The 53,629-nt window shown below is 72.0% G+C and carries 48 protein-coding genes; 15 read left to right on the top strand and 33 right to left on the bottom strand.

What is annotated here, in order from left to right:
• Positions 1 to 54 precede the first annotated feature (54 nt).
• The 8 genes from ACFXMF_RS22560 to ACFXMF_RS22525 are packed head-to-tail and all read right to left on the bottom strand — an operon-like array spanning position 55 to position 8,501.
• Positions 55 to 1,311 (bottom strand): GTP-binding protein, encoded by a 1,257-nt coding sequence (locus ACFXMF_RS22560; protein WP_360321645.1) that lies wholly within the window; start codon positions 1,309 to 1,311, stop codon positions 55 to 57.
• Positions 1,311 to 2,246 (bottom strand): sulfate adenylyltransferase subunit CysD, encoded by a 936-nt coding sequence (gene cysD, locus ACFXMF_RS22555; protein WP_360321642.1) that lies wholly within the window; start codon positions 2,244 to 2,246, stop codon positions 1,311 to 1,313. Before cysD ends, ACFXMF_RS22560 begins: the two co-directional genes overlap by 1 nt.
• Entirely contained in the window at positions 2,243 to 2,704 is a 462-nt protein-coding gene (locus tag ACFXMF_RS22550) for an adenylyl-sulfate kinase (RefSeq protein WP_360321639.1), read from the bottom strand. Before ACFXMF_RS22550 ends, cysD begins: the two co-directional genes overlap by 4 nt.
• Entirely contained in the window at positions 2,701 to 4,560 is a 1,860-nt protein-coding gene (locus tag ACFXMF_RS22545; protein WP_379988105.1) for a M20/M25/M40 family metallo-hydrolase, read from the bottom strand. The genes ACFXMF_RS22550 and ACFXMF_RS22545 overlap by 4 nt, the downstream gene beginning before the upstream one ends.
• Positions 4,561 to 4,617: 57 nt before the next feature.
• Positions 4,618 to 5,814, bottom strand: coding sequence for an MFS transporter (locus tag ACFXMF_RS22540; RefSeq protein WP_360321633.1), 1,197 nt, complete (start codon positions 5,812 to 5,814; stop codon positions 4,618 to 4,620).
• The gene (locus tag ACFXMF_RS22535) at positions 5,814 to 6,584 is read right to left on the bottom strand and encodes an SDR family oxidoreductase (RefSeq protein ID WP_360321630.1); all 771 of its coding nucleotides are present in this window, start codon (positions 6,582 to 6,584) and stop codon (positions 5,814 to 5,816) included. The genes ACFXMF_RS22540 and ACFXMF_RS22535 overlap by 1 nt, the downstream gene beginning before the upstream one ends.
• A gap of 9 nt (positions 6,585 to 6,593) precedes the next feature.
• Positions 6,594 to 7,589 carry a sulfotransferase gene (locus tag ACFXMF_RS22530; RefSeq protein WP_360321627.1) on the bottom strand — a complete coding sequence of 332 codons (996 nt, stop codon included), beginning with the start codon at positions 7,587 to 7,589 and terminating at the stop codon, positions 6,594 to 6,596.
• 18 nt (positions 7,590 to 7,607) lie between these two features.
• Positions 7,608 to 8,501: a family 3 encapsulin nanocompartment shell protein gene (locus tag ACFXMF_RS22525; protein WP_379988104.1), complete on the bottom strand. Its 894-nt coding sequence runs from the start codon at positions 8,499 to 8,501 to the stop codon at positions 7,608 to 7,610.
• 529 nt (positions 8,502 to 9,030) lie between these two features.
• Here ACFXMF_RS22525 and ACFXMF_RS22520 point away from each other — a divergent pair.
• Positions 9,031 to 9,972: a LysR family transcriptional regulator gene (locus tag ACFXMF_RS22520; protein ID WP_360321621.1), complete on the top strand. Its 942-nt coding sequence runs from the start codon at positions 9,031 to 9,033 to the stop codon at positions 9,970 to 9,972.
• A gap of 71 nt (positions 9,973 to 10,043) precedes the next feature.
• Here the strand turns inward: ACFXMF_RS22520 and ACFXMF_RS22515 are convergent, their stop codons facing one another.
• Positions 10,044 to 10,796, bottom strand: coding sequence for an SDR family oxidoreductase (locus ACFXMF_RS22515; RefSeq protein ID WP_360321618.1), 753 nt, complete (start codon positions 10,794 to 10,796; stop codon positions 10,044 to 10,046).
• Positions 10,797 to 11,111: 315 nt separating this feature from the next.
• Here ACFXMF_RS22515 and ACFXMF_RS22510 point away from each other — a divergent pair, with 315 nt between their 5' ends.
• Genes ACFXMF_RS22510 through ACFXMF_RS22480 form a run of 7 tightly spaced genes read left to right on the top strand, consistent with a single transcriptional unit; the run spans position 11,112 to position 17,977 of the window.
• Positions 11,112 to 11,294 carry a lysine biosynthesis protein LysW gene (locus ACFXMF_RS22510; RefSeq protein WP_360321615.1) on the top strand — a complete coding sequence of 61 codons (183 nt, stop codon included), beginning with the start codon at positions 11,112 to 11,114 and terminating at the stop codon, positions 11,292 to 11,294.
• A gap of 27 nt (positions 11,295 to 11,321) precedes the next feature.
• Positions 11,322 to 12,227, top strand: a complete 906-nt coding sequence (locus ACFXMF_RS22505; protein ID WP_360321612.1) for a RimK family alpha-L-glutamate ligase — start codon at positions 11,322 to 11,324, stop codon at positions 12,225 to 12,227.
• Positions 12,224 to 13,249 (top strand): N-acetyl-gamma-glutamyl-phosphate reductase, encoded by a 1,026-nt coding sequence (gene argC / locus ACFXMF_RS22500; RefSeq protein WP_379988103.1) that lies wholly within the window; start codon positions 12,224 to 12,226, stop codon positions 13,247 to 13,249. Before ACFXMF_RS22505 ends, argC begins: the two co-directional genes overlap by 4 nt.
• Before the next feature lie 59 nt (positions 13,250 to 13,308).
• Positions 13,309 to 14,214 (top strand): transketolase, encoded by a 906-nt coding sequence (locus ACFXMF_RS22495; RefSeq protein WP_360321606.1) that lies wholly within the window; start codon positions 13,309 to 13,311, stop codon positions 14,212 to 14,214.
• Positions 14,211 to 15,203, top strand: a complete 993-nt coding sequence (locus ACFXMF_RS22490; RefSeq protein ID WP_379988102.1) for a transketolase family protein — start codon at positions 14,211 to 14,213, stop codon at positions 15,201 to 15,203. Before ACFXMF_RS22495 ends, ACFXMF_RS22490 begins: the two co-directional genes overlap by 4 nt.
• Positions 15,203 to 16,822: an AMP-binding protein gene (locus ACFXMF_RS22485; protein ID WP_379988101.1), complete on the top strand. Its 1,620-nt coding sequence runs from the start codon at positions 15,203 to 15,205 to the stop codon at positions 16,820 to 16,822. The genes ACFXMF_RS22490 and ACFXMF_RS22485 overlap by 1 nt, the downstream gene beginning before the upstream one ends.
• Before the next feature lie 9 nt (positions 16,823 to 16,831).
• Positions 16,832 to 17,977 carry an acyl-CoA dehydrogenase family protein gene (locus ACFXMF_RS22480; RefSeq protein WP_379988100.1) on the top strand — a complete coding sequence of 382 codons (1,146 nt, stop codon included), beginning with the start codon at positions 16,832 to 16,834 and terminating at the stop codon, positions 17,975 to 17,977.
• 112 nt (positions 17,978 to 18,089) lie between these two features.
• Here ACFXMF_RS22480 and ACFXMF_RS22475 read toward each other — a convergent pair whose 3' ends face one another.
• From ACFXMF_RS22475 to ACFXMF_RS22450, 6 genes are all read right to left on the bottom strand, one after another.
• Positions 18,090 to 18,614, bottom strand: a complete 525-nt coding sequence (locus tag ACFXMF_RS22475; protein ID WP_360321594.1) for a CGNR zinc finger domain-containing protein — start codon at positions 18,612 to 18,614, stop codon at positions 18,090 to 18,092.
• Positions 18,611 to 20,221, bottom strand: coding sequence for an adenylosuccinate lyase family protein (locus ACFXMF_RS22470; RefSeq protein ID WP_379988099.1), 1,611 nt, complete (start codon positions 20,219 to 20,221; stop codon positions 18,611 to 18,613). The genes ACFXMF_RS22475 and ACFXMF_RS22470 overlap by 4 nt, the downstream gene beginning before the upstream one ends.
• The gene (locus tag ACFXMF_RS22465; protein WP_379988098.1) at positions 20,218 to 22,212 is read right to left on the bottom strand and encodes an FAD/NAD(P)-binding protein; all 1,995 of its coding nucleotides are present in this window, start codon (positions 22,210 to 22,212) and stop codon (positions 20,218 to 20,220) included. The genes ACFXMF_RS22470 and ACFXMF_RS22465 overlap by 4 nt, the downstream gene beginning before the upstream one ends.
• The gene (locus ACFXMF_RS22460) at positions 22,209 to 23,411 is read right to left on the bottom strand and encodes an FAD-dependent monooxygenase (protein WP_379988097.1); all 1,203 of its coding nucleotides are present in this window, start codon (positions 23,409 to 23,411) and stop codon (positions 22,209 to 22,211) included. Before ACFXMF_RS22460 ends, ACFXMF_RS22465 begins: the two co-directional genes overlap by 4 nt.
• Positions 23,411 to 24,982: a class I adenylate-forming enzyme family protein gene (locus ACFXMF_RS22455; RefSeq protein WP_360321582.1), complete on the bottom strand. Its 1,572-nt coding sequence runs from the start codon at positions 24,980 to 24,982 to the stop codon at positions 23,411 to 23,413. Before ACFXMF_RS22455 ends, ACFXMF_RS22460 begins: the two co-directional genes overlap by 1 nt.
• Before the next feature lie 121 nt (positions 24,983 to 25,103).
• On the bottom strand, positions 25,104 to 25,682 hold the full coding sequence (locus ACFXMF_RS22450; RefSeq protein ID WP_379988096.1) for an SRPBCC family protein: 579 nt from the start codon (positions 25,680 to 25,682) through the stop codon (positions 25,104 to 25,106).
• A 189-nt stretch (positions 25,683 to 25,871) separates the two neighbouring features.
• On the opposite strand from ACFXMF_RS22450, the gene ACFXMF_RS22445 reads away from it, so the two are divergent.
• Entirely contained in the window at positions 25,872 to 26,894 is a 1,023-nt protein-coding gene (locus tag ACFXMF_RS22445) for an NADPH:quinone reductase (protein WP_379988095.1), read from the top strand.
• A gap of 65 nt (positions 26,895 to 26,959) precedes the next feature.
• Positions 26,960 to 27,370, top strand: coding sequence for a VOC family protein (locus ACFXMF_RS22440; RefSeq protein WP_360321573.1), 411 nt, complete (start codon positions 26,960 to 26,962; stop codon positions 27,368 to 27,370).
• A 66-nt stretch (positions 27,371 to 27,436) separates the two neighbouring features.
• Here the strand turns inward: ACFXMF_RS22440 and ACFXMF_RS22435 are convergent, their stop codons facing one another.
• The 16 genes from ACFXMF_RS22435 to ACFXMF_RS22360 form a co-directional block, all read right to left on the bottom strand.
• The gene (locus tag ACFXMF_RS22435) at positions 27,437 to 29,779 is read right to left on the bottom strand and encodes an amino acid adenylation domain-containing protein (protein WP_379988094.1); all 2,343 of its coding nucleotides are present in this window, start codon (positions 29,777 to 29,779) and stop codon (positions 27,437 to 27,439) included.
• 116 nt (positions 29,780 to 29,895) lie between these two features.
• On the bottom strand, positions 29,896 to 30,984 hold the full coding sequence (locus ACFXMF_RS22430; protein WP_360321567.1) for a 3-deoxy-7-phosphoheptulonate synthase: 1,089 nt from the start codon (positions 30,982 to 30,984) through the stop codon (positions 29,896 to 29,898).
• A complete protein-coding gene (locus tag ACFXMF_RS22425; RefSeq protein WP_379988093.1) occupies positions 30,981 to 32,036 on the bottom strand; it encodes a ketoacyl-ACP synthase III family protein in 1,056 nt (351 codons plus the stop codon). Before ACFXMF_RS22425 ends, ACFXMF_RS22430 begins: the two co-directional genes overlap by 4 nt.
• Positions 32,023 to 32,529, bottom strand: coding sequence for an SRPBCC family protein (locus ACFXMF_RS22420; RefSeq protein WP_379988092.1), 507 nt, complete (start codon positions 32,527 to 32,529; stop codon positions 32,023 to 32,025). Before ACFXMF_RS22420 ends, ACFXMF_RS22425 begins: the two co-directional genes overlap by 14 nt.
• Entirely contained in the window at positions 32,526 to 34,115 is a 1,590-nt protein-coding gene (locus ACFXMF_RS22415) for an aldehyde dehydrogenase family protein (RefSeq protein ID WP_379988091.1), read from the bottom strand. Before ACFXMF_RS22415 ends, ACFXMF_RS22420 begins: the two co-directional genes overlap by 4 nt.
• Before the next feature lie 143 nt (positions 34,116 to 34,258).
• The gene (locus ACFXMF_RS22410; protein ID WP_360321555.1) at positions 34,259 to 34,840 is read right to left on the bottom strand and encodes a YdeI/OmpD-associated family protein; all 582 of its coding nucleotides are present in this window, start codon (positions 34,838 to 34,840) and stop codon (positions 34,259 to 34,261) included.
• Positions 34,837 to 36,762, bottom strand: coding sequence for an anthranilate synthase family protein (locus ACFXMF_RS22405; protein ID WP_379988090.1), 1,926 nt, complete (start codon positions 36,760 to 36,762; stop codon positions 34,837 to 34,839). Before ACFXMF_RS22405 ends, ACFXMF_RS22410 begins: the two co-directional genes overlap by 4 nt.
• A complete protein-coding gene (locus ACFXMF_RS22400) occupies positions 36,759 to 37,418 on the bottom strand; it encodes an isochorismatase family protein (RefSeq protein ID WP_379988089.1) in 660 nt (219 codons plus the stop codon). The genes ACFXMF_RS22405 and ACFXMF_RS22400 overlap by 4 nt, the downstream gene beginning before the upstream one ends.
• Before the next feature lie 47 nt (positions 37,419 to 37,465).
• Complete coding sequence (locus ACFXMF_RS22395) at positions 37,466 to 38,236, bottom strand: 2,3-dihydro-2,3-dihydroxybenzoate dehydrogenase (RefSeq protein ID WP_360321546.1); 771 nt, start codon at positions 38,234 to 38,236, stop codon at positions 37,466 to 37,468.
• 10 nt (positions 38,237 to 38,246) lie between these two features.
• Positions 38,247 to 39,740 carry an amidohydrolase family protein gene (locus tag ACFXMF_RS22390; RefSeq protein WP_379988088.1) on the bottom strand — a complete coding sequence of 498 codons (1,494 nt, stop codon included), beginning with the start codon at positions 39,738 to 39,740 and terminating at the stop codon, positions 38,247 to 38,249.
• A complete protein-coding gene (locus tag ACFXMF_RS22385; protein WP_379988087.1) occupies positions 39,737 to 40,087 on the bottom strand; it encodes a phosphopantetheine-binding protein in 351 nt (116 codons plus the stop codon). Before ACFXMF_RS22385 ends, ACFXMF_RS22390 begins: the two co-directional genes overlap by 4 nt.
• 7 nt (positions 40,088 to 40,094) lie before the next feature.
• Positions 40,095 to 41,762: a (2,3-dihydroxybenzoyl)adenylate synthase gene (locus tag ACFXMF_RS22380; protein ID WP_379988086.1), complete on the bottom strand. Its 1,668-nt coding sequence runs from the start codon at positions 41,760 to 41,762 to the stop codon at positions 40,095 to 40,097.
• Positions 41,763 to 41,765: 3 nt separating this feature from the next.
• A complete protein-coding gene (locus tag ACFXMF_RS22375; protein ID WP_360321534.1) occupies positions 41,766 to 42,812 on the bottom strand; it encodes a ketoacyl-ACP synthase III family protein in 1,047 nt (348 codons plus the stop codon).
• Positions 42,812 to 44,155: a salicylate synthase gene (locus ACFXMF_RS22370; RefSeq protein ID WP_379988085.1), complete on the bottom strand. Its 1,344-nt coding sequence runs from the start codon at positions 44,153 to 44,155 to the stop codon at positions 42,812 to 42,814. Before ACFXMF_RS22370 ends, ACFXMF_RS22375 begins: the two co-directional genes overlap by 1 nt.
• Positions 44,156 to 44,432: 277 nt before the next feature.
• Positions 44,433 to 45,638: a cation:proton antiporter gene (locus tag ACFXMF_RS22365; protein ID WP_360321528.1), complete on the bottom strand. Its 1,206-nt coding sequence runs from the start codon at positions 45,636 to 45,638 to the stop codon at positions 44,433 to 44,435.
• 82 nt (positions 45,639 to 45,720) lie between these two features.
• Positions 45,721 to 45,963 (bottom strand): hypothetical protein, encoded by a 243-nt coding sequence (locus ACFXMF_RS22360; RefSeq protein ID WP_360321525.1) that lies wholly within the window; start codon positions 45,961 to 45,963, stop codon positions 45,721 to 45,723.
• A gap of 226 nt (positions 45,964 to 46,189) precedes the next feature.
• Between ACFXMF_RS22360 and ACFXMF_RS22355 the strand changes: the two genes are divergently transcribed.
• Positions 46,190 to 46,345: a hypothetical protein gene (locus tag ACFXMF_RS22355; RefSeq protein ID WP_379988083.1), complete on the top strand. Its 156-nt coding sequence runs from the start codon at positions 46,190 to 46,192 to the stop codon at positions 46,343 to 46,345.
• A 374-nt stretch (positions 46,346 to 46,719) separates the two neighbouring features.
• On the opposite strand, the gene ACFXMF_RS22350 is transcribed toward ACFXMF_RS22355, so the two are convergent.
• Positions 46,720 to 47,934 carry an acyl-CoA dehydrogenase family protein gene (locus ACFXMF_RS22350; protein ID WP_360322561.1) on the bottom strand — a complete coding sequence of 405 codons (1,215 nt, stop codon included), beginning with the start codon at positions 47,932 to 47,934 and terminating at the stop codon, positions 46,720 to 46,722.
• Positions 47,935 to 48,120: 186 nt separating this feature from the next.
• A complete protein-coding gene (locus tag ACFXMF_RS22345) occupies positions 48,121 to 48,516 on the bottom strand; it encodes a VOC family protein (protein WP_360322558.1) in 396 nt (131 codons plus the stop codon).
• 180 nt (positions 48,517 to 48,696) lie between these two features.
• Here ACFXMF_RS22345 and ACFXMF_RS22340 point away from each other — a divergent pair, with 180 nt between their 5' ends.
• The 4 genes from ACFXMF_RS22340 to ACFXMF_RS22325 all read left to right on the top strand — a co-directional run bounded on the left by ACFXMF_RS22340 (position 48,697) and on the right by ACFXMF_RS22325 (position 53,527).
• A complete protein-coding gene (locus ACFXMF_RS22340) occupies positions 48,697 to 49,740 on the top strand; it encodes an ADP-ribosylglycohydrolase family protein (protein WP_360322555.1) in 1,044 nt (347 codons plus the stop codon).
• Between the two features lie 45 nt (positions 49,741 to 49,785).
• Positions 49,786 to 51,273: a phosphatase PAP2 family protein gene (locus tag ACFXMF_RS22335; RefSeq protein WP_360322553.1), complete on the top strand. Its 1,488-nt coding sequence runs from the start codon at positions 49,786 to 49,788 to the stop codon at positions 51,271 to 51,273.
• A 131-nt stretch (positions 51,274 to 51,404) separates the two neighbouring features.
• Positions 51,405 to 52,403: an MsnO8 family LLM class oxidoreductase gene (locus tag ACFXMF_RS22330; protein WP_379988082.1), complete on the top strand. Its 999-nt coding sequence runs from the start codon at positions 51,405 to 51,407 to the stop codon at positions 52,401 to 52,403.
• A 131-nt stretch (positions 52,404 to 52,534) separates the two neighbouring features.
• A complete protein-coding gene (locus tag ACFXMF_RS22325; protein WP_379988081.1) occupies positions 52,535 to 53,527 on the top strand; it encodes a hypothetical protein in 993 nt (330 codons plus the stop codon).
• The last annotated feature ends 102 nt before the right edge of the window (positions 53,528 to 53,629 follow it).

Genomic DNA, 53,629 nt, shown 5'->3' with positions numbered 1-53,629 from the left:
CACGTACCGCCGTCCTCGGACGGCGGTACGTGGGCGCGGGGGTGTCCTGCTCGGTCAGGCCGGGGTCTCGGCCATCCCCGCGGACAGCGTCGTCCCGTCGATCGGGTCGATCAGCAGGAACGAGCCCGTGCGCCGGGAACGCGCGTACGGATCGAGGACGACCGGCTCGACGGTGCGCAGCACGACCGTGCCGATGTCGTTGGCGACGAGTTCACCGGGGGAGGGCCGGTGTGCGAGGTCGTCGAGGTTCAGCCGCGAGGGGATCTCCTCGACGATCGCCCGCACCGTCCTGGTGGTGTGCCGCAGCAGCACCCGTTGGCCCGGCGTCAGCGGCCGTTCGTGCAGGTGGCAGACGGTGCCCCGAACGTCGCGGGTGGGGGCGGGCGCGGTGTCCTCGGGGGCGAGCAGATCGCCGCGGGAGACGTCCAGGTCGTCGGCCAGCCGGACGGTCACCGATTGCGGCGCCCACGCGGTGGCCACCGGTTCGCCGAGAGCGTCGATGCCCTCGACGGTGCTGACGCCGCCGGACGGCAGCGTGCTGACCCGGTCGCCCACCCGCAGCACGCCGGAGGCGATCTGGCCCGCGTAGCCCCGGTAGTCCGGGAGCTCGGCGGTCTGCGGACGGATCACGTACTGGACCGGGAAGCGTGTCGGGTCGCCGTCCGGGTCCCGGGTCACCGGTACCGTCTCCAGGTGTTCGAGCAGGGTCGGCCCGCTGTACCAGTGCATCGCCTCGCTCGGCTCCACCACGTTGTCCCCGGTCAGCGCGGAGACCGGGATCGCGGTGACCCGGGCCACCCCGAGCGCGGCGCAGTAGGCGCCGAACTCGTCGGCGATGCCCGCGAAGACGGTCTCGGACCAGTCCACCAGGTCCATCTTGTTGACCGCGAGCACCACGTGCCGGACTCGCAACAACGCGGCCACGGCGGCGTGTCGCCGGGTCTGTTCGACCACGCCGTGGCGCGCGTCGACGAGCACCGCGGCCAGCTCGGCGGTGGACGCCCCGGTGACCATGTTGCGGGTGTACTGCACGTGCCCGGGAGTGTCGGCGAGGATGAACCGGCGGCGGGGCGTGGCGAAGTAGCGATAGGCCACGTCGATCGTGATGCCCTGCTCACGCTCGGCCCGCAGGCCGTCGGTGAGCAGGGCCAGATCGGGTGTGTGCCGCCCCCGGTCGCAGGAGGCCCGCTCGACCGCTTCCAGTTGATCGGCCAGGATCGACTTGGAGTCGTGCAGGAGTCGGCCCACCAGGGTGGACTTGCCGTCGTCCACGGAGCCGGCGGTGGCGAAGCGCAGTGTGTCGACGTTCATCAGAAGTAGCCCTCTCGCTTGCGGTCCTCCATCGCGGCCTCGGACATCCTGTCGTCGGCCCGGGTGGCGCCCCGCTCGGTCAGGCGGGACGCGGTGATCTCGTCGACGACCTTCTCGACGGTGTCGGCGTCGGAGTCCACCGCGCCGGTACAGGACATGTCGCCGACCGTGCGGTAGCGCACGCGCCGGCGCTCGGTCGGCTCGTCCTCGCCCGGGCCGCCCCAGTCGCCCCGCGTCAGCCACATGCCGGCTCGGCGGAAGACCTCGCGCTCGTGCGCGTAGTAGACGGCCGGGAGTTCGATGCGTTCCCGGGCGATGTACTGCCAGATGTCCAGCTCGGTCCAATTGGAGAGCGGGAAGACCCGCACGTGCTCGCCCGGCGCGTGCCGCCCGTTGTAGAGCTGCCACAACTCCGGCCGTTGCCGACGCGGATCCCAGCCGCCGAACTCGTCGCGCAGCGAGAACACCCGCTCCTTGGCCCGGGCCTTCTCCTCGTCCCGCCGGCCGCCGCCGAACACCGCGTCGAAGCCGTGCCGTTCGATCGCGTCGAGCAACGGCACGGTCTGGAGCGGATTACGGGTGCCGTCCGCACGCTCGCGCAGTTCGCCGGCGTCGATGAACTCCTGGACGGACACCACGTGCAGGCGCAGTCCGTGGCGGGCCGCCGTGCGGTCGCGGTACTCCAGCACCTCGGGGAAGTTGTGGCCGGTGTCCACGTGCAGCAGCGCGAACGGGGGCACTCCCGGCGCGAAGGCCTTGAGCGCGAGGTGCAGCATCACGATGGAGTCCTTGCCGCCGGAGAACAGGATCACCGGCCGCTCGAACTCCCCGGCCACCTCGCGCAGGATGTGCACCGCCTCGGACTCCATCGCCTCCAGGTGCGCGAACGGATACCCGTTGTCGGTGCCGTCGGCGCGGTTCGCCGCGACGGTCATGCCGATCCCTCCTCGATGAGCAGTGCGCGCAGCGTCGCCGCGGCCTCGGATCCGTGCGCCGGGTCCGCCGCGGTCGACGGTCCGGTCGAGTCCGCGTCGGCGCCCACCCGCACCTCCAGGTAGCGGGTCCCGCTCTCCAGGTGCCAGGCCCGCACCCGGGCCCGGGTCGCCGCGTCGGGGGCGGGCACCGTCACCAGCACGGTGGTGCCGTTGCGGGCCAGGACGTGTGCGACTCGGCCGATCCGCAACGCCTGCCCTCGGCGATCGGCGCCGGAGGGCGTCGGGTCGGTGCCGACGACGCGGTCCAGGGCGGCATCGCTCAGGATCTCCACCCGACGGTGGGCGCGCCGCAACGAGCGGGCCGCGGCTCGGGCGAGCCGGTCCCGGTCCGCGCCGGGCGGCCCGGTGAGCCAGACGGTCGCACCCGGCCGGCAGGTGCAGTACGCGGGTGTGGTCACGACGCACACCACGCTCGGACGGCGGCGGTCAGGATCGTGCCCGCCGCGCGGAACTCCGCCGCGTCCAGCCGTTCGTGCGGGGTGTGGTCCAGCTTGGAGTCTCCCGGGCCGTAGGCGACCATGGGGATGTCGTGCCAGGTGGTGGCCAGTGTGTTCATGTCGCTGCTGCCCTTCTTGAGCAGGAATCGCGGCGTGGTCCCGGCGGCGCGGAACGCGCGTTGGAAGAGCTTCACCAGCGGGCTGGAGCGCGTGGTGGACACCCCCGGGGTGGCCCGGACCACCTCCAGCGCGATCGGCGCCAACGGCAGTGCGCGCAGCGCCGCGAGCAGGTCGTCCACGGCCAGGCCCGGCGGCACGCGCACGTCCACCGTCGCCTCGCCGCGTTGTACGTCGCCGCGGTTGAGCGCGTGGACGCCCAGCACCGCGGTGAGCGCGTCGGGGTTCAGTCGTTCCACCTCGGCGCGGACCGCCCGCAGTCCCTCGACCATGCGATCACCGGCCGTGCGTACACCCTTTCCGGCGGTGTGTTCGGTGTGTTCGGACATGCTCAGCCGCAGCTTGACCAGGCCGTAGTAGCCGATGGTGAGCGCGCCCGCGCCGCTGGGTTCGCCGATCACGACCGCGTCGGCGGGGTAGTGGTCGCGGGCGTGGAAGGCGCCGGCGCCGGTGATCTCCTCCTGCACGGCGCCGATCACGCGCACCTGCGCGTCGTTCGGCACTTCCAGGTCGGCCAACGTACGCAGGTAGGTCACCAGGCTCGCCTTGGCGTCCACGCAGCCGCGCCCGGTGAGCACGTCGCCGTCCCAGCGCACCGGCCAGCGGTGCGGCACGGTGTCCAGGTGGCCGAGCAGCAGCAGTCGGCGCGGGCCGGTGCCGCGCGTGGCCACCAGGTTGCCGGCCGTGTCGATCCGGGCATCGAGATCGTGAGCCGCGCACCAGCCGGCGAGATACTCGGCGAGTTCACGTTCGTCGTGCGAGACCGAGGACAACTCCACTGCCCGGGACAGGAGTTCGAGGTCGGGGTCGGGCGCGGGGGCACGCCAGAACCGGGTCGCGCGGGTGGTGTCGAGGGTGTGCGGACCGGTGATCGCCACGTCGCAGGTGCCGCCGAGGGCGATCTCCGCGGCCCGGACCTTGTGCCGCATCCGGCCACGCGCGTAGCGCTGTCCCTGTCCGGGCAACAGGTCGCGCAGCGTGCCGGTCCCCGCCTCGGGGTCGGCCAGCAGTCCGGCCGTGCCGGTGACCAGGCGCAGGTGGTCGGCGTCCAGGGCCCTCGCCGCCTCGGCGGCCAACACGTCGGCGTCCACGTTCAGCGCCACGCCCCCGTCGGCATCGGCGACCGGCGGGGACAGGCACACCACGTCGAAGGTGGCCAACAAATCCGTCAGGCGCGCCGTGTCGACCCCGCTCACGCGTCCCACGCGCTGATCGCGGACCACCCGGGTGCGGCCGTCCTCGACCACCCGCAGGGGGCCCACGGCGGTGGCGTGCACGAGGCCGGCGGTGCGGGCCGGGGCGGCGAACACCGACAGGCCGCGTCGGGTCAGCGCCTCGTCCACGCGCGGCAGCGTGAGCTGTTCGTAGGCGGCCAGCAGGTGCGGCAGCTCGGCGGGCGGACAGTAGCGCACGGTATCGCCCGAGCGCAGCGTCAACATCCGCACGTCGCGTCCGATCCGGGCGTAGTGCTCGGTGATGCCGGCCGCGCCGCCGGCGATCACCAGCAGCCGGGCCCCACGACGGCGCAGCGCGAGGATCTCGTCGTAGAGCGATTCGTGCGCGAGCGTCGCGCTGCCCAGCTTGAGCACGTACAGGGCGGCGTCGCGCGCGCGGGTGCTCCCGCTCGGTGCGGCGGACATGCGAGGACTCCTTCGGTGGGTCGGCACGCGTGTGGCCACGCGCGGGGGTCGATCACGTCACGAGGCCCGGGCCCGGTCCCGGCGCCGGGCCGCGGCGGTGCCGGTGTACAGCGAGCCCAGCGCGGCGACCGCGGCCAACAGGAAGGTCGCGGTGTAGCCGACCTCGGCGAGCAGCCCGCCGACCAGCCCGGCGAGGCCGACCGCGAGGTCGAAGAACGAGGAGATGGCGCCCAGTACCGCGCCGCGTTCGGATTCCGGCGGGGTGTCGATCGCGATCATCGCCAGCGCCGGATACAGCAGGGTGAAGCCGCCGCCGGCGATCAGCGCGCCGGCCGCCGCGACCCACAACGTCGCGGCGAACGCGATCAGCACCAGGCCGAGCGCCTCCACGCACGCGGACACCACGATCACCGGCAGCGCGCCGACCCGATCGGGCACCCGCCCCGCGACCACCCGCACGCCCACATACGCCGCGCTGAACACGCTGATCAGCAGCGAACCGTTGCCGATCCCGCGGTCCGTCAACGCCAGCGCCCCGAAGCTCGCCACCGCCGCGTATCCGAACGCGCCGAAGCCGAGCGAGAGGCCGGGCAGGATCGCGGCGCGCGGCAACAACCGGGCGGACGCCGCGACACCTCGGCGGGTGTCGTCGGGCAGTCGGATCAGCACCGCGACGGCGACGGCGGGCAACACGGCGGCGACCGTCCACACCGCGCCGTACGAGCCGGTCCGGTACGACACTTCGCCCACCGCCGGTCCCACCGCCAGGCCCGCCCACATCGCCAGTCCGTAGAACCCGACCACCTGGCCGCGCCGGTCGACCGGGGTCAGGGCCACCGTCCACACCGATCCGGCGGTGAACAGCAGGGCCTCGCCGACACCGAGCACGAACCGGGCCGCAAGCAACCCGAACAGGGTCGGCGGCAGCGCGTACAGCCCGCCCACCAGCACGATCAGCGCCGCGCCGAGCGTCATCACCGGGCGGCAGCCGCGTTGTTGGGCCAGCCGCCCGGCGTACGGCCGCACCAGCAGGGCCACCACGCCCGAGACCGTGAACGCGACGCCGACCTCGAAGGGTGAGCCGTGCAGTTCCCGGGTGACCAGTCGAGGGATGAGCGTGATCGCCGCGCCGATCGCGACGAAGGAGGTGAACAGGGCGAGCAGGACGCCGGCGAAGGTGCGCGCCCAGGGTTGCGCCGACCGGGCGCGGGTGCCGGCGGTATCCGCCCCGGGCCCGGACGCGGGCGCCGACATCAGCCGATTCCCCGCGAGTTGCCGCCGTCCACCACCACGACCGAGCCGGTGACGTACCCGGCCTGCTCGGCGGCCAGGAAGCAGACCAACGCGCCGAGGTCCTCGGCCCGGCCGATCCGGCCCAGCGGAATGTCCCGGGCGACCTCGGCGAGCCGTTCCTCGACCCGGTCGCCGTACTGCACGTCCAGGATGGGTGTCCGGTGGAAACCGGGGGCCAGCACGTTCACGGTCACCCCGGCCGCGCCGAACGTGTGCACCAGGCCCTTGGCGAAGCCGAGCACCCCGAGCCGGGCCACCGAGGAGAGCCCGCTGCCGGGGTGGGGTTGGCGCACCGACTCCGAGGTGATCATCACGATCCGGCCCCAGCCCGCCGCGGTCAGGTACGGCGCCGCGGCGAGCGCGAGCGACACGTGCGGGAGCAGGTTGCCGTCGACCGCCTGTCGGTACTGCGCGACGGTGAAGCTCTCCACCGGGCCGAACGGCACACCGCCGGAGTTGCTCACCACGATGTGCAGGGCACCGAACTCCTCGGCGGTGCGCCGGACCCAGCCCGCGGCGGCCTCCTCGTCGCGCAGATCGATCGAGTCGGCCAGCACCCGGCCCTTGCCGCACGCGTCGATCTCCTCCCGGGCGCGGGCCAGTTTGTCCGGGTCCCGTCCGCAGATCGACACGTCGGCGCCCTCCGCGGCCAGCGCACGCGCGACGGCGAGACCGATCCCGCTGCCGGCCGCGGCGACGAGCGCGGCGCGGCCATCGAGTCCCAGATCCACGGTCGGCTCCTATCGTTGCTCGGCGGCGGTCGCCGGGACCGGCTCCGCCGGTGCCTTCGTCGGGTGCGCCCGATCGCCGTGCCCGGGCAGCAGGGGATAGCCGTAGCGGCGCAGCAGCGGCGCGGTCAGTGCGGTGACGGTGGCCCGGTCGCGCGGAGCCAGTTCGGTGCGCCACCGCTCGTCGGGACGGATCTCGGTGAGGCCCTGCCGCAGTCGATCCGGGTTGCCGGTGACGGTGTGGTTGCCGCCCAGGTGCACCCGGCCCCGTGCGTCGACCGGCGGCTCGTCGTCGAGTCCGGCGAAGCGCAGCACGTCGGTGAGTACGTCCGCGGGCCGCGCGCACAGGTCCTCGTGGCGCACCCGCAGGTAGCGGCCCACGGCGGTGGCACCGACCAGTTCGGACGCCAGGTTGAAGGCGTTCCAGTAGCCACTGCTGCGGACCGGGCTCATCGGGTCGATGTACTGCTTGGCCCGCCGATAGGACAGCGCGGTGGCCCGGGGGTCGCGCACGATGTGCAGGACGCGCACGTCCAGGTCGCGGTGGCCGAGCAACGCGGCCGCCTCCGCCGGATACTTCGAGCCGTCCACGATCAGCCGGCCGGCGCCCTCGTCGACGAGCCGGCGATGGATGCGCGCGGTGCGGTCCAGGAGTTCGTCCACTCCCGGGGCCGCGGGCACCTGTCCGCGGGCCTCGGCGAGCCGGGTGCGGACGTGCCGGGTGCGCAGCAGCGCGTGTTGTCGCATGGCCGTGCGTCGCGCGGTCGCCTCCGGCCCGGTGCCGTCGCTCTCCTCCAGCACACCCGACCACAGCGGGCACGTGCGCAGGCTCGCGCCGCAGCCGCAGGTCGAGTTGCTGCCCCGGCCCAGCACGCCGTTGCGCCACAGGTAGTGCAGTTCGCCCACGTGCCGGACTTCGGGCAGTTCGCCCAGGATGTTGCCCAGGAGCGTGCTGCCGCTGCGCATCCAGCCGGTGATGTACAACACGCGTGGGGATCGGTCGGCCATCGCGAGCACACTCCTTTCTCAGTCGCGGGTGAGCAGCAGGAAGTGCTGGGGTAGGTGAACGGCCAGGCCCACGCGGGTGGTTGCCTGTACCACGTCGCCGCCGTCGGGTCCGACGCCGCGACGCAGCGCGAGCGCGGCCACGTCCGGGACGAGCAGGGTCGCGGCGGCGCGGAAGTCGCCGAGCAGTACCCGGTCGCGCGGGATCATCCGGGTCCGGGAGATGGTCACGCCCGCTCGGGCCAGCAGGTCCAGCGTGCCGGTCTTGACCAACTCCCAGTAGGTGAACGGGTGTACGACGATGCCGTCGCACGAACCACCGGTCTCCTCGACCTCGGCGGCGGCGCCGGTCAGGTCCTCGGCCAGGTTCGCGCCGAGCCGGCCCTGCCGGCTCTCGGGCAGCGTGAGCAGGCCGGGAATCGCCTTGTCCTCGCTGCCGTGCAGCAACGTCTCGTTCTCCACCACGGACAGCCGGACCAGCACGCGGTAGTCCACGAAGGACGCGAGCAGCGCGGGCTCGTCGAGCAGCCCGCGGGGGAGCGGTACGGACACCGTCAGGTCGGTGAGTTCGGCCTGCTCCAGGCGGGGCACGAAGGCCCCTTCGGGGGTGCTGCGATAGGAGGTGCCGGCCGCGGCGCGCGTGCGGGCGGGCGGCTCGTGCACGTACGGCACCCGACGGTCGGGCACCGACGCGCTCTTGAGCAGGTGCCGCACCGCGTAGCGCGGTCGGGTCGCGAACAGCGGGAAGACCGCGGGCAGATGGGCCCGGAACGGGACCACCCGATCCTCGGCGGCGGGCACGCCGCCCATCGCCCAGGCGAATTCCTCGCCGGGACTGCGGGTGCGCAGCCCGGGGTCGGCGAGCGTGACCCGGACTCCCTGCTCGACGGCGGGCGCGGCGGCGGCTCCCTGCATGGCGACTCCTCGGCTGGATTCGAACTCGGGAAGGTGCCCGAGTAATCGACATTAGGCGCGATCTCCACCGCAGGGGGTCGCCGTCGAACGCGTGTTTTTATGACCCGGATAAGTGCGCGTGATTCCTCCGGAAACGCGGGCCGGTGCATACTCGACGAAATGGCCGTCGGCGCCGCGTCGGCAAACGCCCGGTTTTGTGGTGTCGGTCCCCACCGAATGCCCGTTTGCCCGTATGCGCATCGCGCACGACGCACGTCGTCTGCCCGCTCGGCGCCGGATCATGCCACGCGATGGCATATTCGCATTCGGCCGTGAAAACTTCATGCCGAAGACGTGAAACGTACCGTGGAACGGCCTGCCGGCGCCCCGTAGGCTGGTTTCGGCCGGCCATACGACGCCGAAGGCACGGAAGCCGGTGGGGTGCAATGTGTCAGGTTTATAGATCTTGTTGCCGCACAGCATCACCTTGGCCCCGTTGCCACCCGAGCGTCAGGTGTGTGGCAAGACCCTTCATGGATGTGAGTGGAGAATGCATCACGACCTGCAAGTCAATCGACTGAGGGCTCTGTTGACCGTGGTCGACCTCGGCGGTTTCCGCCGGGCCGCGGAGGCTCTGCACATCACCCAGCCCGCCGTCAGCCAGCAGATCCGGCAGCTCAACGGTCTGATCAAGGGTCCGATCTTCACCTCGACCGGGCGCAACCTGCGGCTCAGCCCGCAGGGCGAGGAACTCCTCGGCTATGCCCGGCGGATCGTCGCGCTCAACGACGAGGCGGTGGAGCGTTTCGTACCGGCCACCGGGCACGAACGGCTCTCCATCGGGATCGTCAATCAACTCGCCGAGGCTTTACCGGAGTTCCTTCGGCTGGTCACCCGCAGGTTGCCGCAGGCGCAGGTGAGTGTGCGCACCGGCCTGAGCGAGGTGTTGGAGACCCAGGTGGCCACCGAGCAACTCGACCTGGCGCTGCTCCTGCAGACCCGCTCGGACGTAACGGTCGCCACCAGTCGCGGACTCGGCCACCTGCGGATGGACTGGTTCGGCCAGCCGGCGCACGGTGAGAACGCCGCGCTGCCGCTGACCCTGTTCACCGAGCCGTGCACCATGCGCGCCCGGATCGTGGACGCGCTGGACGCCTGCGACGTGCCGTGGCGGATCTCCTACGAGGGCCCCGAGTTGGTCGGCCTGCGCGCGGCGGCGAAGGCCGGTCTGGGGGTCGCGTGCCTGGTGGCCAACGGGGACGAATTGTGGGACCTGCCCAAGGCGGTGCGTCCCGGGCTGCCCGCCCCGCCCGGACCGTTGCCGGTGACGATGGCCTTTCCCTCCGCTCTGGCTCCCTCGAACCTGCCGGCCATCGCGGAGAAGGCCTTTCGTCGGGCTCTGCTCGGCTATCCGTTCGTGGACGCCCCGCCCGCCCCGGAGCCGGGCCGCGCGGACCGCGGCGACGCCGGCCGGATGCTCGCGCACCGGTAGCCGGCCCCGTGCCGCGACCGGGACGAAAGCCCGGGGCGGGCGCGGCCCCGCCGGGTTTCACCGATGGCCGGCTAACCGCGGCAGGCGGCCGCCGCGCCGACGTCGCCGCCGTGCGCGTCGAAGACCAGACCGGTGACGGGCGCGGCCCGCTCGCTCGCCAGATACGCGGCCAACGCGCCGAACTCGGCGCGCTCCCGGCCGCCTTCGCCGCGGATGCGGTCGGCCACCCGAGCGATCTCGGAAGCTGCCCCGGGATCGCCCCACAACCGGGGGCCGGCACCGGGCCCCGCGCCCGGCACCAGCACGTTGGCCGTCACGCCGGTGCCGTCCAGAGTGTCCACCAATCCGCGCAGATAGCCGATCAGGCCCATCCGGGCGAGGCCGGACAATCCCTCGCGCCCGTGCGGGCGACGCGTCCTCGCCGGCGCGATCAGCAACAATCGGCCCCAGCCGCCGCGCTTGACGATGGGCAGCGCGGCCAGCGTCGCGCTCACGTGCGGCAGCAGGTTCGCGTCGATCGCCGCGCGATAGTCGGCCAGCCGGAACCCGTCCACCGGACCGGGCGTGATCGGGCCGGAGTTGGTCACCACGATGTCCAGACCGCCGAAGTTGTCGGCGGTGCGGCGTACCCATTCGGCGACCGCGCAAGGATCGTAGGGGTCCACCGGCATGCTCAGCACGTCGCCCGGCCCCAGCGCGTTGACCTCGACATGTGCGCGGGCCAGCCGGTGCGGGTCCCGGTCGCAGATCGACACGTGCGCGCCCCGCACGGCGAGGCCCTTGGCCGCGGCCAGGCCCACACCGGCGCTCGACGCCACGACCATGGCGACACGGTCTCGCGGTCGAACAATCATGATCGGGCCTTTCGGTGTCATTCTTGCGGCGGCGAATCGCCGAGGCGATTCCATCCGGGAAATACTAATCGCGAAACGACCGGTTGTACCGGAGCCGGCAAGCAGGGCTGCTTATGCGAAAATCCCTCCCGGTTATGACGGGTCGACCATAAGGGTTCGCTTTCGGTTCGATCAGATTTCCTCATTGGCATTTACCGGGGAAATCGCGTTACGGTTTATCAGTGGCAACCAGCCGCCCGGGTCGAGATCGCCCGGATTTCACCGCCACAGTCGGAGGTCGAACCCATGCAGCAGGCCGTGCACGCCCCCGAGTGTCCCGAATGTGCGACGACGGTGACGCTCGACGAGGACGCCAGGGTGAGCGAGATCATCGAGTGCGTGGACTGCCGGAGCGAGTTGGAGATCGCGTCCGTGGAGCCGCCGAAGGTCGAGCTCGCGCCCGAGGTCGAAGAGGACTGGGGCGAATAGTCGGAATCGGAGGGAGGGATTCGGTCGATGACTTCGATCCGATCAGCGGTGAACCGGTCGGCGACAACGACGCCGGCCGCGTCCCCGCGTCTCGCCGTGCTCGCGTCCCGGGTGCGGTTCGAGGAGAAGAGCATCATGACCGCCCTCGACCGACGCGGGATCGCGTTCGAACACCTCGATCCCCGCACGCTGTTCGTCGCGAGCGGCACGTCGTACACCGGTCCCCGGCTGGTCCTCAACCGCGAGGTCGGGCACTTCCGGGCCCTGTACGCGGCGAGCGCGCTCGAATCGGTGGGGGTGACGGTGGTCAACAGCGCCGCCGCCACCCACCTCGCCGGCGACAAGTGGCACACCTCGGCGGCCCTGCTCCGACACGGGCTGCCCACGCCCAGGACCGCGCTGGCGATCACGCCCGACGCGGCCCTGGCCGCGCTCGAGGAGATCGGATATCCGGCCGTGCTCAAACCGCTCGTCGGCTCCTGGGGGCGACTGGTCACCCGGGTCACCGACTCGACGATGGCCGGCGCCGTGCTCGAACACATCGCCGCGATGCCCTCCCCGCAGTCGCACGTGGTCTACGTGCAGGAGCAGGTCGCCAAGGCCGATCGCGACATCCGGATCCTGGTCGTGGCCGGCCGAGCGCTCGGCGGTACGTACCGCCGAAGCACCGAATGGCGCACCAACGTGGCGCGCGGCGCGGTGAGCGAACCCCTGGCGCCGAGCGCCGAGCACGCCGAACTCGCGGTCGCCGCCGCGGCCGCCGTCGGCACGGAACTGGCCGGAGTCGATCTGATCGAGGATCTGGAGGGAGGACTCACCGTGCTCGAAGTCAACGACCGGGTGGAGTTCACCGGACTACAGGGCGCCCACGGCCGCGACCTCGACGTGGCCGGCGCCATCGCGGACCTGCTCGCGGCCGGGACGCGGACGTGATCCGGGTCGGGGTCGTCGGGGCGGCCGGATACATCGGCGGCGAGCTGCTGCGGCTGCTCACCGTGCACCCCGGGGTCGAGCTCGCCGCCGCCACCTCGCGCACGCTGCGCGGCAGGCGGATCGACGGGGTGCACCCGAACCTGCGCGGGCGGACCGAACTCGACTTCTGCTCCGAGGAGCAACTCGACTACTACGACGCCCTGTTCCTGGCCACCCCGCACCGCGAGACGATGCGTCGGATGCCGGAGTTCCTGGAGCTCGCGGACACCGTGATCGACCTGTCCGGGGACTTCCGCCTGCACGACAAGGACGTGTACGCCGACTACTACGGCGTCTCGCACACCGCGCCGGACCTGTTGGAGACGTTCGTCCCGGGACTGCCCGAGTTCCACCGCAGGCGACTGCGCACGGCGCGGCGGATCAGCGTACCGGGCTGCATGGCCACCGCCGGGATCCTTTCGCTGGTCCCGCTCGCCGAGGCCGGGCTGATCCGCGGCGAGGTCACCATCGACGCCCGCACCGGCTCCAGCGGCTCCGGCGCCAAGGCCGGCCCGGAAAACCTGCACGCCGAACGAAGCGGCGCACTGCGGGTCTTCGCTCCCACCCGGCACCGACACGAGGCGGAGATCGCCCAGGCCGCCGGGCTCTCGGTACGGATGACCGCGACCGGGATCGAGGCGATTCGCGGTGTGCAACTCGTCGGCCGGGCCCACCTGGTGCCGGGCGCGGACGAGCGCCGGGTCCGCGCCGCCTACCGCTCCCGCTACGCCGCGGAACCCTTCGTGCGCGTGGTCGCCCACCGGCGCGGCATGCACCGCTTTCCCGAGGCCAAGATCCTGGCCGGCTCGAACTTTTGCGACGTCGGTTTCGCGCTCGATCGCGGTTCCAGCCATCTCACCGTGATCGCGGCACTGGACAACCTGGTCAAGGGCGGTGCCGGCAACGCGGTCCAGTGCCTGAACGTCCGGTTCGACATGCCCGAACGGCTCGGCCTGGAGTTCACCGGGCTGCACCCGAACTGAACGTCGGAATCGGCGACATCGCGCACCACCCACACCGACCCAGGCGAGAGGAGCCAGCGATGAGCAGCAGTCCCGCGACCCTGCCCGGTCCCGTCCCGCCGGGCCGGCACGATCGACCGGGTCCGGCCGGCGAACCGGACCCCACGGCGGATGCGATCGAGGTCGCCGGCCGGATCCGCGCGCACATCGTGGACATGTGCGCCGGCCCCGAGGGCGGTCACCTGGGCGGCTCGATGTCGCTGGTCGAGGTGCTCGCCACGTTGTACCTGCGGGTACTGCGGATCGACCCCCGTGTCCCGGAGGCACCGGACCGCGACATCCTGCTGCTGAGCAAGGGCCACGGCGGCATCGGCCTGTACGCGACGTTGTGCGAGGCCGGCTTCTTCGCCCCCGAGCGGCTCGCCGAGTACGCGCGGCCGGGCAGCCCGTTCATGGCCCACCCGCACCCGGAGATCCCTGGCGTGGAGATGCCGTCGGGTTCGCTGGGGCACGGCCTGGCCCTGGGCGTCGGCTTCGCGTTCGCGCACCGGTTGGAGGAGGGCGAGCGCCGCTGTTTCGTGGTGCTGGGCGACGGCGAGTTGGAGGAGGGTTCGGTGTGGGAGGCCGCCGCCGTGGCGGGCAACCACGGGCTGGACCGGCTGACCGCGATCATCGACCGCAACGGCCTGCAGATCACCGGCGGGACCGAGTCGGTCGGCGGTCTGGAACCGCTGGCGGACCGCTGGCGCGCCTTCGGCTGGCACGTCCACGAGGTGGACGGCCACGACATCGACGCGCTCACCCGGGTGCTGACCGCGCCACCGGTGCCGGGCCGACCCACCCTCGTCCTGGCGCACACGGTCAAGGGCAAGGGCATTCCGTTCGTCGAGGGCCAGGCCCGCAGCCACTACGCCCGACTGGGCGAGCGGCAACAGCGGCGCGCGCACGCGGCGTTGCGCACGCAGACCCCCGGGGAGAGCCGATGAGCACCGCCACCACCGCCGAACCCACCCCGAACCCGACCGCGGCGGCCGATCCCCGCTCCTCGCGTGAGGTCTACCGCGACATCGTGGCCGAACTGCTGCCCGGCGACGAGCGGCTGATCTGCCTGGACACCGATACCGGCCTGTTCACCGGCGTGGACTTCGGCACCGGGCAGGATCGCTACCTGAATCTGGGCATCGCCGAACACACCCTGATGGGCGCCGCCGCAGGGCTGGCCCGCGAGGGCCGGATGCCCTTGGTGAACACGATGGCGGCGTTCGCCGCGTCCCGGGCGCTGGAGGCCGTCAAGCTCGACATCGCGCTGAACGACCTGCCGGTACGCATCGCCGCGACCCACTCCGGCGTCTCGGCGGGCCACCTGGGCCCCACCCATCACGGCCTGGAGGACTTGGCCGTGATGCGCACCCTGCCGAACATGACCGTCGTGGTGCCCGCCGACGCGGCCGGCACCGACACGCTCTTTCGCCAGGCACTCACGCTGCCCGGACCGGTCTACTTCCGAATGGGCCGCAACGCCACCCCCGACCTGCCCGCCGGACCGCCCCTGGAACTGGGCCGGGCACAGCGGCTTCGCCCCGGCACCGACATCACCGTCGCCGCGTGCGGACCATACCCGGTCCTCGCCGCCCTGGCCGCGGCCGACGAGTTGAGCGCCGAGGGCATCTCGACCGGCGTCCTGCACGTACACACCGTCAAACCGCTGGACACCGCCGCCCTCGCCGCGGCGGTCCGCCCCGGCGGCACCGTGATCACGGTCGAGGAGCACTGGCGCACCGCCGGCTTCGGCTCCGCCGTCGCCGAGGCGCTGACCGAACTCGTCCCGGTGCGCGTGCGTCGCGTGGCCATGCCGGACGCGTTCGTCTCGGTCGCGGGCGGCCAGCGGTATCTGGTCGAGCGGGGCGGCATCACCGCCCGCGCCATCGCCGCGTACGCCCGTTCGGCCGTCGACCCGACCCGAAAGGACCTGTGATGACCGGCTCGTACCGAGCGAACGGCTGGTGGCGCGAGGAAACCGTCCTGGCCGACCTGCGTCGCGCGGTGGCACGCCATCCCGACAAGGACGCCCTCGTCTGCTACCAGGACGACACCGTGGTGACCCTCACCTACGCCGAACTCGCCCACCGAGTCGACCGGTTCGCCGCCAACCTGGTGCGTCTGGGCGTTGGCCCCGGCGATGTGGTCACCCTGCAACTGCCCAACTCGTGGCAGTTGGTGGCACTGTGCCTGGCCTGCGCGCGGATGGGCGCGGTGGCCGGCCCGGTCGTCCCGGTCATGCGCAGGCGCGAAGTGGAGTTCATGACCGGCCTCACCGAGAGCCCGCTCTACATCGCGGCGGCCGAGTTCCGCGGCTTCTCCTACGCCCGGATGAGCGCGGAGGTGGCCCGGACCGTGCCCACCCTGCGCGGGCGCGTGCTGCTCGGCGCAGGCGGCGACGAAAGCGCCGACGGAGCACTGAGCTTCGAGCGCGAACTGGTCGAGCGCGAACCCACGACGGCCGAACTGGCCGCCCTGGACACGCTGGAGGCCGGACCCGACGACGCCGCGCAGGTGATGTTCACCTCGGGCACCACCGGCGAGCCCAAAGGCGTGGTGCACAGCCACAACACGCTCTACGCGATGAACAAGGCGCAGGCCGACGTGCTCGGACTCACCCCCGACGAGGTCACCGCGATGGGCTCGCCGACCTCCCACCAGGCGGGCTACACCTGGAACTTCGTGATGCCCCTGCTGCTCGGCGCGACCGCCGTCCAGGTGGACGCGTGGGATCCGGCGCCGATGTTGCGCGTGCTGGAGGAGCATGGGGTCACCTTCTTCATGGGCGCGCCCACCTTCCTCTCCGACCTGATCGAGGCACAGCGCACCTCTCCCCGGGACCTGTCCGCGCTGACCACGTTCGCCACCGGTAGTGCCCCGATCGCGCCGATGCTGGTCGAGGACGCGCGCGAGACCCTGGGCTGCCGGTTGTACGCGCTGTGGGGCATGACCGAGAACGGCTGTGTGACCATCACCCGTCCCGAACAACCGGCCCTGCGCGCCGCCGAGAGCGACGGCACCGCGGTGCCGGGGATGTGGGTGCGCATCGTCGACCGCGACCACGGCGGACCCGTGGCCGAGGGGGAGTCCGGCCTGCTCCAGGTGCGCGGTGCCGCGCAGTGTCTGGGCTACTTCCGCCGCCCCGAGGTCTACGCGGCGTCGGTCACCGAGGACGGCTGGTTCGACACCGGCGACCTGGCCCGTTCGGACGGGCACGGCGGTATCCGGATCACCGGGCGGGTCAAGGACTTGATCATGCGCGGCGCGGAGAACATCCCGGTGGTCGAGGTGGAGGCCGCGCTGCTGCGCCACCCCGCGATCAAGGACGTGGCGATCGTCGGCTATCCGGACGCCCGGCTGGGCGAACGCGCGTGTGCGGTGGTGGTCCCGGCGGGACCGGCGCCGACGCTCGCCGACCTTCAGGCCCACCTCGCCGGCCTGGACATGGCCAAGCGCTACTGGCCCGAGCGGGTGGAGATCGCGACCACGCTGCCCCGGACGCCGTCCGGGAAGGTGCAGAAGTTCGCCCTGCGCGACCGGTGCCGACAAGCCTGAGGAGGAACCATGGACTTCACCTTCACCGCCGATCAAAGCGAACTCGCAGACCACGTACGTAAGTTCGCCGACTCTCGGATCGCGCCGCACGCCCGGCAGAGCGATGCGCGCGGCAGCTATCGGCCCGGTCTGCTCGCCGAGATGGGCGCTGAGGGCCTGTTCGGCCTGTGCATCCCGCGGGAGTACGGCGGGAGGGAACTGGACGCGACGAGCGCGGGCATCGCGCTGGCCGAACTGGCCGCGGCCGACCTGTCGGTGTGCTTCCCGGTGCTCAACGCGGCGCTGGTGGGCGGTGTCCTGGCGGCGAACGGTACGCCCGCACAACTCGCCGAATGGTTACCGTCGATCGCCGCCGGCGAGACCATCGTGGCCCTGGCGCTGACCGAACCCGGGCACGGCACGGACGCGGCGAACATCGGGATGCGCGCGGAGCCCACCGCCGGCGGCTGGGTGCTCTCCGGCGAGAAGACCTCGATCATGGCCGCGATGTACGCCACCCACGCGCTGGTGTTCGCGCGCACCGGCGGGGCGGGCGCGCACGGCGTCACCGCGTTCTACGTACGGCTCGACGACGCGCACGTGAGCCGAGAACAGCTCGACGACCTGGGCTGCCGGGCCGGCGGCCGCGGCCGGCTGCTCCTGGACGGGTTGCCGGTGGGTGCACGAGACGTGGTCGGCACGCCCGGCCGCGGCTTCGTCGAGGTGATGCGCGGCTTCGGGGTCTCCCGGGCGTTGATCTCGCTGATGGCGATCGCGGTCGGGCAGGCCGCACTCGACGAGGCGATCGGGCACGCCGGGCGGCGCGAAGCGTTCGGGCAGCCGATCGGCCGGTTCCAGTCGGTGGCCTTCGCCCTGGTCGAGCACGCGACGATGTTGCACGCCGCGCGCCTGCTCGCCTACGAGGCGCTGGCCGTGGCGGACGCCGGCGAGGATCCGCGAATCCCGGCGAACATGGCCAAGTGGTGGGCCCCCAAGGCCGCGATGGACGCTGTGCATCAGGCGCTGCTGACCTTCGGCCAACTCGGCTGGACCGAGGACGGCCCGATCGCCCGCCGGCTCCGCGACGTGATCGGCCTGCAACTCGCCGACGGCACCGCCGCCGCGACCAAGCTCGTGGTGGCCCGCAAACTCCTGGGTCGCACCGCCGCGCCGTGAGAGGAGGGGAAGCCGCCGGGAAACGGCCGGGGACGGCGGGCGACGACGGACGCGGCCGCGAGCGAGGACGCACGGCCGAGGCCGGGCGCTCGAACGCCGAACACGCTTGGGGTCACCCCCCGGACGCACCGGCGTTCGAGGTCGCTCGTGTTCCCCGGTAGGTGGCCATCTTGGCCCGGGTGCCGCATACCGCCATCGAGCACCAGCGGCTGCCCCGATTGCGCGAACGATCGTAGAAGGCCCATTCGCAGCGGTGTTCGCTGCACGACTTCAACCGCTGCCAGGTGCCGTCGAGCCGCGCCTCGACGGTGGCCGCCAGCACGGCGGCCCATACGCCGGGCAGTTCCGTGCGCGCCGGCCGGAGCAGGGTATCCGGCGCGCCGCCGTCGAAGCCGACGACCAGCGGGCATTCCCGCGCGATCCGGTCGAGCACCCGCCGGGCCCGCTCGTCGGCCGGCGCGCCGTTGTTCTCGCGCAAAAGACTCCGCAACGCCTCGCGCAGCGTGATCGTGCGCGCGAGGTCGAGGTCGTCCGGCGCGGTCGCCGTCGGTGCGAAGCCGTTGCGCGCCAGCCAGCGGTTCAGGCCCTGGGCCGAGGCGAACTCGTCCGGACCGAACTCGACGTTGACGCTGTTCACGAACGCCTGCACCCGCGCGAGTCCGCCCGGTGCGACGGCCCGGTCTCCCGGTTGTCGGATTTCGCGTTGTGACTGCATGCCGCCCATGCTACCGGCGTCTCCGTTTCACTGGTGGTTCCCACTCGTCCGTGCTCCCGGCCGGCCACACCCAGGACACGATCGACCAGCACCCCCGCGCCCCCGGTGTATCCGGCCGGATCCAGGAGTTCCGCCAGGCGCTCGGCGGAGATGCGCGCCGTGACCTCCGGCTCGCCGGCCAGCACCTCGGCCAATGTCCGCCCGGTCCGCACCGCGCTCGCGGACGCCGCGGCCGACAGCGCCTTGGCCCGGTCCCGCCCGAGCGCGGGGGTCAGGGTCGCCGCGAGCCGCTCGGTGACCATGTGGGCGCCGGTCGCCGCCACATTGGCGCGCATGCGTTCGGGGCGGACGACCAGGCCCTCGGCGAGCTCGACGGCCGTGTGCGCTGCGCCGCCCGCGAGCCGCAGGCCCTCGCGCAACAACAGCCACTCGGCGTGCCACGCACCCGCCGAGCGCTCGTCCTCGGCGACCGAACACCCGGACAGCGCCGCCGCGATCGCCGGCACCTGGAGCGCCGCGCTGCGCACCAGCGTGGACAACACCGGATTGTGTTTGTGCGGCATCGCCGACGATCCGCCGCGGCCGGCCACGTCGGGTTCGGCCACCTCACCCACCTCGGTCCGCGCCATCACCTGCACATCCACCGCGATCTTGCCCAGCACGCCGGTGGTACCCGCCAGCGCGGCGGCCAGGTCGATCATCGGGGTGCGCACCGCGTGCCACGGCAACGGCGTTCGGGCCAGGCCGACTTCCGCGGCGAACGCGTCGACCAGCGCCTCGACGTAGGCGCCCGGGTCGAGCCGTTCGGCCGACTCGTCGCGGCCCGCGTCCTCGCGCTCCGCGGTGGCGAGCGCCGCGTACTCCAGATAGCCCGCCAGCGTGCCGGCCGCGCCGCCGAGCGACACCGGCAGGCCGTCCGCGAGCAGCACCTCGATCCGTCGTCGGGCATCCAGGACCGACTGTCGCCAGCCCGCCGCCTTGAGGCCGAAGGTGGTGGGCACCGCGTGCAGGGTCAGGGTGCGTCCGGCCAGCACGGTGTCCCGATGCCGCTCGGCGAGCGCGCCGAGCGCGTCGGCGATCCGGGTCAGGTCGGTCCGTACGATGTTCAGGGCCCGCGCGGCGATCAGCATCGCGCCGGTGTCCAGGATGTCCTGGCTGGTGGAACCTCGGTGCACGAACTCTGCGGCTGCCGGGTCCCGTTCGGCCACCGCCCGGGTGAGCGCGGCGACCAGCGGGACCACCGGATTGGCACTCTCCCGGGCGGCCACGGCCACCTCGCGCAGATCGAAGCGTTCGGCCCGGGCCGTCGCGGTGATGATCTCGGCGGCGGCCCGCGGCAGGGTGCCCAGCCGCGCCTGGGCCCGGGCGAGCGCGGCCTCCGCGTCGAGCATGGCCTGGAGCCAGGCCCGATCGCATACGGCCGCCTCCACCGGTGTCCCCGCCCGGACCGGGGACAACAGTCCCGCGTCCTGCTCGATGTCCGAGCGATCGCACCCGTGTCGGTCGAGTGGGTCCGGGACCGTGGTCACACGATCACTCCGTTCGGGGTGATGTCCGGGTCGGTCGACAACACCGGACGCACGCTCGCCGGCACCGCGGAGGCGGCGGGCAGCGCGAGGACCGCGCGGGCGATCGCGTCCGAGTCGGCGAGCGTGACCGAGTCCACGCCGGGACGGATCCCGGCGGCGGTGACCCAGTGCACCGATTCGGTCGGCACGCCGTAGGCGTATCGGCGCGGATGCGGCCGACCCCGCCCGTCGATCAGCCGGTACGGCCGCTCGGTCACCGCCAGGCCACCGGTCTCGTAGTCCTCGCCGCCGACGCCGCGGATCCGGTACGGCGCGGCCTGGTCGGTGCTCAGCAGGTGGCGCAGCAGCGGGTCCTCGGTCCGGCGCAGGTCCGGTTCGGGCAACCGGGCTTCGATCAACACCGCGGCGCGTACCGGCGGGCCCGGGACCACGGTGGAGGCGGCCACGAACGCCGGTTCGGCGACGTCCAGGCAGATCCGGGTGCCCGGGCCGGTCAGGGTCAGCACGCCGGCCTCGATCAGCGCGATCATCTGCTCGATCCGCTTCGCCGGCGGGCCGATCGACAGGAAGCCGTTGAGCGGGGTGTACCACCCTTCCAGGTCGTCCCGGTGCGACTCGCCGGTCAGGCCACCGTGATCCACCGCGAGCCGGATCTCGTTGCGCAGGTCCCGCAGGACGTCCAGTGCGGCTTTGAGCGGTCCGTCCACGTTTCCCTCACGGGCCGCCGCGACGTCCCGCTCCAGGTACTGCACCAGCCACCCGGTGAACTCCGCCCGGCTCGCGAACTCCCGCTCACCGCAGGGCCGGGAGATCGCCGACCAGTCCCAGTGCGCGGCCCGCTCGATGCCGTACGCGACCGCCAGGTCGGCACTCTCGTCGTCGTCCGAAACCGCAAGGAACGCCCGGGTGAACGCCGCGCATTCGGCCTCCCGGCGACCTCGCCGGCGCAACAGCGCCGCGTAGTAGACGCCTTCCACCTCGCGCGCGATCAACGGCCACAGGTCCGCGGTGAAGTCGACCGGCCGCCCCGCGCGGGCGCGCCGCCGCAAACCCTCGACGTACTCGGGCGTCAGCAGCCGCGGGGCATGCCGCCCGTACGCGCCCTTCCGGTTCTCGCCCCGCGCCTGGTAGGGCACGCCGCGCCTCGAACTCGCATACAACACAGGCTCGTTGCCGGACGGATGGTATTTTGTTCGCCCGTCCTCGGCGCGACCGAAGCGGCCGCCCCTGCCACTGGTGAAAAGGGCCATGTAGTCGAAGAAGTTGAGCCCCAGGCCACGCAACAACACGTTCTCGCCGGGCCGGACCCGCTCCAGGTCCAGGTCCGCCGGGTTGGCCGGGGTGATATAGGTCAGGTGGTGGATCCGGGCCAGGCTCGCGGTTCGGGCCTCGCGCGCGGACAGTCGGGCCGGCAGATGCCCCAGGGCCAGTACCACCGCGTCCAACCCGTGCAGTCGGGTGCCGTCCTCCAGTCGCACTCCCTGCGGGCCACCCGGGATGCCATGCGTGTCCGCCAGCGCCACCGCGCGCGAGCGGTGCACCCGCACCGCGACATGTGCCGGCGCGCCGGCCACCACCTGCTCGAACGCGTAGTGCAGGTAGCGGCCGTGGAACGCGCGCGTGGGGTAGTCGTCGGGGCCCAGCGCACGAGCCTCGGCGAGGATTTCCCCGTCGTGCTCGCCCGTCTTGCCCGCGGCCGTCGACCGTGCCCATTCGTACAGACTCGGCCCGGGTACGATCGGCCCCTCGATCCGCGAATTCGCGTCGGTGTACACGGTGATCTGCGCCGCGACGGTGTTCGTCAGCAGGTGCTGCGACTGCTCCGAACGCCAGACCGCGCCGGCCCCCGGCGAGGCGGGGTCGACCACGTGGATCGTGACCTTCGGATGTACGGGCGCGGCACGTTCGTTGGCGCACAGGCGCTCCACGACGGAGAGCCCGCGTGGCCCCGCGCCCACGACGCAGACCCGGATCGGGCCGGCGGCGCTCATGCCGCCGCCTCCGCCGCGCCCGGCCCGCCGACCCGGAACCCGTGCATCCAGGCCACGTGGTCGTGCAGTCGATCGGCCGACATCGCGCCGAGCAGCGCGTTCCTGGACTCGGCCTCGGCACCCGCGGGATGCCACAGACGGATGCTCTCCCGCGCGGCGAGCGTGACCCGGGTGGTCCGCTCGTGCCGCGCGTCGCGGTACCCGGCCAGGCGCTTCGGCAGTTCGTCGGGGCGCGCGTCCGCCAATCGCGCGCCGAGCACGACGGCGTCCTCCAGGGCCTGGCACGCGCCCTGCGCCGCGTAGTGCAGCATCGGGTGGGCCGCGTCGCCCAGCAGTGCGACCCGGCCGTCCATCCACCGGGACACGGGGTCGCGGTCGACCAGCATCCAGGTCTTCCAGTCCGCGCCGAGTTCGAGCAGGCGCTGTGCGGTGCCGCCCAGGTCGGCCAGTTCGCGCAACACCCGATCCCGGTGCACGCGCTCGCCGACGACGGCCTCGGTGCCGCCGTCCGCGCGGCTGGCCGCCAGGTTCAGGAAGCGACCGCCGGCGATCGGGTAGTGCACGAAGTGGCAACCGGGTCCGGCCCACCACACCACCGACCGGTCGAAGCGCAGCGCGTCGGGCACCCGCTCCATCGGGATCACCGCCCGGTAGACGCTGATCCCGGAGATCCGCGGCTCGCCGTCGCCGACCAGCCGGGCCCGGATCGCGGAGTGGATCCCGTCCGCGCCGATCAGTACGTCGCCGGTGATCCCGGTGCCGTCCGCGAGCAGGGCCGTCGCGCTCGTGGCGTCCCGGGCGTAGTCGACGACCTGTGCGCCGGCATACAGCGACACGGTGTCGGCGGCCAGGCACGCGTCGAGCAGTGCCCGATGCAGTTCCGCGCGATGCGCGACCACGTAGGGGCCGGCGAAGCGGCGCCGGTATCGCTCGGTCAGCGGCAGGCTCGCCACATGCGCACCGGTGACGCCGTCCATGAAGCGCAGTTCGGCCATCCGCACCGCGGTCGCACGCACCGCCGCGCCCACGCCCAGGACGTCCAGGGCGTGCAGTCCGTTGGGGGCCAGTTGGATACCGGCGCCGATCTCGGCGAACTCGCCCGCGCGTTCGAGCACGACCGCGTGGTGTCCGCGGGCGGCCACCGCGAGAGCCGTGGCCAGGCCGCCGATCCCGCCGCCCGCGACGATGACCTCGGCCATCACGCACCCCGATCCTCGTCTTCGAGCCGGCGCGCCAACTCGAGACGTTTGATCTTGGTGGTCGCGGTCTGCGGCAGGTCCTCGATCCGGCGCTGGACCGGATCGGCCAGGTCGGGGAGTTCGGCGGTGGCCGCACGCCAGGCGTCCGGGTCGATGGGGCGGTCGTCCCTGGTGCACACCACCGGCACCGCGCTGCCGTCGGCGCCGGGCACGATGACCACCTCGGCGAGTTCGTCCAGCTTGTCGAACAGCGCGTCCTCGGCGGCCAGCGTGGAGCCGAAGCCCTCGATCAGGTCGACCTCGCGGTCCAGCAGATGGATACAGCCCCACCTGGTCCGGTAGCCGACGTCGCCCATCCGCCACCAGCCGTCGGCGGACACCTGCGCGTCGTAGCGATCCTGTTCGCCGAGGTAGGTGAGGACTCGTCCGTCGCTCTTGACCTCGATGAAGCCGGGGTGCTCGGCGGACGGCGGCCGGCCCGCCCGGCCGACCACCCGGGCGGCGGTCATCCCGGGGAAGGGGCGGCCCACACAACGACCGTCGGCGTCCGGGGCCCGGCCCCGGGTGAAGGCGCGGACCACGGCCGGTCCGACCTCGCTCTGACCGTACAACTGGCCGAACAGCGGCGCGCGGCGCCGGGTGGCGGCCAGCAGTCGGTGCACGGTGCGCGGGTGGATCGCGTCGAAGGTGGAACTGAACAGCTTGACGCCGGCCAGGGGTTCGCGCGGATCGTCGGCCAACTCCTCCCATTCCATGAAGGTGTTGGGATGCGCCTCCAGGATTCCCGGTCGCAGCCGTGCGAACAGATCGGCGGCGCGTCGGGGATCGGAGTCGGCCAGCACGGCGATCGGGAAACCGCGCAGCAGCGAGATGGCCAGCGCGGTGATCAGCCGGGAGTGCACGAACGACACGTGCAGCGCGATGGTTTCCCGGCGCCGCAGGATCGGCGCGACGATCGCGGCCTGCGGGCGGTATCGGGCCTGGAGGCTGCGACCGGTGTGTACGGCGAGCTTGGGGACGCCGGTGGTGCCCGAGGTGTGGGTGATCAGCGTCGGCTCCTCGGCGGGCCGCGTCACCGCGGGCACCCGGGTCGCCCCGGCGAACGCGTCCAGGGTGGTGGCGTCCGGATGTGTGCCCTTGGTCAGCAGCACCCGCGCCGTCTCGGCGAAGAGCGCGCCCGGCAGCCCGTCGAGCTTGGCCCGGTCGGTGACCAGGAACGGCCGGTCGGTGCGCCGCACCAACTCGGCGACGGTCGCGCCGTCGAGCATCGGCGACAGCAGCACCGGCACCCCGCCGATTCGAGCGATCGCGCAGGCCAAAAGCGTGATGTCGAAGCCGTCGCGCTTGTGCACCACGACCCGGTCGCCGGGTCGGATCCCGGCCGCGTCCAGCCGGGCCGCGAAGTCGTCCACCAGGTCGGCGATCTCCGGGATGGTCGCGCGCCGGCCCAGATCGGGAGCGATGTCCAGGTCGTGGTCGAGGATCAGGACGTTGGTCGGGTGTCGGGCCGCCGCGCGTTCGAAGAGCGTGCCCAGTCGGATGCCGCGATTGCCGATGCGCTGCAAGAACATGAGGTCATACCTTCGTCGGTGGGTTCGGACGGGCCGACGACCACGCCGGGAGGGTGCGAGACGGCGGGCGGTGGACCCGATCGGCCGCGGGCCGGGCAGGGCGGGCGCCGGCGGCGACGGTTCAGTGCCGGCCGGTGGTGGAGCGCTCGGCGATCCGCTTGACGTGTTCGAGGGTGACCGGCAGATCCGCGGCGAGTTTGGCGCCCCACTCGGCCAGGAAGCGCCGCGTCTGCGCCTCGTCCATCGCCGCGGTGATGCCGCGGATCCCCTCGGTCGCGTGGCCCATCCGGAACCGGTGGGTCAACACACAACCACCGGTGGCGGGCTCGATGTCGTAGCGCCACACGCTGTCCTGCCGGACCCCCGCCGAGTTCCGCATCGCCCAGCCGAAGCCGTGCCCGGGGTCGGCGGCGATCACTTCGGATTCGGTGAACCACGTGCCTCGGACCACCGGCGCCCAGCCGACCACGTCCGGGGCCCGCAGGTTTTCGCCGCGGAACACCGCCCCCACCGTGCCCGGTTCGCCGCTGATCCAGGTGCCGCCGACACACTCGGGACTCCACTGCGCGCTGCGCGGCAGGTCGCTGACGAGTGCGTAGACCTCGGCCGGATCGGCCGCGATGTGCGTATGCGCCGCCACCAGGAACAGTGGCGCACGCTCGCCGACCTCGAAGGTCGCCAAGCTGGGTGCGTTGGTCATCTCCTGGTGCCCCTTTCGGTGTCGCCGACATGGCGAGAGCATTGCTACCACTCATCACGTTATGGTGGTAACAGTGCGGCGACCACGCCCCGGCGATAAGACGTGCTTCTCGTATCGCGAAGCCACGCGCGTTTCGAACCGGCGGGTCACACACGGGAATTCACGTCGGCCGATGCCAGACTCCGTTACATGCGCGCTGCCTACCTCGAACGGCTCGGCCCGCCATCGGAGATCCGCTTCGGCGAGCTGCCCGACCCCCGCCCCGGCCCCTGCGACGTGCTCGTCGACGTGTGGGCCGGCACGGTCAATCCGGTCGACACCTTCGTACGTTCCGGGCGGTTCGTCACCCCCGTGGCCTTCCCGTTCGTGATCGGTCGCGATCTGGTCGGCCGGGTCGCCCGGGTCGGCCCCGGTGCGCCCGGCTTCGCCGTCGGTGACCGGGTATGGAGCAACAGCCTCGGCCACGGCGGCCGGCAGGGTGCGGCGGCCGAACGGGCGGTGATCGCCGCCGACCGGCTCTACCGACTCCCGCCGGGGGTGGATGCGTTCGCGGCCGCGGCGGTGCTGCATCCCGCGGCCACCGCCCACCTCGCCCTGTTCGCGCACGGTGGTCTGCGCGCCGGCGACACCGTGCTGATCGCGGGCGCCGCCGGAAACGTCGGCAGCGCACTGGTCACTCTGGCCGCCGAGGCGGGTGCCCGGATCCTGGCCACCGCCTCGGCTCGGGACGCCCGATACTGCCGCGAACTGGGCGCCGAGATCGTCTGCGACTATCGCGATCCCCAGGTGACCCGACACCTCGCCGAGGCCGCCCCGAACGGCGTCGACCTGTATCTGGACACCTCCGGCCACAACGACCTGGTGGCGGCGGTCGGCCTGCTCGCTCGACGCGGCCGGATCGTTCTGCTCGCCGGCGCGGGATCGGGCACCGCGCCGGTGTTGCCCGCGAGCGAGCTCTACATGAAGGACGGCTCGATCCGCGGCTTCGTGATCTCGCACGCCGGCATCGACGAACTCGCCGCCGCCGCGGACACGATCAACCGCCTGCTCGGCGCCGGCCGGCTGCGTCCGCGCACGATGGAGATCCTGCCGCTGTCCGCCGCCGCCGACGTGCATCGTCGGATGGAACGGCACGAACTGCACGGCAGGAGGGTGGTACTGCGCACCGACGGCGCACCCCGACCCGCCGCATTCGGTCCCGCCCGGGCGTGACCCCGCACGATCCGCGGCGTTGTCACCATGTCGGACCGGTACCGCCGAACACCGAGGGAGCACGGATGTTGCAAGGTTTGGCCCATGTCAGGTATCAGGCGGCGGACTTGCCCGCGGCCCGTCGTTGGTACACCGAACTACTGGGCGTCGAGCCCTACTTCGAGCGACCCGGGTATGTGGAGTTCCGGGTCGGCGACTTCCGGCAGGAACTGGGACTGGTGGACGCCCGCTACGTCTCGGAGTTGGGCGCACACGGCACGGCCGAGGCAGGCGGTGCCGTCGTCAGTTGGCATGTCGAGGATCTTCCCGCCGCCCTGGCCCGGTTGTCGGCCATGGGTGCGAGGGAGCACGAGCCGGCGCGCGACTTCGGCGAGGGCTTCGTCGGTGCCTCGGTGCTCGACCCGTTCGGGAACGTACTCGGCATCATGCACAACCCGAACTACCTGGACGTCCTGGCCGAGACCGGCAAGGGCTGAGCCCGGCGACGCGGCTTGTCGTCCCCGTCGGGCGCCCCCGGGGACGACGGCCGCTCGCCCGAGGGTTCAACGCGCGTGGGCCGCCTCGATCACCTCGACCATGCGGTCGATCGTGGGCTCGTGCAGTAGATCACCCAACTCAACGTCCACGTCGAAGAGTTCGCGTACCTGCTCGGTCAGGCGGGCCCCGCGCAGCGAGTCGCCGCCGAGTTCGAAGAAGTTGTCCCGCACGCCGATCCCATCCAGTTCGAGCACCTTCGTCCACAACTGCACGAGCGAGTGCTCGGTGTCGGTGTGCGGCTCCCGGTACGGGCTGTCCAGGTCCGGCCGCGAGCGCGGCGGTTCGGGCAGCGCGGCCCGGTCGATCTTGCCGTTGACCGAGGTCGGCAGCCCGCCCACGACATACGCGGACGGCACCATGAACGCGGGCAACTTCTCCCGCAGCGCCCGACGGATGTCGCGAACCGCCGGCGCCGGTTCACCCTTCGGCTCGATGTACGCGGTCAGTCGCACGTCCCCGTCCGCATCCCGATGTGCCAGGACCGCGACCTGGGCGACGCCCGGCTGCCTCGCGGCGACCACCTCGATCTCGCCCAGTTGCACGGTGTTGCCCTGAACCTTGAGTTGGTTGTCCACCCTGCCGATGATCTCGATGCCGCCGTCCTGCCAGTACCGCGCCATGTCGCCGGTGCGGTAGAGCATCGGGTTCGGGTCCACATCGATCGGGTTGGGCACCCACTTCAGCGCGGTCGCCTCGGGCCGGTTCAGGTAGCCGGCCGACAGGCTGTGGCCCGCGATGCACAGTTCGCCCACCACCCCCGGCGGCACCGGCGCGAGGTTCTCGTCCAGCACGTAGATCTTGACGTTCGGGATCGGCCGGCCGATCGGCGGCAGCCTGCGACCTCGTCCCTCCGGCCCCAACTCGCGGCCCAGCTCGGTGATATCGCAGCCGGCGACGGTGGTCGCCTCGGCGGAGCCGTACAGGTTGATCAGGCGGAACGGCAGCCCGGCGGGCGGCCAGGACTGGATCCGCTCGCCGCAGACCCTGATGTTCGCCAACGGGGTGTCGGCGGGCCAGTCCAGGCTCCACAACCGCTCGGCCATCGGCTTCATCAACAGCGTGGTGGTGATCCGCTTGTCCAGGTACCAGTCCTGGAGCAACTGCGGGGATGCCACCACGGACACATCGGGGATGTGCACCGTGCCACCCGCGGCGAGCACCGGGAAACACTCGACCTCGACCATGCCGTAGCCGGGCGCCGCCAGCCAGGTGCCCTGGGTGTCGGTGTTCATCCCGGTCATCTCGCACATGCTGTGGATCTGATTGCGCGCCGCCCCGAACCGGACCAGAACCGCTTTCGGCGCACCGGTGGAGCCGGAGGTGTAGCAGATGTGGATCAGGTCGTCGACGTCCACCGGCGCGCTCACCTCGGTGCTCGGCTCGGTGTGCCAGTCGGCGACGTCGAGCGCGAGCACCGGGCAGTGTCCGCGGACCGTGTCCTCGTGGGCGGACAGCGTCACCACCGCGGCGGCCGAGGCGTCCTCGACCATGAAGCGCACCCGATCGGCGGGAAAGTCCGGGTCGAGCAGGATCGCCGCAGCCGCGAGCTTGAAGCAGGCGAGTTGGGCGATCAGGCTCTCCGCGCCGCGCGGAAAGCAGACTCCGACCCGGTCCTGCCGGCGAACACCGATCGCGGCCAGGCGGTGGGCGAGTCGATTGGCCCGGTCGTCCAGTTCCCGATAGGTCAGCGCGGTGTCGGGCAGCGCGATCGCGGTCGCCTCGGGGGTTCGGCGCGCGAAGTCCGCGACGATCTCGTGGAAGAACGGCTCGGGTACGGACTGTTCGGTCCGGTTCCACTCGACCAGGATGCGCTGCCTCTCCTCGTCGCCCAGCAGCGGCAGATCACGGACGAGCACGCCGTCGTCGTTGCTCAGCGCGGTGAGCAGACGGGCCAGGTGCCGGCCGTACTGGGCGGCTGCCTCGTCGTCGAACTCGTCCTGGAAGAGCAGCAGTTCGTAGGTTCCCCGGTCGACGGTCAGGGTCAGCGCGGCGCGGTCGGCAACGTCTTGCGCGGCCGCGTCGGCCACCAGGCCGTGGCAGGGGCGACCGGCCGCCGGTTGGGCGGGCGGCGCGGCGGCGACGGCGGCGAGCAGTTCCGCCGCCGTCTCGTCGCCGGACACCCGCGGTTCGATGATCTCGGTCGGGCCCGGACCGATCCGGCGAGCGATCGGCAGATCGGTCTCGCCGGTGTAGCGGTGGATCAGCGCCGCGAGCGCCGCCGACGCGTACCGCTGCGGATCCGGCTTCGCCCGCTCGGGGGCGGCGATGGCGATCCGATGCACCGCACCGGTGCGATCACCATCGATGTGCCGGGCGAGCGGAAGTGCCGAACTCGTGGTCGTGGCCACCGGAATCGTTCCTCTCGAATTCTCGGGTTTCTGGGTGTCTGGGTGCCTGGGCGTCTCGGTGTCCCCAGTGCCGGGTGCCGGGGGAGGTGTCGGGAGCCGGGTGTCGGTTCGAGCGCTCAGGCCACCATCACCGACGGATCGGCCGCCCGCCGGGCCGTCACCGCCTCCGCCAGCCGCTCGACCATGTGCATGGTCTGCTCCCAGCCCGCACACGCGTCGGTGACGCTCTGGCCGTAGGCGAGGCCGTCGGTCCGACCCAGGATCAGGTCCTGTCGGCCGCAGGCCAGGAAGCTCTCGATCATCATCCCGGCGACGCCGGACTCACCGTCGGCGATGCGTTCGGCGACGTCCTCGACCACGTTGGTCTGTTCCTCGTGGTCCTTGCCGCTGTTGCCGTGACTCGCGTCGATGACCACCCGCCCGGGCAGTCCCGCGGCCTGCAACCGATCGAGCGTCTCGGCCACGTCGGGCGCGCTGTAGTTGGGGCCCTCGGTGCCGCCGCGCAACACCACGTGGCAGTCCGGGTTGCCGCTGGTGGTCACCACCGCCGCCTGCCCGTCGTCGGTGATGCTCGGGAACACGTGGCTGTTCGAGGCGGTGACGATCGCGTCGATCGCGTCGTCCGTACGACCGGCGGTGGTGTTCTTGATCCCGACCGGCATGTCCAAGCCGCTGGTGAGTTGGCGGTGCACCTGACTTTGCACGGTGCGCGCACCGATCGAGGCCCACGAGACCGCGTCGGCGAAGTACCGGGCGATCATCGGGTCGAGGAACTCGCAACCGATCGGCAGTCCGGTCTCCAGGATCCGCACCATCAGTCCGCGCGCCATCCGCAGCCCGGTGTTCAGGTCGTACGACCCGTCCAGGCCGGGATCGCTGACCAGTCCCTTCCAGCCCATCCGGGTACGCGGCTTCTCCACGTATACACGCATGACGATCAACAGTCGGTCGGCCACCTGCCGGGACAGCTCGGCCAGGCGCTCGGCGTAGACCAGCGCGGCCTCGGTGTCGTGAATCGAGCACGGACCGGTGACCAGGACCAGGCGATCGTCCTTCCCGTTCAGGATCCGCTTGACGTCCCGGCGCGCCGCCAGCACGGCCTTGCGGGTCTCGGGCGGGATCGCTATCTCCTTCCGCAGGGCGGTCGGCGACATCAGTCTGTCGACCGCGGTCACGCGGGAGTCGGGGTTGCCGCCGAGGCTCATGACGGAGTTCCTTCCTTTCGCTCGTGGGGTCGGGACCGATCCGTCGCGAACACGGCGGCGGAGAAGGTGAAGCCCATGCCGGTGCCGATCACGAGCACCCGCGCCCCGGGCGCCAACAGGTCCGCCTTGAGCAGGTGGTCGAGCGCGTAGATCTGGTCGGCCGCACCGAGATGACCGATGGTCAGGCCGAGTTTGTGCAGATCGTGGCGGGGGGTGATGCCGAGCGGCCGTACGAAGCTCTCCCGGTAGAGCGTGCTGCCGACGAACGGAGTGACGAACCAGTCGATCTGCTCCTGCTCCAGTTCCGCGTCGGCCAGGGCACGGGCCACCACGCTGCGGGTGCGATCCGCCGAACGGGTCTGTACGTCCCGGATGGAAATCTCGCCCCGGGCCAGGAATTGCCGGGTGCGGTGCCGGATGTCGCCGAGTTCGGCAGGCGCGGTGCGAAACGGCTCGTCGCCGCGCGAGAGCCCCTCCAGGACCGTGTCGGTCTCCGAGACGAGCGAGACCAGCCGCAGCCGACCACCGCCTCGGGCGAGCACGGCCGCCGCGGCTCCGTCGCCGAACACGATGCCCGGGGAGGTGTGCCAGCGATCGGTCGGCGGCGCGAACCGGTCCCCCAGCGTGATCAGCGCGGACGGCAGCGCGGGGCGCGACGCGAGCATCGCCGCGGCGATGTCGATGCTGGCCAGCGAGCCGTTGGACCACGCGGAGACGGTCGTGGGTATCCCGTCGACGCGCGGACCCAGCAGTTCCTTGGCGATCCAGCACGCCGCGGGCCACATGTCGATGCCCTGGAAGTGCCCGTGGCTGTGCAGGTACAGGCTGCCCGGGTCGACCACGGTGCCGTACTCCTGGGCGTCCTTGATCGCCTGGCGCCCCGCGATCACGGCCATCTCCGGCGGCGCGAGCCGGGCCTGGGCGACGCTGACCATGCCGGTGCTCTCGGCAGCCTCGCTCTCGTAGTGGCCGGCCGCGACCGCGTCCGCGACCGGAGTGCGCTCGCCGAGTGTGCCGCCGGTGCCGGTGAGCCAGATGTCATCGAAGCGCATGGCTCGGGCTCCCCTCCGGGGTCGAGGCGACCGGCAGGTCGCGCAGGTGGTGCCCACCGGAGGTGATGCGTGCGCCACCGCCGACGCCGACCAGAATCTCGTGCGCGACGCGGACCAGAACCCGGCCCACGGCCGAGTCGATCGCGCCGGCGAGGTGCGGCACGCTGGTGCGGTAACCGACCTGGAACACGGCCTCGCAACCGTCGTCGGTGTCGGTGCACGTCCACGCGCCGCCGAACTGTTGGAAGTCGCCGTCGACCTGTTCGAACTCGATCCGGTACGGCTGTTGCCCACCACTCGCGTCCCGGGTGCGTTGCGTCCACCGGGCGGTGCCGCCGCGGAAGGCGAGCGTCCACTCGCGCAGGTCGTCGCCGACGTCCCGGACCGAGACGATCTCGGCGGCCCGGTCGGGGAACGCCCGCTCGTCGCGCAGTCGTTCGATCGCGCTCGCCGCCGAGCACGGCAGTGCGGCCTTGAGGGTGCGGGAAGTCATCGGGCTCCTCCGAGTCGGGGCGTCGGGCGCACGATGCTGACGCCCTGTAGATGCGTGGTGCGCAACATGGGATGGCTCGCCTCGCCGAAGGCTCCGCCGGTCAGGCCGGTGCCGCCCGAGTTGGGCAGGAACGGGAGGAAGTTGCCGTGCGAGTCGTTGATCTTCAGGTTGCCGCCGTTGCCGACCGCCGACAGGAACCGCTCGATGTGCTCCGGGCCGGTCGACCAGAACGAGTTCCGCAGGCCGTAGGCGTTGCTGTTGACGAAGGTCAGAATCTCGTCGAACAATCGCTCGTCCGAGTCGCCCGGCTCGGGCACGATGATCGGCAGCAGCGGGAAGAACGTCTCGTCCCGGACCACCGACAACGAGCGGGCGTCGCCGAGTCCGGCCACCCGCACGATCGTCGGTTCGATGAAGAAGCCGGTGTCCGACGGGGTGCCGTCCACCTCCAGGCGACGGCCGCCGTGCACCAGGGTCGCGCCGCCCATGAGGGCTTCGGTCAGGCAACCGAAGAACCAGTCGGCGCCGAGCACGGGGGTGAGTACCACGCCGGGCTCGTCGGGATGGCCGGGGTGGATCTTGCCGGTCGCCACGATCAGCCGTTCGATCAGCTCGTCCGCGATCGCGGGGTGGGCGATCACCTGGTTGGGCACGTTGCAGATCTGACCGGAGTTCAGGAAGAACTGGGTCACGGTCTCCACCGCGGCGTCCAGATCGGCGTCGGACCACACCACGCAGCAGTCGTTGCCCGCGAGTTCGAGAATCGGCTTCTTGCCCGCGGCGATGCAGTCCCGCTCGAAGGCCAGGCCCTGCTTGCTGCCGCCGTAGTAGACGATGTCGTTCACGTGTTCGCTGGCCAGCCAGGTGTCGACGGCCGGCGGTCCGCAGTAGGCGTTCAGCGTGCCGGCGGGCGCTCCGGCGGCCTCCAGCACCGGCGCCACCACCTCGCGCATGGCGTACATGCAACTGAGCGCGACACCGCGCGGTGCGCGGACCACGACCGTGTTGCCCGCCAACAGTGCGGTGATCGCGGACAGCGCGTTCACCGTCGCCGCGTTCTGCGGCGGGTTGACACACACCACACCGTCGGCCACGCGTCGCAGGATCATCTCGCGCTCTCCGTCGTGACGACGGAACTCCAGTTGTTCGGCGCACCATTCGAGCGTCTCGGGGCTCCACCCGGTGAGCGGGATCCCGTCGATCATCGCCTCGGCTCCCGAACGGGGCTGCCCCTCGGCGACCAGGATCTCCACCAGCGGATCCCGGTGTTCGCCCAGCCGCCGCGCGATCGCCCGCCCGATCTCCATCCGGGTGGCGAGCGGCGTGCGCGCCCACTCGGGCGCGGCACCGGCGGCCGCCTCGAGCGCCGCCGCGATCATGCCTTCGTCGGCGACCGCACACGCTCCCGCGAGCCGATCGCCGGCGCTCTCCCGGTCGACCCTGCCCAGGTCGAGATCACGCTTCAACCGCAGACTGGGAAAGGTGTCCTCGATGATGGCGCGCGCGGTGACGGTGTGCACGTACTCCCCGCCTTCGCCGCCGATGTCGCGGCCGCCGATGTAGGCGGGATACACCCTGGTGGTCACGGTTCTCCCTTTCGAGCGAAGGATGTGGTTACCGGCAAAAACGCTACGCAGGTAACAGAACCGGAACAACGCACCCGCGATAAGAGTTCGTTCTCACCCTGCGAACCGGACCGACGGGCCGGGCGGCCGGAGACCGATCCCGCCTACCGAAGCTCGGTGAGCGCCAACCGCTCGACGTGCCGAGCGATCCTTCGAGCCCGCGTCCGGGCCCGCTTGGCATCGGCCACCGAAAGCAACACCTGATACCGCCGACTCGCGCTCAACGCCGAGAACGCCACAGCCGCAGGCGGACACGCGTCCAGCGCCACCCGCAGGTCCGCCGGTACCTCCGCACTGCGTGGCGGCTCCATCGCCGCGTCCCAACGCCCGTCCGCCTTGGCGGCCTCGATCCGAGCCAACCCCGAGGGCCGCATCCGCCCGCGCTCGATCAGCGTCTGCGCCCGCCGGCAATTGATCCTCGACCACCTGCCGCGCGCCCGACGCGGGGTGTACCGCTGCGCCCACCACCCCGGCGGCGTACCACCGGAGAACGCCTTGCCGTCGATCCAGCCGTAACACAACGCCACGTCCAACGCCTGCCCTCGGGTCACCGACGGCTCCGCCGTGCCCTTCTTCGCCAACGCCACCCACACCCCGTCCGAGTCGGCGTGGTTCGCCTCCATCCAGCTCCCGAATGCCTCCGCCGAGGCGAAGTACAGGGTCTCCTCACCCTCGTCGCCGCTCATGGGCGCACCTTCTTCTCCGCCAGATCCCCCAACAACCCACCCAGAATCTCGGCTCCGTGATCGGTCAACACCGAAGCCGGATGGAACTGCACCGAAGCGAACCCGGGCCCGCGCAGCGCGTGCACCTCGCCACTGCCCGCGTCGCGGAACACCTCGACCGCACCGTCCCGCACCGCGCACCGGATCGAATCGGTAGGGCTCGATGCCGCGAACGTGTTGTAGAACCCGACGCGTTCGGCCCGCCCGAAGCAGTCGACGGTCCGTTGGGTGCCCTGATTCGGCAGCGGATTGCGCACGATGTCCAGGCCGAGCATCGTGCACAACACCTGATGGGCCAGACATACCGACAGGAACGGCGTTCTTGCCGCCAACAGCGTGCGCGTCACCTCCCGGATCCGGGCGATCTTGGGATGCGCGTGATCCCGCGGATCCCCGGGGCCGGGGCCCACGATGACCAGATCGTGCTCGTCCAGGCGATAGTCCTCGTCGAACCGCCGCACGGTCACCACCAACCCCTGCGCGACCAACAGGTGTCGACCCATCGAGGTGAAGGTGTCCTCGGCGTCGATCACCAGCACGGTACGACCCGCCAACCTCGGTTCGGCCCGGGTGCGTTCCCCCGGCCCGGCGAACCAGAAGCCGGCCAACGGCCGGTTCCGCGCCGCCAACGCCCGTCGCACCTCCGGATGCTCGCCGAGATCGGCGCCGGTACCGGCCGACCGGCCGACCGCACCGCCCACCGGGCCGCGCAACACCTCCAGCAGGCCCGCCGCCTTGGCCCGGGTCTCCGCAGCCTCCGAGGCCGGGTCCGAATCACGCACCAGCGTCGCGCCCACCGGGATCCGCACGTGTCCCGCCGGATCGACGTCGGCCGTCCGGATCAAGATCGCCGAGTCCATCGCCCGACCACCGTGCGCGTCCCGCCCGATCAAGGCGACCACGCCCGCGTAGTAACCGCGCCCGGCCGGTTCGTGCCGCGCGATCACCCGGCACGCGCTCTCCAACGGGCCGCCGGTGACCGTCGGCGCGAACATCGTCTCGCGCAACATGTCCCGTACGTCCAGCGAACTGCGGCCCTCGATCAGGTACTCGGTGTGGGCCAGCCGCGCCATGCGTTTCCACCGCGGTCCCACCACACGACCACCGAGGTCGCACACCCGGCCCATCATCTTGAGTTCCTCGTCGAGCACCATGTACAGCTCGCCGGCCTCCTTCTCGTCGGCGAGGAAGTCCAGCACCTCGCCCAGGTCCGGTCCACCGTCCGGATACCGATACGTGCCACTGATCGGATTCATCACCACGGTGCCCGCGTCCAGGCTGATGTGCCGCTCCGGCGAGGCGCCCACGAACGTCCGGCCGGCCGTGTGGATCACGAACGTCCAGTACGAACCCGGATCGCGTCCGAGCAACCGACGGAAGAAGGCCAACGCGGTATGCGGCGACCAGTTGCCGATCTCGACCCGGAACGAGCGCTTGATCACGAAGTTGGCGCCGGTACCGCGCCCGATCTCCTGCGCCAGCACCGTGCGCACCGTATTCGCGTACTGCTCGTCGTCGGCGTCGAAGCCGCCGCGGCCCAGCTCGATCGGCCCGTCCGGCAGCCGATCGAGGATCTCCGCGACGGACACCGCGTCCTGGTCCACGATGGTCATCGCCAGCAGCGGTGCGCCGTCGTCGGGAAATTCGTAGCCCCGCTCACCGATCTGCCGATACGGCAGCACGGCCAGCGTCTCGTGCCGGCCGCGACCGCCGGCCGGCGGCAGCGGGATGTCCGCGATCCGGTCCGGCTCGGTGATCCGCCCGATCAGTACGTCGATTCGCTCGGGACCGGCCGCGCCCGGCCGATGCAACAACGCGAACGGCGGCGGGTCCGGGGCCAGGACGCGATCCAGGACGGATGGTTCGGGCAGCGGGCCGGTCATCGCCGCGCTCCGCCCGACATCGCCGCCGACATCGCCAACGCGACCCGGGTGGACACCGTCACCGAGCACCGGGACGCCACATAGTCCAGCGCCATCCGGTGGTACCGCGGCGAGAAGTCGGCCACCGCGTCGGCCACCACGAAGGTCTCGATGTCGTGCGAGAAGGCCTCGTGCGCGGTCATCAGGATGCCCACGTGCGCGTAGACGCCGCAGATCACCAACTGATCCCGGCCGTGCGCGCGCAGCAGGTCGAGCAGGCCGGTGCGAAAGAACGCGCTGGGCCGCCATTTGGTGAACACGGTGTCCGCCGCGTTCGGCGCGATCCGGTCCGGGATCATCCGCTGCCCGGGCTCGGCGGTCATCCCCGGGCCCCAGAAGTCCTTGAGCAGGCCGCGCTGTTCGTCGCTCATTCCGCCGGGTTGCGCGGTGTACGCGACCGGCGCTCCGCATTCGGCGAACCGGGCCCGCAGCGCCGCGACGTTGTCCATCAGGTCGGCCATCGGCGCCCGGTCCGCGTCGAAGGGCCGCAGGAAGTAGTGCTGTAGATCGTGGATCAGCAACACCGCGCGCGCGGGATCGATCGTCCAGGACGCGACGTTGCGCGGCAGCTCGTCCTCGGTCGGCATGGGGTAGGACGCGATCGCCGGGATCGCCATGACGCCTCCGTTCTCGTGCGGTGGGGGACGCTCGACAAAGCGCGCGCTCAGTTGCCCAGCGCGGCGCCGCCGTCGACCGTGAGCTCGTGGAGCGTGATGTGCGCGGCGCGGTCGGAGAGCAGGAACAGCACCGCGTCCGCGACGTCTTGCGGGCGGGCGAGTCGGCCGAGCGGAATGCCGACCCGGAAGGTGGCCGCGGTGCCCTCGATGGAGGCGGCGCGCGCGTCGCCGTCCGCCCACAACGAGGTCAGCATCGGAGTGTCGGTGGAGCCCGGGGCGACCACGTTGCACCGGATGCCGTGCCCGGACAGTTCCAGGCCGAGCGACTTGGTGTAGACGGTCGCCGCGGCCTTGGACGCCGCGTACGCCGCCATGTCCCAGCGCGGGGTGCCCGCCGCGTTGGAGGCCACCGTGACGATCGCGCCGCTCGCGCGCGGGATCATCCGGCGGGCCACCGCGCGGCAGACGTGAAAGACGCCGGTCGTGTTGACCGCGAAGGTCTGCTCCCAGTCCCGATCGCACAGTTCGACCGCGGCGCCGGTGCGCAGCACTCCCGCCGCGTTGACCAGGTAGTCGATCGGCCCGAGTTCGTCCTCGACGCGGGCCACCACCGCGTCCACGTCCGCGCTCGATCGCACGTCGGCGGCGTATCCGCGCACGCGGTGTCCGGCCTCGGTCAGTTCCTCGACCGGCGGGCCGAGCGCCTCGGCGTTCGCGTCGAGGGCCGCGACCGCGATCCCCTCGGCGGCCAGCGCGCGCGTCACCGCGCCGCCGATGCCGCCTGCCGCCCCGGTGACCAGGGCCGTGGTGTCCCGCATCGGGCCCACCTCACTTCCGCTGTCGTCGAGATGTGCGGGGTCGTCCGGTGAGCGCGGCCACCACGTCCGGGTCGATGCCCAGGCAGCGCACCGAGAACGAGCCGAGCGCCGCCAGGTAATCCGCTTCCAGGTCGGCCTCGTCGATGCCGCCGGCCCGACCGCCCTCGACCAGGACCCGACCCGCGACCACGACGGTGTCCACGTCGGTGGATCCACCGAGTGCGAGGAAGCCCTCCAGGGGTCGCGGGTTGAGCAGATAGCGCCAGTCGTCGGTCGGGATCAGTTGGAGGTCCGCCTGCTTGCCCACTTCGAGGCTGCCGATCTCCGCGGCCCAGTCCAGGCCGCGGGCGGGCAGCCGGGTGGCCATCGCCAGCGCGTCGGTGGGCAACACCTCGGTGGGATCGGCGTACATCTCGTTGTACATCTGCCAACAGGCCCGCATGGCCTCGGCCATCCCGCCGATCGGCAGCGAGGCCCCGTCCGTGGACAGCGAGACGTCCAGACCGGCGCGCCGGAATCGGGGCATCGCCCGGGTCTCGGTCAGTGCGGACTCCCCGGCCGGACCGTACTTCGCCGGCGAGTGGCTGATGTGCGCGTTCGCCTCGATCAGCAGCCTGCTCTCGTCCTCGTCCGCGAACGCGCAGTGCACCGCCATGAACCGGTCCGACAGCAGCCCGAGTTCGGCGAAACGGCGGACCGGGGTGTTGCCGTGGTAGGCCAGCATCACCGCCGACTCGTTGCGCAGCGCACCCACGTGCGTGCCGAACGGGACGTCGTATCGATTCACCAACTCGGCCAGTCCGGCGCCGAGTTCGTCGCTCATGTTGGTGCCGTAGACCGCGGTCGGCCAGGCCCGGACCAGGTCGTCGGGGGCGGCCGCGACCTCGCGCAGCACGTCCTCGATCCGGCGCAGTTCGTCGTCCGCGTCCCGGGTGCGACGAAAGCGTGTCTCGCCCGCCGCGCACACCGCGTCGCTCGCCCACGTGCTGACCACACAGCGCATGCCCAGGTCCCGCGCCGCCCGGATCAGCGCCTGGGGCCGGTTGAACGAGCCGACGTCGCCGAGGGTGGTCGTACCCGACCGCAACTGGGTCCACATCGAGTAGCGCGCGATGGCCGACGCCTCGTCCGGGGTGAGCAGTTCGAGCTGATCATGGAAGACGTCGAAGGCGGTCGAGATCTGTCGGACGTCGCCGCCCAGGGCCATGAACGCGGGTTTGTCGTCCCGGTCGGCGGGCGGACGCAGGGCCCCCTTGAACGGGAAGCGCAGCGCGAACATCTCGTGCCAGTGCGCGTTCACGAAGCCGGGCAGGATCATCTTCCCGCGTGCGTCGATCGTGCGCAGGCCCGCCCGCAGCGCCGGTGTCAACGCGGCCTCGACGTCGGCGGTGGTTCCGATCGCGGTGATCCGCCCGGCCTCGACCAGGACCGAGCCGTCCGGGATCACTCGTGCGCCGGTGTCTCCCGGATACAGGCAGCCGCCGCGAACCAACAGCGCGCTCATCGCTTCGCCCCCGGCGACCCTTTCGCCCCGGCCGAGGCCAACCGCTCGGTCCACGCGTCGATGGTCGGTTCGGCGGCCAGATCGCGGAATTCGATCGCCAGGCCCTGCCGTCGCCACCGGTTGACCAGCCGCATCATCTCCAGCGAACCCAGGCCGAGCAGCACGAGGTTGGCGTCGCCGGCGATCTCACCGGGCGGGGTGCCGATCATCGCCGAGACGCTCGCGCGCAGGTCGGCCGAGGTCGGCGGCGCGGGAGCGGGAGCCGGCCCGGCGGTCCCGGCCGTACCGCCGGCGCCGGCGTTGTGGTCGGTGCCGGCATTGCCGGCGGTGCTGGTGGTGCCGTCCATGTGCGGTTCACCCTTCCCGGTGTTCGCAGACGCTTGCGGCCGGTCCCCAATTCCGGCTCAGTGTCGGGTCGTTCGCCGCGGCCGTGAGGATCTTCTTGTCCACCTTGCCGAGCGCGGTCAGCGGGAAGGCGTCGACGTGTTCCATCCGGTCGGGCAGCTTGTACTCGGCCAACCCGCGCTCGTGCAGGACCCGCTTGAGGTCGGCCAGGGTGGGTGGTTCGCCGCGGCAGATCACGAACGCGTGGATGCGCTCGCCGAGGAACTCGTCCGCGACCGGGACCACCGCGGCGGCGTCCACCGAGGCGCAGCTCAGCAGGTGGCCCTCCACCTCGCCGGCGGCGATCTTGTCGCCGCCGCGGATCACCACGTCCTTGAGCCGTCCTTCGATCACCAGGCGCCCGGCCGGGGTCAGTCGGGCCAGGTCGCCGGTGCGGTAGAAGCCGTCCGAGGTGAAGGCACGCCTGTTGTGCTCGTCGGCGCGGTAGTAGCCACGCAGTGTGTACGGGCCGCGGGTGAGCAGTTCGCCGACCGTGCCGAGCGGCACGTCGGCGTCCTGCTCGTCCACCACGCGCACCTCGTCGGCCGCCGAGATCGGGCGGCCCTGCGTGGTCAGGACCGCCTCCGCGCAGTCGTCGGCGCGAGACATCGCAAGCAGGCCCTCGGCCATCCCGAACACCTGCTGCAATCTGCAGCCGAAGCCCGGCTCGATCCGGGCGGCCAGTTCGACCGGCAGCTTGGCACCGCCGATCTGGATCAGCCGCAGGCTCGACAGGTCCGCCGCTCCCCACTCCAACGCCTCCAGCCACAGTCGGGCCACGGTGGGCACGACCGAGGTGAAGGTGACCCGCTCGTCCTCGACGGCACGAAAACAGTCGTCCGCGGAGGGGTCCTCGGCCAACACGACCGTGCCGCCGGCCCCGAGCGTGCCGAGCACACCGGGGCAGCCCCAGGTGAAGTTGAACTCCACCGGCAGCGCGGCCAGGTACACGTCGTTTGGGCCGACCTCGCATACCTCGGCCGCGGTCCGGATCTGATACGCGTAGTCGTCGTGTGTGCGCGGAATCAGCTTGGGCAGCGCGGTGGTTCCGCCGGAGAGCAGGAAGAACGCCACGTCCGCCGGGTCGTTCGCGGGCAGCGGGAGCGGATCCGCGTCCACGCTCGCCAGTGGGACCACCGCTGCGCCGGCCGCGGCCGGCGGGTCACCGTGCACGAACACCGTGCGCATAGTCGGGATCTCGTCGAGCATGCGGAGTGCGAGACCGGCGTGGTCGAAGCCCCGATGACGATCGGGCACCACGTATCCCGACGCCCCGGACGACGCGCACAGGTGCCGGATCTCGTTGGCACGGTGCGACGCGAGCGAGAACACCGGCTTGACGCCGACCCGGAACAGCGCGAACGCGACGATCACGAATTCGGCGACGTTGGGCAACTGCAGCACGACCCGCTCGCCGGGTCGCAGGCCCAGCCGGCGGAAGCCGGCCGCCGTCCGGTCGATGCGATCGGCCAAATCGCGGTAGGAGTAACGGCGTTCGCCGCCGACCAGGGCGGTGCGGTCGCCGTGCGTGTCGGCCCAGACCCGGGGCAGGCCGCCGAGGTCGACGCCCGGCCACAGCCCTTCGCGTCGATAACGCGCGGCGACTTCCGCCGGCCACGGCACACATCCGTCCGGCATCGGTCAGCCCTCCTTCGCGGGCTCGTACGGGGCGACGATCTCCAGCACCACGCAGTCCGTCTCCATGCCCGGCCCGGCGCACAACAGCAGGACGTGATCGCCCGGGACCACCTCGCCGCGGGTCCACACGTGTTCGAGGCCGATGAACGGGTCCGCCGCACCGGCGTGCCCGAGCGTGCGGGTGAGTTCCCAGGTGCCGCGTGTGTCGTCGATGCCCAGCGGGTCGAGGTAGATGCTCTCCAACGCGCCTCGGGTGTAGCCGGAGTGGCAGATCCGGGCCACCTTGTCCAACGCGAGACCGGCCTCGCCCAACGTATGTTCGACGGTCTCGGCCACCACGTCACCGAAGTGCCCCATCGGCGGGGCCACGCCCTGGGCCCACTGCTCGCGCCAATAGGCGCTGCGCTCCTCGAAGTTGAGTGAGCGGCCGATGGTGATGCCGGGCGGGAAGCGCTTCTCGCCGCCTCGGTGCAGTTCCTCCATCGACGGATTCGACACCGCCCCGAAGGCCAGCACCCGGGCGAAGCCGGCCCGCCGGGATACCACCGCCGCCGCGCCGCCGTCCGCGAGCAGGAACAACTTCGACGCCCGCCAGCGATCCACCAGCGGGGTACCGAAGTTGTCTCCGCAGGTCAGCAGCACCGCGTCGTGCTCCGGGTTGCCGAGCAGCCGGTACGCGGCGCTCTCCAACGCGGCCAGCGAACCGAGGCAACCCGGCCCCACCTGGACCGCGGTGATCGGCCGATCCAACGTGTTGCGCAGCACGTAGTGCGGCGCCGACCAGCCGTCCGGGCCCTGGTGGTGGGTGGCGGTGTGCAGCAGCGCGCCGAAGTCGTCCCGGTCGTGGCCCGACCGGCGCACCGCGACCTCGGCCGCCCGCACCGCCATGTCCGGCCCGGGCAGGTCCCCGGCAACCATCACCGACTCCATGCCGGACGCCTCGCGGTCCGCCGGGTCGTACCAGGACGCGCCGACCGCGAACGCGGTGCTCACCACATCGGGTCGATACGTGCCCACGCCCGCGACGAATACGTCCTCGTGGAACCTCATCACGCGTCCTCCTCCCGCGCGGGCACCAGGTAGCGCGCCACGCTCTCCAACTTCTCGCAGGTCTCCTCGAACTCCCGTTCCGGCGTCGAGTGGCCGACGATGCCGGCGCCCGCACGCAGCCAGGTGTGCCCGTCCTTGCGGTAGGCGCTGCGCAGCACCAGGGCCGCGTCCAGTTCGCCGATGTGGTCCACCGTGAGCACCGCGCCGCTGTACAGGCCCCGCGTGCCGGGCTCGTGTCGGCGGATCGAGGCGTACGCGGCGTCCTTGGGCACGCCGGACGCGGTCACCGCCGGGAAGACGGCTGCGAAGGCGTCCCAGATGCCCGCGCCCGGCGCCAGTTGTCCGCAGACCTGCGACGCCAGGTGCTGCACGCTGCCGCGCTCGCGTACGGTCATGAACTCGGGCACCGACACGCTGCCCCGCACACACACGTCTTCGAGTTCGTCGGTCCCGGTCTTGACCGAGATCGCGTGCTCGTAGACCTCCTTCGCGGAGGCCAGCAGGTCGGCGCGCAGGTTCTCGTTGACGAGCAGATCGGGGGTCAACGCGCGGGTGCCGGCCAGCGGTTGGCTGACCACGGTGCCCGCCGCGGACACCTTGACCACGATCTCCGGGCTGAAGCCGATCGCCTCGATGCCGCCGAGGTCGAGCAGGAACGAGCGGGCCGGGTCGTTGCTCCGCCGACCGGTCACGTAGGTGGCGATCAGGTCGATGTCCTCGTCCACGTCGACCACCCGGGAGAGGATCACCTTGTGCAGGTCGCCGTGGTTGATCTCGTCCACCGCGAGCTTGACCGCCTCGCGGTACTCGAACTCGCCCCGGCCGTGCACGTCCAGCGGTCGGGCCGGCTCGGCGGACCCCGCGACCGGCGTGCCGATCGTGGTCATCAGGGCGCTCAGCGTCTCCTGGTCGACCGCGCGCAACAGCGCGTGGCCGTCCTCCAGTCGGACCTCGGCGCGCGGCACCACCAGGTGCAGCAGCCGCTCGTCGCCGACGTGGGTGAGGTCGCCGTCCTTGGCGTAGGAGAGTTCGAACGCCGCCCAGCCGTACGCGCGCCACTCGGGCACCGCCACGGTGTCCAGGAGTCGGGACACCAGGTCCAGCGGCCGGTCCTCCCAGGGCAGCACGGTGTCCGGCTCGTGCTCGCGGCTCAGCCTGGCACCGTGCCGGTCCAGCGTGAGTTCGGCCCGTACCCCGCCCGCGTACGCCCACATGCCGTCGTTCTCGTAGACCACGTAGGACGCGTGCAGCCCGGAGCCGGCCAGTCGGGCCGCGACGAGCAGCGGCTCCTCGGCGAGCGGGATCTGCGTCTCGAAGTAGTGCAGCCACCTGGTGGGACTCATCTGCGAGCGTCCTCTCGTAGCGGTCGGGACCGCGCGTCGACGACCGCGACGCACACAGGCCGCGGGCCGGGGCGGGGACGGTGGTGGGGCGCGGCGGGCCGGAGTCGGACCGATGCCTGGGGTTACCGTCAACGACGATACGGAGGTAACCGGGTGCGAACCACAAGCCCGCGATAAGGGGTTCTTCTCGAAACGCGAAGTCGGCGCATCCCGGGGGAATGCGCCGACGTGGGGGTCCGACCGCCACCGGGACCAGGCGGGGTCCGGCCGTGCGCCGCTACCGCGGCCTCAGGTCGTCGTCCTCCTCCTCGATCGGCGCCGGTACCGCCTTGGGGCCGAACAGGCGGCGCAACACGGGTTCGGCGTAGCGCGCGGTGAAGGGGCCGGCGACCACCAGGATGAGGACGTAGGCGGCGGCGAACGGTCCCATCCGGGGTTCGACGCCCGAGGTCGCGGCCAGGCCGGCGATCACGATGGAGAACTCGCCGCGCGCCACGAGCGCGCCGCCCGCCCGGTAGCGGCCGGGTTTGGCGATGCCCGCGCGGGCGGCGGCCCAGTAGCCGGTGGCGATCTTGGTCAGCGCGGTGACCAGGGCCAGCGCCGCCGCCGGCAACAGCACGCCGGGCAGCGCGCTCGGGTCGGTGGACAGGCCGAAGAAGACGAAGAAGACCGCCGCGAACAGGTCGCGCAGCGGCGCCAGCAGGGTCTGTGCGTGTTCGGCCACGTCACCCGAGATCGCGATGCCGACCAGGAAGGCGCCGACGGCCGCGGAGACCTGGAGCTTGTCCGCGACGCCGGCGACCAGCAGGGTCAGGCCGAGTACGCCGAGCAGCAGGAACTCCGGCTCCTCGCTGGAGAGCGCCTTGGAGATCCGGCCGCCGTGTCGGAGCGCGAGGAAGAGCACGATGCTGATCGTGCCCAGCGCGATGGCCACGGTGAGCGAGCCGCCGAGCAGCCCGACGCCGGCCAGCAGCGCCGTGAGGATGGGCAGGTAGAGCGCCATCGCGAGGTCTTCGATGACCAGGACGGACAAGACGACCGGGGTCTCCCGGTTGCCCAGGTGGCCCAGGTCGCCGAGTACCTTCGCGATCACCCCGGACGAGGAGATCCAGGTGACGCCGGCCAGTGCGAGCGCGGCGGTGGTCCCCCAGCCGAGCAGCAGCCCGGCCAGGAAGCCGGGGACCGCGTTGAGCAGCGCGTCCATCGCGCCGGCGGGCGCGGCGGCGCGCAGGTTGGTGACCAGTTCGCCGGCCGTGTACTCCAGGCCGAGCAACAGCAGGAGCAGGACCACACCGATCTCGGCGCCGATCTCGATGAAGTCGTCGCTCTGCGAGAGGTCGAGTACGCCGCCGTGTCCGAAGGCGAGGCCGCCGAGGAGATAGAAGGGGATGGGTGACATCCCCATCCGGGTCGCGACCCGGCCGAGGATGGACAGGCCCAGAATGATGGCGCCGAGTTCGATGAGCAGTGTTGCCGGGTGCATGTGGGGCTGTGCTCGCGTCGTTCGCAGGGGCAGGGGCGGTCTGCGGCTCGAACGCGGGTGAGGGAGTCCGCGGTCGGGTGGGTCAGTCCTCGGCGAGCAGTTCCGCGAGCGCCACGGCCTCGGCCCGGGTCAGCCGTACGCCCGGGCCACAGGCGTCGGGGTCGTCCACGTTGTAGAACGCGATCCGTCGCACGCCGTCACGGCCGGCGACCACGGAGATGGCCCGACCGGCGGCGGTGGAGAGCGTGTACTGCGTACCGATGCCCGGGAGGGGGGTTTCGCTGATCGGGACCTGGCCGCCCATGAGGTTCTCCTGTTCGAACATAAGGGGCTTCAGGTTAGGTGCAACAGGGTGTCGATCGGTGTTCTTCCTGGGTTTTGATGCGGCCTTGGCCCGGGTTTGCACTGTTTGCCCGCAGGGACGTGGGTGGATTTCGCCGGATCGGCCGGCCGGCGGAGGTGGGTGGGCGCCGACGGGGTATCCGGGAGGCATCGTCGCCGCCGCGACGTGTCCGGGCCCGCCCGGACCCAGCCCTCGCCAGGAGGTTGCCGTGACCGATCCGTGGCCGGATCCGCTGCCCCCGATTCCGCCGATGCCCGGTCCGCGCCCGCTGCCGGAGCCCGGCCCCGAACCGCTCCCGCCCGACCCGGGCGGCCCACCCGTGCCACCCGTGCCGGACGAACCCGACCCGGAACCGATGCGCTGACGCACGGTTCGACGCCGCCGACCCCGGGCGCTCCGCGTGCCGAGACACGCCGGGAGCGCCCACCGGCGCACGCCACCGCCCTCCGCCACCCACCAGGGGCCCATCCGGGCCCCGCGCTCCCGGGGCTCCGGTCGAGCCGGGTGTGGTCGCTCTCGACGCCGGACGCGGCGGGCGGCGAGAAGCCTCACCGACGCGAGCACCGCGGTGGCGGTGCCGGGCACCGGCGGCTGCGCCTCCCGGAGCACCGTTCGGGAGCGTCGCCGGGCCGTACCTTGCGGCAGCAGGCCGCAGAGAGCGCGAATGCGATTCCCGGCCGCCGGTTGCGGCCGGGTGTTGCTGCTTTCCCGTGGGGGAGAGCCTGGGCTGTTGGTTCGTCAGCGGATCGGTACGCCCGACAACGTTCGCGCGATGACCAGGCGCTGGATCTCGCTCGTGCCCTCGAAGATCGTGTAGATCGCGCTGTCCCGGTGCATGCGCTCGACCGGGTATTCGCGGGTGTATCCGTTGCCGCCGAGGATCTGCATCGCGGCGGACGTGACCCACTTGGCGGTCTCGCCGGCGTACAGCTTGGACATCGAGCCCTCGGCCGCGGTGAACGGCTGGTTCGTCGCCGCCATCCACGAGGCCCGCCAGGTGAGCAGCCGGGCCGCGTCGATCCGGGTGCGCATGTCGGCGATGGTGAACGCGACGCCCTGGTTGTCGATGATCGGCCGGCCGAACTGCTCGCGGACCTGCGCGTATTCCAGGGCCACCTCGTAGGCGGCGCGCGCGATGCCCACCGCCTGCGCGGCGACCGCCGGGCGGGACGACTCGAAGGTGGCCATCGCCGCGTTCGAGCGCCCGGACGTGCCGGACCTGGCGCGCGCGAGCCGCTCGTCCAGCTTGTCCTTGCCGCCCAACAGGCAGTCGCCGGGGACCCGGACGTGGTCCAGCACCACCTCGGCGGTGTGCGACGCGCGGATCCCGTGCTTCTTGAACTTCTGTCCCTGGGACAACCCGGGCGTGTTCGGCGGGATCACGAAACTGGCCTGGCCGCGCGAGCCGAGGGCGGGGTCGGTGGTGGCGACCACGACGTGCACGTGCGCGATGCCGCCGTTGGTGGCCCAGGTCTTGACCCCGTTGAGGATCCAGTCGCCGGTGGCCTCGTCGAATTCGGCGCGGGTGCGCATCGAGGAGACGTCGGAACCGGCGTCGGGCTCGGAGGAGCAGAACGCGGCGACCCGGACGTCGTCGGTGGTGCCGAACAGTTCGGGTGCCCAGGTGATGATCTGTTCCTGCGTGCCGTTGGCCACCAGGCCGGCCGCGGCGAGCGCGGTGCCGGTCAACGCCAGGCCCAACCCGGCGTCGCCCCAGAAGAGTTCCTCCATGATCAGCGGCATGCTCAGGCCGGTGGGGTCGAACGCCTGGGTGGTGAAGAAGTCGAGGGAGTAGAGTCCGATCTTGGCGGCTTCCTGGATGATCGGCCAGGGGGTCTCCTCCCGCTCGTCCCACTCGGCGGCGGCCGGGCGCATCGTCTCGGCGGCGAAGGTGTGCACCCAGTCGCGGATGGTGGTCTGGTCCTCGTTCAGCGCGAGGTTGAAGGCGGTCATGGGTGGTGGCCCCCGGGACATCGTCGAATTGTTACCGGCTGGTAGCTTGAGTGTGTCGTCGCCGCCCGAGGCCGTCAAGAGGCCCGGGAATACCGGCCGATCGGGTTTGCCCAAGCCACGCACCGCGGTGTCCGGCGGCTCGCGCGACGGCCGCCGACGTCCCGTCGGATGCCGGGTCGCGTCGGGTCAGATGCCCGGTCGATAGCGGATCGGATGCTCGTCCGGCACCTGCACCACACAGATCCGCACCCCGTCCGGATCGGCGATCCACATCTCGTCCAACCCCCACTCCTCCCGGCGCGGTTCGCGCAGCACGGTGGCGCCCCTGCCCAGGAGTTCCTTGTGGGTGACGCCCAAGTCCCGCACCTGGAGCCACAACCGCAGATCCGCGCAGCCGGGCCCGGTCTCCGTCGCGGTGCCCGAGACCTCCAGGAACCCGCCGCCGAGGAAGAACACCGTCCCGCGATGTGTCCCGGTCCCGAACTCGCGGGCGATCGCGAGTCCGAGCACGTCGCGGTAGAAGGCCAGCGAACGATCGAGGTCGAGGGGGCGCAACAGGATGCGGCCGGAGAGTACGTCCATGCCTTCAAGCTTCGCCCCGGGGCCACGATTTCGAACCCTTTCGGGGCGGTGTGTCCCACCCCTGCACGGATCGCCGCCCCGCCGCCGCCCCGCCCCGCGTGCCCGTCACCGGCCCGCATAAAGATCCGGACGCGAGCCGCCCGGCCGGCAGGCTGGGACCTCGACGAAGGGTGGTGCCACATGGTGGGGAACGCGGAGCGGGTGCGCGGGAGCATGTTCGGCCTGGCGTACGGGGACGCGTTGGGCGCGCCGACGGAATTCCTGTCCTACGCGCAGATCGTGCGCCGATACGAACTGCCCGGCCCGATGGACCTGGAAGGCACGCCCGCGCTGGTCACCGACGACACCCAGATGGGCCTGGCGGTGGCCCACGCGCTGATCGACGCGCGGACGAACGCGGGGCCGCACGCGCGGGCGAACGGGTGGGTGCTGACCGCCGAGCAGTTCGCGCCGTTGCTGATCGAGCGGTTCCTGACCTGGTGGGACTCCCCGGACAACACCCGCGCGCCGGGGCACACGTGCATGTCCGCGTGCGCCGAGTTGGCCGCCGGCCGGAGCTGGATCGACGCGACCCGCCGCGGCTCCAAGGGCTGCGGCGCGAACATGCGGGTGACCCCGCTGGGCCTGGTCGACCACCTCGACGAGGCCGCGCGGTGCGGTGCGGCGCAGCTCCAGGCGGCGATCACCCATGGTCACCCCACCGCACTGGCCGCCTCGGACCTGACCGCGACCGCGGTACACGCGCTGCGTACCGGTGTGTCGATCGCCGACCTGCCCGCGTACCTGCGTGCGCACGCCGAGGCGCAGCGCGAGGTCTACCACGCCGACTGGCTCGGCGAGGACCTGTGGCGCGGCCCGTTCGCGGACACGCCGGAGGGCTTCATCGCGCGCGGCTGGGACGAATGCCTGGGCGTGCTGGACCGGTTGGACAGCGCGCTGCTGGAGCGCGATCGACGGTCGGATCCGTGCCGGATCACCGGCGCCGGCTGGATCGCGGAGGAGGCGTTGGCCACGGCCGTGTCGTGTGTCGCGCTGTATCCGGACGACCCGAGGTCGGCGCTGGCCCGGGCCGCCGCCACCTCCGGCGACTCGGACTCGATCGCCGCGTTGACGGGCGCGATGATCGGCGCGGTGCACGGCCTCGACGGGTGGCCCGCGGCCTGGCTGGAGCGCATCGAGTACCCGGTCGAACTGTCCGAGGTGTCCGAGGCGCTCCGGATGTGACGCAGGTCGTGGTGTCCGGGACCGCTTACGGGTAGTGATGGCGCCATGGGAAAGATCCATGCCGCCGACCGGGCGGCCTTCGCGTGGGTGGCAACGCATCATGTGCCGTGGGCGAACAAGGCGCTGCCCGCCTTGTCGCGCGCGGCCAACCATTCGCGTCTGTGGGCGGTGACCGGTGCGGGAATGGCGCTTTCCGGTGGACGCAGCGGGCGCCGGGCGGCATTGCGCGGACTGGGTTCGGTGGCGCTCGCGTCGACCGTGACCAACGTGGTCCTCAAGAGTTGGGTACGCCGGCCCCGGCCGGTGATCGACGCGGTGCCGATGGCCCGCCGACTCAGCAGGCAGCCGTGGACGACGTCGTTCCCGTCCGGGCACGCGGCCTCCGCGGCGGCCTTCGCCACCGGAGTCGCGTTGGAGTCGCGTCCGTTGGGCGTGGCGGCCGGCGCGCTGGCCGGGTCGGTGGCCTTCTCCCGGGTGTACACCGGCGTGCACTATCCGGGTGACGTCCTGGCCGGCGCGGCGCTCGGGGCGGGCCTGGCGGCGGTGACGCTGCGCTGGTGGCCGACCCGGCCGGTGGAGGCGGCGTCCGCGCCGCCGCCGCGCGGGAAGGTGCCGGCGCTGGTCGAGGGGGACGGCCTGGTGGTCGTGGTCAACTCCTCGGCCGGCCCCGAGGGCGACGCCGCCCAGCGCCTGCGCGAACTGCTGCCGGCCGCCAAGGTGGTCGAGCGCGGCCAGAACGGCGATCTGGTCGCGCTGTTGTGCGAGGCGGCCCGGGAGGCCCAGGTGCTGGGCGTCGCGGGTGGCGACGGCAGCGTGAACTGCGCGGCGCGGATCGCGCTCGATCGGGGTATGCCACTCGCGGTCTTCCCCGCCGGCACGCTCAACCACTTCGCCGGCGACCTGGGCCTGACCCGACTGGACGACACCGCGCAGGCGCTCGCGGCGGGCGAGGCGGTGTCGGTGGACGTCGCCGAGTTGCAGCGCGACCACTCGCACCCGTTCTCCGACGACGGGCAGGAACTGGGCCCGGAGCTCTTCCTGAACACCTTCTCGCTCGGCGTCTACCCCGATCTGGTGCGCTTCCGCGAGGAGTTGGAGGGCAAGATCGGCAAGTGGCCGGCCATGCTGGTGGGCCTGGTCCGGGTGCTCCGGGACGCGGGTCCGGTCAAGATGCGGGTCAACGGCCGTCCCCGCTCGTTGTGGCTGCTGTTCCTGGGCAACGGCCAATACGCCCCGGAGGGCTTCGCGCCCACCTACCGCCCCGACCTCACCGACGGCCTCCTGGACGTACGCATCGTCGACGCCTCCCGACCGCTGGCCCGCACCCGACTGGTGGCCGCCGTACTCTCCGGCACCCTCGGCACCTCGCGCGTGTACGAGGCGTCCACGACCCGCACGATGCGCCTGTCCGAAATACAGGAGGGCGCCGAACTCGCCGTCGACGGCGAAGTCCGCCCCGGCGCGTCCCAACTCCGCATCGCCAAGGGTCGCCGCCTGATGGTCTACCGCCCGGAGGGCGCGGTACGCGACTGATCCCCACCGCCGGACCCCCGGCGCGGCCCACCCCGCTCGCCGCCCCCGCCGCCCGACCGCCTCGGGAATTCCCTGGCCGGGGCGGCGTTGGGGGTGGTGTGAACGTTGTGCCGCCGGGGGTCCGGTTTTCCGTGCTCGACAGGTCGCTCACCCTGGACGGGGAGCATCCGGCCTCCGCGTTGCGTCATGCCGTGGCGTTCGCGCGGGACGTGGAGCGGTTGGGGTATCACCGGTTCTGGGTCGCCGAGCATCACAGCGTGCCGGGCGTGGCCGGGTCGGCACCCACCGTGTTGGCCGCCGCGGTGGCGGCGGTCACCGAGCGGATTCGGGTCGGGACCGGCGGGGTGATGTTGCCCAATCACCAACCGCTGGTGGTGGCGGAGCAGTTCGGCGTGCTCGAATCGTTGTATCCCGGGCGGATCGACCTGGGCGTGGGTCGTTCGGTGGGCTTCACCGACGGGATTCGGGCGGCCCTGGGTCGGGGCAAGGACGCGGCCGAGGACTTTCCGGACCGCCTGGCCGAGTTGCTCGGCTACTTCCTGGGCACCCAGGACGCGCATCCCGGCGTGCACGCCCGACCGGCCGAGGGACTGCGCCCCGCCCCCTTCGTGCTGGCCACCGGGGCCGGCGCGGACCACGCGGCGCGGGCGGGGGTGCCGCTCGTGGTCGCCGCGGCGATCGGCGAGGAGCGCATGCTGCGCGCGATCGAGCGCTACCGGACCGCGTTTCGCCCGTCCGCGTGGTCGGCGCGGCCCTACGTCGTGGTGGCCGGCACGGTCGCGGTCGCCGAGACCGAGGAGGCGGCCCACGACCTGCTGCTGCCCGAGGCATGGGCCGCCGCGTATTCACGCACTCGAGGCACCTTCCCGCCGCTGATCCCGGCCGAGCGCATTCGCGCCGGCACACCGAGCACCCGCGAGCGGGAACACCTGGACGCGGCGCTGCGCGAGCAGATCCACGGCACCGCCGAGACCGTCGCCGCCCGGCTGGCCGCCCTGTTCGCCCGCACCGACGCGGACGAGTTCCTGGTCACCACGAGTTCGTACGACCGACCGGGTCGCCTCGACTCGGCCCGACGCCTGGCCGAACTCGCCGGCATCGCGCCCCGGATCGGCGCCGCCGCGGGTTGAGATCCGCGGGTGGTGCGGCCGGGCCGTGCGGCACCAGGCCGACCGATGGCGGCCGGGCGCGCGTGGCAGGCGGTGGGCGTTGCTAACGTGGTGCGGCCCGAGCCGGTCGTTCTGCGGGGAGGTTCCGACCGATGGCCCATGCCGGCCAGCACGCATCCACGCTGCCACACCCATACGCACCCGGGCACACACCCGCGCACGCGGCCGTCGAGACACCCGCGCAGATCGAGCGGCGCTGGATCGCCAACGTCGCCTCGGTGGTGGTTCCGGGCGTGCTCGCGCACCGGATGTTGCGTCCGTCGCACCGGATCGGCAAGCCGGACGGGCTGATGGGCAACCTCAACCGGGTACGCGCGTGGCTCGGCCTGACCATCGTGTTGGCCGTGTTCCTGCGCGGGCTGTACCAGGAGCGCACGCACGCCTCCGGCGCCACCACCAAGGTGCAGGGTGCCCAGGTGGTCGCCGAGTTGGTCTCGGCGATGGTGCGTCGGCTGGTGCTGCTGCCGCTGTACGGCATCGTCGGCATCCTGTTGATGGGCTGCCTCCTGGTGCTCTGCGCCCGGCCGCACCTGCGGTCGCTGACCATGCGCCAGTTGATCCATCCGATCCGCTCGGTCGGGTTGTTCCTGATCGTCCCGGTGCTGGGCATCGCCCTGGCCTGGGGGTGCCGCAAGGGCGCGGGACTCGGCGCCGACACCAACACGCTGCGCACCGACGGGACCGTGGTGCAGCTCGTGTTGTCGTGGGTGTCCATGGTCGCCGGGATCTGGGTCTTCGGGTTCGCCCTGGTGGCCATCTGGCAGGTGGCGCAACACCTGTTCTCGGCGGCGGACGGGCACCCGATGTTGCCCGCGCTGATGGCGATGTGGCTGGCCTGGACGTTCGCGCTCACCGACATGCTGGTCAAGACCGACAACCCGCTGTTCGCGGGCTCCGACATCGTGCCGGGCAACATCAAGGCGGTGGTCGGCGTGGGCGGTTCGCTGATCATCACCGGGTTGAGCATCTGGGAGATCCGCCGGCTCGGCCGCTGGAACGGCATCACCTGGCGCAGCGGTCCATGGGGGTCACGCTCGCCGCAGACCCGAGACGCGATTCAGGGACCTGGGCAGGGACCGAGGTAGCCGCCGAGGCCGACCACCCGGCCCCGGACGCGGGTGGGTACGCCCGGGGCGTGTCCTCGATCGCCCGCCGGGCGTCGTGGAGCCCGACGGGCGATCGAGGAC

The sequence above is a fragment of the Embleya sp. NPDC059213 genome (assembly GCF_042754445.1).
GTDB lineage: Bacteria > Actinomycetota > Actinomycetes > Streptomycetales > Streptomycetaceae > Embleya.
Note: the sequence above shows the minus strand (reverse complement) of the source record. Positions and strands in the feature narration are given on the sequence as shown.

What these genes read in the sequence shown, in the direction of transcription:
- ACFXMF_RS22510 (WP_360321615.1), top strand. Translation starts at nt 11,112, where the DNA reads ATGCAGCAGGCCGTGCACGCCCCCGAGTGTCCCGAATGTGCGACGACG.
- ACFXMF_RS22385 (WP_379988087.1), bottom strand. Translation starts at nt 40,087, where the DNA reads ATGGACGGCACCACCAGCACCGCCGGCAATGCCGGCACCGACCACAAC.
- ACFXMF_RS22460 (WP_379988097.1), bottom strand. Translation starts at nt 23,411, where the DNA reads ATGGCCGAGGTCATCGTCGCGGGCGGCGGGATCGGCGGCCTGGCCACG.
- ACFXMF_RS22545 (WP_379988105.1), bottom strand. Translation starts at nt 4,560, where the DNA reads ATGTCCGCCGCACCGAGCGGGAGCACCCGCGCGCGCGACGCCGCCCTG.
- ACFXMF_RS22515 (WP_360321618.1), bottom strand. Translation starts at nt 10,796, where the DNA reads ATGGTCGTGGCGTCGAGCGCCGGTGTGGGCCTGGCCGCGGCCAAGGGC.
- ACFXMF_RS22405 (WP_379988090.1), bottom strand. Translation starts at nt 36,762, where the DNA reads ATGACCGGCCCGCTGCCCGAACCATCCGTCCTGGATCGCGTCCTGGCC.
- ACFXMF_RS22540 (WP_360321633.1), bottom strand. Translation starts at nt 5,814, where the DNA reads ATGTCGGCGCCCGCGTCCGGGCCCGGGGCGGATACCGCCGGCACCCGC.
- ACFXMF_RS22485 (WP_379988101.1), top strand. Translation starts at nt 15,203, where the DNA reads ATGACCGGCTCGTACCGAGCGAACGGCTGGTGGCGCGAGGAAACCGTC.
- ACFXMF_RS22390 (WP_379988088.1), bottom strand. Translation starts at nt 39,740, where the DNA reads ATGAGCGCGCTGTTGGTTCGCGGCGGCTGCCTGTATCCGGGAGACACC.
- ACFXMF_RS22365 (WP_360321528.1), bottom strand. Translation starts at nt 45,638, where the DNA reads ATGCACCCGGCAACACTGCTCATCGAACTCGGCGCCATCATTCTGGGC.
- ACFXMF_RS22350 (WP_360322561.1), bottom strand. Translation starts at nt 47,934, where the DNA reads ATGACCGCCTTCAACCTCGCGCTGAACGAGGACCAGACCACCATCCGC.
- ACFXMF_RS22360 (WP_360321525.1), bottom strand. Translation starts at nt 45,963, where the DNA reads ATGTTCGAACAGGAGAACCTCATGGGCGGCCAGGTCCCGATCAGCGAA.
- ACFXMF_RS22455 (WP_360321582.1), bottom strand. Translation starts at nt 24,982, where the DNA reads ATGTTCTTGCAGCGCATCGGCAATCGCGGCATCCGACTGGGCACGCTC.
- ACFXMF_RS22530 (WP_360321627.1), bottom strand. Translation starts at nt 7,589, where the DNA reads ATGGCCGACCGATCCCCACGCGTGTTGTACATCACCGGCTGGATGCGC.
- ACFXMF_RS22495 (WP_360321606.1), top strand. Translation starts at nt 13,309, where the DNA reads ATGAGCAGCAGTCCCGCGACCCTGCCCGGTCCCGTCCCGCCGGGCCGG.
- ACFXMF_RS22430 (WP_360321567.1), bottom strand. Translation starts at nt 30,984, where the DNA reads ATGAGCCTCGGCGGCAACCCCGACTCCCGCGTGACCGCGGTCGACAGA.
- ACFXMF_RS22400 (WP_379988089.1), bottom strand. Translation starts at nt 37,418, where the DNA reads ATGGCGATCCCGGCGATCGCGTCCTACCCCATGCCGACCGAGGACGAG.
- ACFXMF_RS22375 (WP_360321534.1), bottom strand. Translation starts at nt 42,812, where the DNA reads ATGAGGTTCCACGAGGACGTATTCGTCGCGGGCGTGGGCACGTATCGA.
- ACFXMF_RS22370 (WP_379988085.1), bottom strand. Translation starts at nt 44,155, where the DNA reads ATGAGTCCCACCAGGTGGCTGCACTACTTCGAGACGCAGATCCCGCTC.
- ACFXMF_RS22340 (WP_360322555.1), top strand. Translation starts at nt 48,697, where the DNA reads ATGGTGGGGAACGCGGAGCGGGTGCGCGGGAGCATGTTCGGCCTGGCG.
- ACFXMF_RS22420 (WP_379988092.1), bottom strand. Translation starts at nt 32,529, where the DNA reads ATGACTTCCCGCACCCTCAAGGCCGCACTGCCGTGCTCGGCGGCGAGC.
- ACFXMF_RS22445 (WP_379988095.1), top strand. Translation starts at nt 25,872, where the DNA reads ATGCGCGCTGCCTACCTCGAACGGCTCGGCCCGCCATCGGAGATCCGC.
- ACFXMF_RS22520 (WP_360321621.1), top strand. Translation starts at nt 9,031, where the DNA reads ATGCATCACGACCTGCAAGTCAATCGACTGAGGGCTCTGTTGACCGTG.
- ACFXMF_RS22490 (WP_379988102.1), top strand. Translation starts at nt 14,211, where the DNA reads ATGAGCACCGCCACCACCGCCGAACCCACCCCGAACCCGACCGCGGCG.
- cysD (WP_360321642.1), bottom strand. Translation starts at nt 2,246, where the DNA reads ATGACCGTCGCGGCGAACCGCGCCGACGGCACCGACAACGGGTATCCG.
- ACFXMF_RS22480 (WP_379988100.1), top strand. Translation starts at nt 16,832, where the DNA reads ATGGACTTCACCTTCACCGCCGATCAAAGCGAACTCGCAGACCACGTA.
- ACFXMF_RS22395 (WP_360321546.1), bottom strand. Translation starts at nt 38,236, where the DNA reads ATGCGGGACACCACGGCCCTGGTCACCGGGGCGGCAGGCGGCATCGGC.
- ACFXMF_RS22525 (WP_379988104.1), bottom strand. Translation starts at nt 8,501, where the DNA reads ATGCAGGGAGCCGCCGCCGCGCCCGCCGTCGAGCAGGGAGTCCGGGTC.
- ACFXMF_RS22345 (WP_360322558.1), bottom strand. Translation starts at nt 48,516, where the DNA reads ATGGACGTACTCTCCGGCCGCATCCTGTTGCGCCCCCTCGACCTCGAT.
- ACFXMF_RS22440 (WP_360321573.1), top strand. Translation starts at nt 26,960, where the DNA reads ATGTTGCAAGGTTTGGCCCATGTCAGGTATCAGGCGGCGGACTTGCCC.
- ACFXMF_RS22465 (WP_379988098.1), bottom strand. Translation starts at nt 22,212, where the DNA reads ATGAGCGCCGCCGGCCCGATCCGGGTCTGCGTCGTGGGCGCGGGGCCA.
- ACFXMF_RS22560 (WP_360321645.1), bottom strand. Translation starts at nt 1,311, where the DNA reads ATGAACGTCGACACACTGCGCTTCGCCACCGCCGGCTCCGTGGACGAC.
- ACFXMF_RS22450 (WP_379988096.1), bottom strand. Translation starts at nt 25,682, where the DNA reads ATGACCAACGCACCCAGCTTGGCGACCTTCGAGGTCGGCGAGCGTGCG.
- ACFXMF_RS22335 (WP_360322553.1), top strand. Translation starts at nt 49,786, where the DNA reads ATGGGAAAGATCCATGCCGCCGACCGGGCGGCCTTCGCGTGGGTGGCA.
- ACFXMF_RS22425 (WP_379988093.1), bottom strand. Translation starts at nt 32,036, where the DNA reads ATGCGCTTCGATGACATCTGGCTCACCGGCACCGGCGGCACACTCGGC.
- ACFXMF_RS22505 (WP_360321612.1), top strand. Translation starts at nt 11,322, where the DNA reads ATGACTTCGATCCGATCAGCGGTGAACCGGTCGGCGACAACGACGCCG.
- ACFXMF_RS22380 (WP_379988086.1), bottom strand. Translation starts at nt 41,762, where the DNA reads ATGCCGGACGGATGTGTGCCGTGGCCGGCGGAAGTCGCCGCGCGTTAT.
- ACFXMF_RS22325 (WP_379988081.1), top strand. Translation starts at nt 52,535, where the DNA reads ATGGCCCATGCCGGCCAGCACGCATCCACGCTGCCACACCCATACGCA.
- ACFXMF_RS22410 (WP_360321555.1), bottom strand. Translation starts at nt 34,840, where the DNA reads ATGAGCGGCGACGAGGGTGAGGAGACCCTGTACTTCGCCTCGGCGGAG.